We start from the raw sequence: 57,671 nt of genomic DNA on the forward strand, positions 1-57,671 counted from the left end.
GTGACGCGCCGGCCCTGGTCGGGCTGCTGGCCGTGCTCAGGTGCGGTGCCGCCTACGTACCTATCGATCCGTCGTGGCCCGCCCGTCGGGTGGTCGGCCTGCTCGACCAGCTCGACGTGGCCGCGGTGCTGACCGACCGCACCCACCTGCGGTCCGTGCAGGAGCTTCGGTGGCAGGTGCGCTCGCTGCGTCACGTGCTCTGCCCCGACATCACCGAGGAGTTCTCCTGGTCGGCCACCTTCCGGCCCGACCTGGTCGTGAACTTCTTCGACTTCATGTCGAGCGCCCCCGACCAGCTCGAGGCCGCCGGCTTCAACATGCGCCGGTCGGAGCAGCCCTTCGACGAGCACGACGTGCAGCGGTACCGCGACCACGTGGCTGCCTTCGCCCTGGCCACGACGGCCGTGGAGCGGCCCGCGATCCTCGAGATCGGGTGCGGGTCCGGCCTGATTGTGGAAGCCCTGGCCCCGCGCGCGTCGCGCTACGTCGCCACCGATCCCTCACCGGTCTCCGTGACGCGCAGCCAGGAGAGCGGCGTACGCGCCGGAGGCGAGGTCGACGGCGTGGTCTGCTTCGCCCACGAGGTCGCCGAGCGGGTCGAGGGTCCGTTCGACGTCATCCTGCTGGCCAGCACCGTGCAGTTCCTGCCGGACCTGGACTACCTGATCAGCGTCCTCGGGGAGCTGGTCGGGCTGCTCGCCGACGACGGCGTCATCGTGCTCGCCGACCTGATCGACCCGGACCTCAGTGACTATCCCGGCATCCGGGTCGCGCCCCACTTCATCGAACGTCTTCCCGAGGTCCTGCCCGGGGTGGCCGGTGCCAGCGTCCACCGCCGCCAGGCCGAGACATTCACCGGCGAGCTGGCCCAGCGGTACGACGCCGTGATCCGCGTGGCGCCGGACGGCGACCGCCCGGTGCCGCGACGCGATCCGCTGTGGACCGGACATCACCTCGAGCTGCGCCCGAGCGAGCCGCTCGCCACCGGCCCGACAGCCGAGGATGTCTGCTACACCATCTTCACCTCCGGCTCGACAGGTGCGCCCAAGGGAGTCGTCGTCACCCACCGGTCGGCGGTGAACCTCATCGACTGGGTGAACCGCACCTACCAGGTCGGGCCGGCCGACCAGATCCTCTTCGTCACGTCGTTCTGCTTCGATCTCTCGGTCTACGACGTCTTCGGGGTACTGGCCGCCGGCGGGTCCGTACGACTGGCGTCAGCGGCGGAACTGGCCGAACCGGAGAGCCTGGTGGACCTCCTCGAACAGGAGGAGATCACCATCTGGGACTCGGCGCCCGCCGCCCTGGCCATGGTGATGCCCTTCGTCCAGGTCCGCGAGCCGGCCGGGCGCGGTACGCTGCGCCTGGTCCTGCTGAGCGGCGACTGGATTCCGGTGCCGCTGCCCGACCAGATCCGGGCCGCCTTCCCGAACGCCGAGGTGGTGGCCTTGGGCGGTGCGACGGAGTGCACCGTCTGGTCGAACCACTACCGGGTGGGCGATGTCGACCCCGGGTGGCCGAGCATCCCCTACGGCAAGCCGATGCAGAACGCCCGCTACTACGTACTCGACCACGGCCTGCGACCCTGCCCCGTCGGCGCGGAGGGCGATCTGTACATCGCCGGTGAGTGCGTCGCCCTGGGCTACGCCCGCTCCCCCGGCCTGACCGCCGCCAACTTTCTCCCCGACCCGTGGGCCCACCGCACCGGCGAGCGCATGTACCACACCGGGGACCGCGCCCGTTGGCTGCCCGGCGGCGACCTGGAGTTCCTGGGGCGCCTCGACGACCAGGTCAAGGTACGCGGTTACCGGATCGAGCTGGGCGAGGTGCAGAGCGCTCTGCTGCAATGCCCGGGCGTCCGGGCCGCGTCGGTGGTGGCGCCCTCGGGACCGGGCGGACGGACGCTTGCCGCCTTCTACGTTCCGACGGCCGAGCCGCTGCCCAAGGCCGAGGTCGTCGGCGCCCTCCAGGCGATCCTGCCGTCGTACATGGTCCCCGCGCGCATCGTCGCCCTCGACGAACTGCCCCTGACCGACACGGGGAAGGTCGACCGGGCGGCGCTGCTCAGCCGGCTCTGAACCCGGCTGCCGGCCGAACCTCGACCCGGCCCCGACCGCGATCCGACCCGACCTGACCCGACCGCGATCCGACCGCGATCCGACCCGACCTGACCCGACCGCGATCCGACCCGACCTGACCCGACCGCGATCCGACCGCGATCCGACCCGACCCGACCCGACCCGACCCGTCACCGAACCCCCGTCCGGTATTCGATGGAAAGGCATGGCGATGACGACAAGATCCGCCGAAACGTCCGTATCCCCGCTGGCTCCGGGACTCTCCCGGCGCGGTCTGCTGATCGCCGCGGCCAGCACCGCAGCCGGCACCGCCGGCCTTCTGATCCTCCCCACCAAGGCCCAGGCCGCCACCGCGGCGACCAGGAACGGTGTCCGCCCGGACGTCGTGGCCCCCTGGTTCGACGAGATGCTGGCGACGTTCGCGGCGGCCCCGGCGGCCGGGCTCCCCGAGCGGATGTGGGCGATGAGCTGGATGGCGGCGTGGGCCGCACTCAGCTCACGGCGGGCTGCGCCGCTACGCTCACCCGGGCAGCGGGCGGTGTTCGAGGACGCCGCCACGGCAACGGCGGTGCACGGCGTGCTGAAGGCGCTGGTCCCCGCACAGGCGGGCAAGCTCGACGGGGTGTTGACCGGTTCGCTGGCCGGGCTGGCCACGAGCGAGGCCAAGAAGGCGGGCATCGCCGCCGGTCGGGAGGCCGCGGCGGCGATGGTCGCGGTGCGTACCGGTGACGGGCTCGACCTGGCGTCGGTGAACGTGCCGTTCACGCTGCCGCCCGAGGCGCCCGGGGTCTACCGGCTCACGCCCGGCGCGACCCAGACCGTGGCGGCCGGCTACGGCCGGGCGCGCCCGTTCCTGCTCGGCCGGGCCGACCGGTTCCGCCCGCCACCACCGCCGGCCCTGGGCACGGCGGCCTACCGGCGGGCGCTCGACGAGGTACGCCGCCTCGGCGGGGAGGTCTCCGAGCGCACCGAGGCGCAGAGCGACCTGGCATGGCTGGACCCCCTGTCGCAGTACGTGCCGGTGCTTCGCCTGCTGGTCGGCGACCCGGCCCGATCCCGCAAGAGCAAGGTGCGGCTGCTGGCTGCGCTCGGCGCGGCCATCGTCGACTCCAGCATCGCCACCTTCGAGGCCAAGTACGCCCTCCTGCACTGGCGGCCGGTCACGGCCATCCGCGCCGCCGACACCGACGGCGACCCCCGCACCGCCCCCGACCCCACCTGGAACTCGTTCCTGCCGACCCCACCGCACCCCGAGTACCCCAGCGGTCACGCGGTCACCGCCGGCGCCGCCGAGCAGGTGCTCTCGCAACTGGTCGGACCGGGCACCCCGATGGCGTTCTCGATCACCTTCGCCCGGGGCGACGGCCGGGTGGTGACCCGCAACTACCGGCGTGGCACCGCGTGGTCGACGCTGACGAAGGAGAACATCGACGCCCGGGTCCTGGCGGGTGTCCACTTCCGGTTCTCCGACGAGGTCGGTGCCGCGCTCGGCCGCCAGGTCGCCCGCTACGACCTGAACCTGTTGGCGCGTGGTGGCGCCGGACCGGTGCGGGTGACCTGGTGAAAGGGCTGCGCACCCTGACGGTCGTCGCGACCCTGGCACTGACCGCGACCGGCTGCTCGGACCGGATGGCATCGGCCGCCGCGCCCAGCGACGTGCTTGGCGTCGGGACGCTCGCCGACGCACCGACCACCCACGCCCTCGTGGCGAACCTCCACGCCAGGGGCACCGGCAGCACGTCGACCGGGTCCCGTGGCTCGCGGGCCGAGGCGGTCAGCCGGTTCCACGACCTCCGGTCGCTCGCCGGTCCCGGTACGCCGAGTGAGGCCACCGACATCAACGACCGCGGCGACGTGGTCGGCGTGACGTCGCTGCCGGGCACCCAGACCGCCCACGCCTTCATCGCGAACCCGCGGCACAAGGGCGGCCGACTGGTCGACATCACGCCGTCGCGGTCGGGTAGCTCGCGAGCGCAGGCGATCAACCGGTTCGGCGTCGTCGCCGGCACCCTCGGGCTGGGCATCGGGCCGCCGACGGCCGCGCCGGGCGGCACCCAGCCGTTGCTTCAACCCTTCGTCTGGGCAGCACGCACCGGGCTCGACATCCTGCCGTTGCCGCCCGGCGCGGGCGGCGCCCAGGCGGTCGACATCAACGACAGGGGCACCGTCCTCGTGGTCGGCACCAACGCCACGGGGGTGGGGCTTCCCGTGGGCTCGTACCTGTGGAATCCGGCCAGCCGCACGTACACCACGCTGCCGCCGCCCACCACGTCGGTCACCGGGCCGGTGGCCCTCGCGCACACGCTCGACGAGCGCGGCGGGGTGGCCGGTGGGCTGGTCACCCAGGTCGGCGAGCAGTCCTGGCACCACACGGCTGTGGTGTGGCAGCCCGGCACCCTCGCCGTGCGGCAGCTCCCCACCGGTGGCGCCGCCGACACGTACGCCACCGACCGCAACGAGAACGGGTTGATCGTCGGCTGGCGACTCAACGCACCCGGCCAGAGCACCACCGCGATCTACTGGCCCAGCGCGAACGCCCAGCCGGTCGATCTTCCCGGTCGGGTGGCGTACCGGGTCAACGACGCCGGCCAGATCGTCGGCATCCGCGACTTCGCCGGCTCGTCCGCGTACCCGTTCAGCGCGGTCATGTGGGAGCCGCACCGGGGGCGCACGATCCGCCTCGGCGACCATGACCTGGGCTCGTACGTCATCGCGGTAAACGCCTCGGGCCGGTCCGCCGGCTTCGCGGTCGCGACGCGCAACGGCACCAACCACAACACCGCCGGTTGGTGGGACCCGCCCCGGCGCGGTGACTGCCCCGGGCAGTGTGGTGCCAGGTAACCGACGGATTCCCTCGTTCGGGCGGTGCCGGACCGGCACCGCCCGAACGGCTGTCGCTCTCGCGTGACGAGGGCGCCGGCTCGGTTCGTCGTCGGTGTCAGTGACGCCCGTTGTGGATGGATCCGTTCGACGCCTGCACGGCCGAGGCAAGCTCGGCCAGGGTCTCCGCCTCGAAGACCGCCCGCATCGGCACGGTGACTCCCCACTCGTCGCGGAGCCGTCCGGCGAGCCGGGTCGCCAGCACCGAGTGGCCGCCCAGTTTGAAGAAGTTGTCGCCCGGCCTGACGTCCGGCACCGCCAGAAGCTCCCTGACCAGCAGGCACAGCCGGCTCTCCACGGAGGTCGGATCGTCGCCGGAAGCATCGGCCGGGGCCGCTGAGTCGGGGTGCGCCGCCGACTCGGCCAGCTCGCGCAACGCCGCACGGTCGATCTTGCCGTTGGCGGTGACCGGAAGTTGCGGCAACACCTGCACCGATGACGGCACCATGTGTTCCGGCAGGGTCTCCGCCGCGTGTGCGCTCAGTTCGGCAGCCGATACCCCGGCGCCGGCCACGGTGCTGACGAAGCCGGCCAGGCGGGCGCCCGCAAGGTCGCCGACCACCACCACGGCGGCGACATCCACCGTCGGGTACGCCACCAGCCGTGCCTCGACCTCGCCGAGCTCGACGCGGAAACCACGGATCTTCACCTGGTCGTCGCCGCGGCTGGCGAAGACCAGTTGCCCGTCCGCGCGGCGGTGGCCCCGGTCGCCGGAGCGGTACATGCGGCTGCCCGGTGGGCCGAAGGGGTTGGGCACGAACCGGTTGGCGCTCAGCCCCGGCCGGTTCAGGTAACCACGGGCCAGGCCGTTGCCGGCCAGGTACAACTCGCCGTCGCGGCCGTCCGGTACCGGACGCAGACGCTCGTCGAGGACGTACACGCTGTTGCCCGACCACGGCGTGCCGATGGTGATCTCGTCGGAGGTGGCGATGGGCCCAGCGATCGTCGAACCGACGGTGGTCTCGGTCGGCCCGTAGCCGTTGTACATGCGGCGCCCCGGTGCCCACTTCGCCACCAGTGCGCGGGTGCACGCATCACCGGTGGACATCAGCGTGCCGCCGACGAGCACATCGTCGGGGTCGGTGACGCTCAACGCGACCGGCGGCAGCACTGCGTGGGTGACCGCGTACCGGCGCAGGGTGTCGCGCAGCGGCTGGCCGGGCAGCAATTCGTCGGCCGGGGCCATGACCAGCGTGGCCCCGGACAGCAACGCCGCCGACCAGTCCCAGAACGCCGCATCGAAGCTGACCGACGCCCACTGGAGCACCCGGTCGCCCGGCCGGGGCGCGATGGAAGCGGTCTGGGCGGCCACGATGTCGGCGACGCCGGTGTGGGTCACGGCGACGCCCTTGGGCGTCCCCGTCGAGCCCGAGGTGTAGATGACGTACATCAGGTTGTCCGGGCGCAGCGGGGCGTTGCGGCCCTCGTCGGTCAGCTCGTGACCGGGCCGCGACGCGGTTTCCCGCACCGTGTCGGGGTCGTCCACGACAAGTTCGGCGACCGGCACCCCGAGTTCCAGCGACACCCGCGCGAGCCGGACCAGCAGGGTCGGCCGGGCGTCCTGCACCATGTACGCCAGTCGCCTGGCGGGGTACTGCGGGTCCAGCGGGAGGTAGGCGCCGCCGGCCTTGAGCACCGCCAGCAGCACGACCATCAGCTCGTCGCATTTCGGCATGGCCACCGCCACGGTGGTGTCGGGGCCGACGCCGCGCTCGACCAGCACCCGCGCCAACCGGTTGGCGCGGGTGTCGAGTTCGGCATAGCTGACGACGCGGTCGCCGAAGATCACCGCCGGGTTCTCCCCCGAGCGCGCCACAACGGACTCAAACAATTCCGCAACGGTGGGCACCTGCTCACTCCGTCCTCTCGGTACTGGGTACGAGGGCGCTGCACGGGGCCCGAACCTAGCTGCTCGCCCGCGCGTCGGCGCCCGGCTGCGAAAGGATTGCGACAGGGCGGGTGCCGCCCCGGGCGCTCCTTTCACGTCCCTGTCGCCATACCGGCTGGGCAGCACGGCATGGGTCACGCTGGGGCGATGGCGTCGAGACGCCGTGCTGTTCAACTACCTCGATCTGTTGGGTGGAAGCGATGCTCGATGGTTGTGTGCCCTGGCCCGAGGAACTTGCCGCGCTCTACCGCCGCGAGGGGTACTGGCAGGGACGGCCACTGGGAGACCTGCTGACCGAGGCATCTGCCCGGCACGCCGAGAAGACCGCACTCGTCTGCGACGAGCGGCGGATGACCTACGCCGAGCTGTCGAGCGAATCCGCAGCCGTCGCGGGCGGACTGTTGGACCTGGGCATCGAACCGTTGGACCGGGTCGTCGTCCAGTTGCCCAACGTGCCCGAGTTCGTGGTGGCGGTCTACGCGCTGCTGCGGATCGGCGCCATACCCGTCATGGCGCTGCCGGGACACCGCAAGGTCGAGCTGACCCACCTCTGCGCACACTCACAGGCGGTCGCGCTGATCGTCGCCGACCAGGTCAGGGGCTTCGACCACCGCGCACTGGCCCGCGAGGTACGGGCCGAGGTGCCCGCGCTGAAGCATGTCGTGGTCGTCGGTGACGCCGAGGAGTTCACCGCGCTGACGGACCTGTACCGGCCGGGGCGTGACCTGCCTGCCGTCGATCCCAGCGAGCCCGCGCTGTTCCTGCTCTCCGGCGGTACGACAGGCCTGCCCAAGCTCATCCCACGCACGCACGACGACTACGCCTACAACATGCGGGCCACGGCTGATGCCCTGCGGTTCGGTGAGCAGGACGTGTACCTGGCGGTCAACCCGGTCGGGCACAACTCCGCGCTCGGCTGTCCCGGCGTGCTGGGTGCCCTGCTGGTCGGTGGCACCGCGGTGCTCACCTCCAGTGTCCGGCCGGACGAGGTGTTCGAGCTGCTGGAGCGGGAACGGGTGACGCTCACGACGCTCGTGCCGCCCGTGGTGCGACTGTGGATCGACGCCGCTCGCAAGTCGGACGCCCGGTTTCCGCACCTGCTGCTTCAGGTGGGCAGCTCCAAGTTCGACCCCGCACGCGCCGCCGAGGTCCGTACCAGCCTCGGTGCCGGGCTGACGCAGTGGTTCGGCGTAGGGGAAGGGCTGCTGACGTACACGCGTCTGGACGATCCGGAGGAGATCGTCCTCGCCACCGAGGGACGCCCGCTGGCCGCGCACGACGAGATCCTCGTGGTCGACACCGACGGTCGGCCCGTGCCCGATGGCGCCGAGGGCGAGCTGCTGGTGCGCGGTCCCTACACGATCCGCGGCTACTACCGGGCAGAGGAACAGAACCGACGCTCGTTCACCCCTGACGGCTATTTCCGCACCGGCGACATGGTCCGCCGCCGGCCCGACGGCAGCATCGTGGTGGTCGGGCGGATCAAGGACATCATCAACCGTGGCGGGGAGAAGGTACCCGCCGAGGAGGTCGAGGAGCACCTGCTCACCCACGCCGCGATCCGCGACGCGGCGGTGGTCGGGGTGGCCGACCCGGTGCTGGGCGAGAAGACCGTCGCCTTCGTCATCCTCCGCGACGAGCCGGTCAGTCCGGCGGCCGTCAAGTCCTTCCTCCGCGAGCGCGGTCTGGCCACCTACAAGATCCCGGACCGGGTGGTGCCGATCGAGGAGTTCCCCCGCACCGCCGTCGGCAAGGTCGACAAGGTCGCACTCCGCACGTCGGGGTGAGGACCTGGGCCGGGTCAGCGACCCGTGAAGGCGACGGGCAGCGAGCTGTGGCCGTTGAGGAAGTTCGAGTAGACGCGCCGGGGTGACCCCGCGTACTCGATGCGCGAGACGGTTGCGACCAACGCGGTGAGCAACGCCTGCAGCTCGGCCCGGCCAAGGTAGGCACCGAGGCAGAAGTGCGGGCCGTGGCCGAACGACACGTGCTTGTTCGGGGTACGCGCCACCTCGAACCGGTAGGGCCTGTCGAACTCCCGCTCGTCGAAGTTGGCCGAGAGGTTCCACAGGGTCACGATGTCGCCGGCCCGCACCTGCTGGCCGCGCAGCTCGAAGTCGGTGGTGGCGGTACGGGCGAAGTGCATGGCCGGAGTGGCCCACCGCAACACCTCCTCGACCGCGGTGTCGATCGCGACGTCACCGTCGCGCACGGCCCGCCACTGGTCGGGGAAGTCCGCGAACGCCTTTACCGCGCAGATCGCCGACATCCGTGACGACTCGTCGCCACCGAGGATCAGGCTGTAGCAGTTGAGCGAGACGTCGTCGATGGAGAGCGGCTCGCCGCCGACAGCGGCAGTGGCGATCATGCTGATCACGTCGTCGCCCGGGCGGGCCCGCCGCTGCTCGGCCAGGTCCATGAAGTAGAGCAGGATCTGGTTGCGGGCCTCCAGCGCGGCGTACGGGTCGGCGTCGGCCTCGTCGGAGGAGAGGGCGTTCTTGTTCCACCGCAACAGATCCGGCCGGTCCGCCGGCGGGATCGACAGCAGGTCGCAGATCGTGCCCATCGGAATGCTCTCGGCGACCTCGGTGGCGAAGTCGAACCCACCGGTACCGGTGACCGACCGGATCAGCTGGTCGGCGCGGCGATGGACCTGCTCGACGACCGGTCCGAGCACCCGGGGGGAGAAGGCGCGCAGCATGATGTTGCGTAGTTCGCGGTGGCGCGGCCGGTCGGTGACCGCGAGCATTCGGCCGCCGGCGGAGTCCTCGCCCCGCAGCAGCACGTCCAGCACGGTGCCGCGCGCCGAGCTCAATCTCGCCGCGTCGGTGTAGGAGGCGAGCACGTCGGCGTATCGCGAGACCACCCAGAAGCCGGGACGGTCCTCGCGGCCCGGGTACCAGTAGACGGGGTTGTGGTCACGTACCTCGGCCCAGAACGCGTGCGTGTCGTAGCGCACGAACGTCGTCGGGTCGGCGAGGTCGAGCGCGGTGGCGCCGGCCGTGGGCGAGCTCATCGACAGATCCTTCCGTACGGGATCCGGAGATCCGGCGGCGAAGTCGTAGCTGCCCGCATCGTCACAAGCCCCGGCAGCACCGCGGCCGCATCTGGCTCAGTTCTGTCGGAATGGATGCCGATCCGCCTTCCAGGCGGGAGATTGGAGCCCGAACACCAGTCTGGTCGAGGCGGAGGCCATGCTCACAACCGCTCATCGCGTCACCGGACGCGGACATCGGCCGTGCACACCGCGGCGACCGGCCGTCCCAGCCAGCCACGCCGTCGGTGTCCCCAACCGAAGCCGAGGCGTGGCCCGCCGTGGCTGAGCGCGGCGACGGCATCGCCGGTCGCACGGTGATCGTCACCGGCGCCGGTACGGGGCTTGGGCGGGCGATCAGCGAACACCTGCTGGCCCGCGACGCGAACGTGGTCGTGGTGGGGCGCCGCGAGGCGGCGTTGCGCGAGCTGGCCGGAGGTGGTGGCGGTCGGGTCGAGGTCGTCGCCGCCGACATCACCGAGCCGGGCGCGGCCGAACACGTCGTCGCCGCCGCGACCGCCCGCTTCGGTACGGTGCACGGTCTGGTCAACAACGCCGGCCTGGCCCGCTTCTCGGCGCTCGACACGGCGTCGGACGACGACTTCGACCGGCTGCTCGCCACCAACGTCCGCGCGCCGGCCGCGCTGATCCGGGTGGCCCTGCCCCACCTGCGTGCGCATCGGGGCGCGGTGGTGAACGTGTCGTCCGTCGGTGGGGTGCTGGCCATGCCGGGGCGATCCTTCTACGGCGCCAGCAAGGCCGCCCTGAACAGTCTGACCCGATCGCTGGCCCGGGAACTGGCCCCGGACGTGAGGGTCAACGCCGTGCTGCCCGGCCCCGTGGACACACCGATGTGGGACGACATGGGGTTGGACTCCGTGCAGTCCGCGTCGCTGCGCTCGTCGCTGCTCGCGGCGACCCCCTTGGGCCGTTTCGGCGAGCCCGCCGAGATCGCCGGGTGGGTCTGCGGCCTGCTCGACCCGGAGTTCTCCGGCTGGATCACCGGAGCGCTGATTCCCGTCGACGGCGGTCGCACCTCCTGATGTCCCCCGCGTACCGCCGCCACGATCGAAACGGAGATTAGATGCCCCTGCCAAGCCCCTATCCCAAGCTGCTCGACGGTGCTGCGATCGCGTCGACGATCCCGTCGTCGGAACTGCACCGTGTCTTCCGCGACGCCGACGACCGCGAGCGCGCCACCGGCGTCCCGGTGACCAAGTTGCATGTCGGCGAGCCCTACTTCACCCCGCCACCGGAGGTCGCGCAGGCCCTGGCGCAGGCGGTGACCGCAGGGCGCACCGACTACACAGCGGTCGAGGGGCTGCTGGAGCTCCGCGAGCGTCTGGTGGAGAAGCTCGCCGACGAGAACGGTGTGGACGCCGACGTGTCCCGGTTGTTCGTCACCCCCGGCTCCTGTCAGGGCCTGGCCGCGCTGATGCAGGCGGTGGCCGAACCCGGCGCGGAGATCCTGCTGCCGGAGCTGCACTGGCCCATCCACCTCCAGCAGGCGCTGCTCGCCGGTCTCCGCCCGGTGTTCTACCCGCTGGGGCGCGACTACCGGCCGGACCCCGAGTCGGTGCTGGCGGCCTCGACCGCGAACACCAAGGTGCTGTTGGTCAACTCACCCGCCAACCCGACCGGTGCCGTCCTCGACCCGGCGACCCTGAGCACGCTCATCGACATGGCGCGCGCCCGGGGCTGGCAGATCATCAGCGACGAGGCGTACGAGCACTTCGTCTTCGCCGGCGAACACATCTCGACCGCTTCGCTGGAGCGGGAGGTGCCGGTTGCCGAGCGGATCGTGCACAGCTCCTACTCCTTCTCGAAGAGCCTGGCGATGACCGGTTACCGGTTGGGGTACCTCAGCTGCGCCAACGACCGCACCGCGCAGGCCGTCCGGATCGTGCAGGAGGCCAATCTCATCGCGATGTCGACCCCGGTGCAGTACGCGGGGCTGGCGGCGCTGCGGCTGGGACACGTGGTACGGGAGAACCGCGCCATGGTGCTCGCCAACCGCGACGCGGCGCTGCCCGCCGTACGCGACGCCGGCCTGCTGCCCGAACTGCCCGCCGGTGGCTGGTACGCGGTGCTCGACGTCGCGCCGACCGGTCTGACCGCCGAGGAGTTCGCCGCCGGGCTGCTGGAAACCCGGAACGTGGCGGTGGTTCCCGGCACCGGCTTCGCGCTGATGCCCCGCCTGGACTCCCGGGGACGGGTCATCTCGGCCGAACCGGCGCCCTGGTCCCGTCATCTCGTCCGGATCGCCATGTGCGTGGCGCCGTCGGTGCTGCGCAGCGGCGTACGCGAGCTGCTGGAGTTCGCGCGAGAACGCGGTGGGACCGCCCGATGACGACCCTGACCTACGCGGACTACCTACAGGTCGACACGCTGCTCTCCCTACAGGCGACCCGCGCCCCGGACACCGCGAGCCGGTCCGTGGTATTGGCCGAGCACTTCTTCATCATCACCCATCAGGCCTGCGAGCTGTGGCTCAAGCAGGTGACGTTCGACCTGGACGCCGCGGCGGACGCGATGACGCCGCCCTACGGGCCCGAGGACGAGGAACTGGCGCTGGAATTCCTCCAGCGCACCGCTGAGCTGCTCCGGGTGCTGCACGAGCAGGTGGTCGCGCTGGAGCGGTTGCCGCTGCGCCACTTCGCCGAGTTCCGCCCGTTCCTCGACGGGGCCAGCGGTGCCCAGTCGGCGCAGTTCCGCCTGCTCGCACGGCTGCTCGGCGGCGAGCGCCAGGAGGGCCGCCTCTACCGGGCCTTCGAGCGGCTGACCGAGCACAACGGCACAAGCGTCGCCGAGGTCTGCGCGCGGGGCCCCGGCGCCGGCGTGCTCAACCGCATCGCCGACAGCCTGCTCGACGTGGCCAACGGCTACTGGCGGTGGAAGATGACCCACCTGGCGCTGGTCTCGAAGATGGTGGGCAACCGCAACGGCACCGGCGGCAGCACCGGCGTCGACTATCTGGCCCGCCGGATCACCCTGCCCTTCGCCCAGCTGCGGCAGCTGCGGGCACAGGTCCACGACGCACTGATGTGGGAGCAGCCGACCGCCCGCACGCAGTGAGATCGGGATGGGTGGAGTCGGTACGGCCCCACCCTCCCGGAACAGTCCCGGGCCAGTGCTTCGTCGGCGCGCCGGGCTTCGAGTTCAGTTCTCCTCCATCGCGAGGTAGCTGGCGAGCTGGGCGGCAGCGTTCAGCATGGCCAGACCGCGGGCGGTGACGCGCTGCCGCCAGTCCGCAAGGGCCGCAGCCAGCGCCTGAGTGTCTCCGGCCGCCCGAACCTGCTGCACCACCGTGGCGATCAGCTCGAGCGGATAGCGACCGCGCCGCAGGAAGTGCGCCAGTTCCGCGTCGCGGATGTCGCTGGCGTCGTACATCCGGTGTCCGGTTTCCGGCCGGCGGACCGGAGCGAGTACGCCCGACGTCTCCCATTTCCGGATGGTCGCCACGTTGACACCGAGCCGGTGCGCCAACTCGCCGATGCTGTAGGGCTGGGTGTTCTTCGGAGCACGCCAGGTGCCGGTCGAGCGTCCGGTCAGGTGGGTCAGGACCTCGGCCACCGCGTCCAGGGTTCCCCGGTCACGCAGCAGCTCCGCATGACTGCGGTCGATGGCCGTCAACGCCTCATTCAGCCGTCCGGCAGTGATGTCCCGCATGATTGCGCCGCTTTCGGCGTACCCGTGCGCCGGGATGAGGGCGCGGTACGCCCGCAGAGCCGCAGCATGCTTCTCGGTGTACCGCCGGTACCCGGTCTCCGTGCGCCGGGCCGGCGGGATGAGACCATCACGCTCGTAGTTGCGCACCGATTGCGGGGAAAGGCCGTGCTCATGGGCGAGATCAGCAGGGCGGAAATACATCACGTTTGAGACTATAGCGCCTCGCTCCCGCTTGTCTCGCGGCTAAACGTTCAAAGGGATGTTCAGGGGTAGATTCCAGGATCAGAGCACGCCGACATTCGTTGGCCCCTTTGAGAGGAATCCTGGAGATGCCAGCAGCGATTGAAGTAGCTGGACTGTGCAAGAGATTCGGCTCGGTGACCGCTCTCGATCACCTCGAACTCACCGTGCCGGAGGGTACGGTGCACGGTCTGCTCGGGCCTAACGGTGCGGGCAAGACGACCACCGTCCGGGTGCTGAGCACCCTTCTCAGGCCAGATGAGGGGACGGCCGAGGTATTCGGCTTCGACGTGCGGCGCAATCCGCTACAGGTGCGCTCCATCATCGGCCTGACCGGTCAGTACACCGCAGTCGACGACATGCTGACCGGGCGGGAGAACCTGCACATGGTCGGCAAGCTGTTCCGGATGTCCACACCGGACATCAAGGTCCGGGCAAACGAGTTGCTGGAACGCTTCGACCTGATTGAGGCCGCCGGCCGGCAGGCGAAGACGTACTCGGGCGGTATGCGCCGCCGGCTGGACATCGCCGCCACCCTGATGAGCCGGCCCCAGCTCATCTTCCTCGACGAGCCCACCGCCGCCCTCGATCCACGCAGTCGCATGGACGTGTGGCGCATCGTCAACGAACTGGTCGACGAGGGCACCACCGTCCTGCTCACCACGCAGTACCTCGAGGAGGCCGACCACCTCGCCGACTCGCTGTCGGTGATCGACAGCGGCAAGGTGATCGCCAGCGGCACGCCCGACGAGCTGAAGGCGGAGGTCGGCCAGGCCTGGGCCGACGTGACTCTCATCGACGCCGCCGCGGTCGAGAAGACGACCCAGATCCTGCGCGAGAGGCTGGGCACCGAGCCGGTCGGCGACCCGGAGGGCATGCAGGTGCACGCGCCCCTGCCCGAGGGCATGACGCTCAACGAGCTACTCAATCCGCTGCGCGATTCCGGCATCGCAATCGCCGACGTGGCCGTGCGCCGGCCCACGCTCGACGACGTGTTTCTCGCTCTCACCGGGCACACCGCCACGGCCCGGGCATCCGAAGACGTGAACGGCAAGAAGAAGGGTGGTAAGCGGTGATGGTCTCCACGTCCCTGGAACCGCGGCTCGAGCCCGCCGCCGCACAGCAGCAGAGCGGCCTGTCCTGGTGGTTCTCCGACGCCTGGCAGATGGCGCTGCGTAACCTGCGGCACCTGACGCGCAGCCCGGAACTGGTGATGTTCTCGCTGGTTCAGCCCGTCATGTTCATCCTGCTGTTCGCCTACGTCTTCGGCGGCGCGATCAATGTCGAGGGCGGGAACTACCCCCAGTTCCTGCTGCCCGGCATCCTGGTGCAGATGGTGCTCTTCGGTTCGGTCGCCGGCACCACGATCGGCATATCCACCGACATGGACCGTGGCCTGATGGACCGGTTCCGCTCGATGCCGATGAGTCGTTCCGCGGTCCTCGTCGGCCGGACGCTGTCGGAGATCCTTCGCAACGTCGTGTCGATGCTGGTCGTGGTGCTCATGGGCCTGCTGATCGGCTTCCGCTTCCAGGGCGGGTTCCTCTCCGCCCTCGGCGGACTCGCGCTGCTGTTGCTCTTCGGCTACGCGCTCACCTGGGTCGGCGCCATGATCGGTCTGTCGGTGCCCAACCCGGAGGCGGCGCAGTCGGCCGGCCTGATCTGGATCTTCCCGTTCAGTCTGATCTCGTCGGCGTTCGTACCTACCGAGTCGATGCCGACCTGGCTGCGGGTGTACGCCGACGCCAGTCCCATGACCGCGACGGTCAACGCGCTGCGCGACCTGTTCAACGGCAATCCGCCGGGGCTGGATGTGCTGCTGACGGTTGCCTGGTCGATCCTGCTGGTCGCCATCTTCGCCCCGCTGGCGACGCGTAAGTACACCTTGCGTTCGAAGTGACCGGAACACCCGCAAGGCCGCTTCTGCCGAGCCGGCGGCCTTGCGGGTGCCTCCCGCGCGTGTCGATCACACATGTTCCGGGCGACACCGAAACGGGAAGCCGAGATAGAGATTTGCCCGACTGTCGGGAGGTTGAGTGGGATGAGCGCGGGTAGCCGATCGTCACGCAACGCTGTATCAGCGCTCCGGGTGGTCCCGCCGCCAAGGGCTGGCCTACCGAGGCAACGCCCGGCAGAGCCGGAACAGGTGATGCTGACCAGAGTCGGTCTGCGGATGCCCGTACGAATGACCTTCGAACACTGGGAACGAACCGGTGCACAGCTTTCCGGTATCGTCGACTCCTCGTCCTGGTGTCTTGGCGACTGGCTCGTGTACGGCAAGGAACAATACGCCGATCGCTACCGACACGTGGTCCAGGCGGTCGGACTCGACTATCAGACCCTGCGCAACTATGCCTGGGTCGCCGGCCGCTTCCCACTAGCCCGCCGACGACCGGGCCTCAGTTTCCAACACCACGCCGAAGTAGCCGCACTGCCCGCCGAAGAACAAGACCGTTGGCTCGACGAAGCCGAAACCCAGATCTGGTCGGTCAAACAACTTCGCGCCGCCATCAAAGCAACCCGCCCCGAACCCACAACGGACACCGCCAAGACGGCGCTGATGCCCCGCATTCCCATACCCGACCGGCGACTCATCCGATGGCGCCAGGCCGCACACCAATCCAGCATCGAGTTCGACCAGTGGATAATCTCCACCCTCGACCGAGCCGCAGCGGAGACACTCGGCAGCACCACGCAGGACGAAACCCCATAGCCACCGGCCGGCACCCTAGAAATGATCAACAGCCGACTTGCTGGCCACCGCGGCCCATTTGGACTTCTCTTCCAGTGCGTAGCCACGACCCCACGCCGTGACGATATCCAGATCGAGCGGCGCGATCCGCTTCCGCATTCTCATGATGTGCAGGTCGAGGGCATTTCGTGTTGAGGTCGAGTCGCGCTTCGTGAGAATCGCCATCAACTCCCAGCGGTGGACCACCTGGCCGAAACGTTCGACGAACAGGTCCATCAGTTCGAGGTGGGTGCTGGACATGACGACGGACGCCGTCCTGAACGACAACGTCCCGGCCGGGTCGAGAACAGGCGTGCGCCGGTCGTGAGAGCGTTGCCGGAGTGCGGTCACCCGGGCGTCCAGGTCTGACGGTGAGATCGGGGTGCGAACCCAGTCCTCGCGCGGATCGCTACAGACGGGCGGTTCCGCGCCGCCCTCGACGACCAGCAGACACGGTATCCGCTCCTGACGGCACAGGTCGCGCAGGTGCCGCTCGGCCGGCCAACGGACGAACTTGACGTCCTCCCTGGTCGTCCTCGGTGACCGACCCGGCACGCAACCACCCGTACGACGGTAGGAGCCTTCGCTCCGGCGGTTAGCGGGAACTGGCATCAGTAACTCCCCCCAGAGTGCACAGAATTCATCGAACCGGATAAAGCAATTACTCATGGCGTACGTCGATGCCGTGTCAACCGGCCAAAAGTGCGAGAAGTTTCACACCATCCACTTCCGGCGCTTGGTGAAATATCGGCAACTCAGCGCATCGGGATCAAAGCCCCGTCGCCGCATGAGCAGGGTCATGGGGCTGAATATAATCAGCATCCGGCAGCAGCAACAGGTTTGTTCGTCGGGCGACGTGGACCCTGTCCCGTCGACGGGACAGGGCACCGGCCCGGTATGCCCAACTGGCGGCCCGGCATCCGGAAGGTTCCGGGCATTCCTGGTCACGGATTGGTCCGTAATGACAGATATAAGTCTTCGGTCTCATTGCCGATATCGGTCATTCAAGCGGTGGAGTTGCGCCGGAAACCCCCGCCCCCGGCATCGGCCGGGCCGGTGCCCCAAGGCGCCGGCCGCAGGCACGGTAGCCACCCTTCCTTCCGACTCCGGCAAGTTGGGCGCTGAATTATCGCCGCAATGGCTAGAATCTGCGGAATGCGAAGATTGACCGCAGCAAGCGCCGCATCCGCAGGTAGCAGCCGGACCCTCGAACAGGTGTACCGACGTTTCGGTGAGGTCGACGCGGCCGAAACATCTCCGCTGCACCAGCGCATCGCCGTCGCCCTCAGTGAGTCCGACGAGGCACTGCGCGCCATCGAGACGGCACCGGCGCGCAAGCGGCACCCCACGGTGATCCTGGCCGCCCTGCACGACCTCGCCCTCGCCGGACACGCCCCGGCGCTCGCCGCGGCCTATGCCGCTGCGGACGGCGACGCTGCCGCTGGCGCTGCCATCGACACGCTGTTGCGGATGACCGACTCGGTGGTGGCCATCGCCGCCCGCCGAAAGGCGCAGACCGACGAGACCGGGCGCTACGCCGTGTTGTACCCGGCAATCGCCGAGGCGGCACGCCGGTTGGGTGTGGACGCGGTGGGGCTGATCGACGTGGGCCGTTCGGCAGGGCTCAACCTCAACGTCGATCGCGTGGGCATCGCATACAGCAACGGCCAATCGCTTGGCGACCCGTCCTCTCCGGTGCAGCGGTCATGTTCTCTCGTGGGAGACCGGCCCGTTCCGTCGCGGGCGATCCCCCGGGTCCTCACCCGGGTCGCCGTCGACCTCGATCCGATCGACGTGACCGACACGGAGGACGCCCGATGGTTGCGCGCCTGCCTCGGGCCGGACCAGCGGGAGCCGATGGCGAGGCTCCAAGCGGAGCTGGGGTTGGCGGCAAGCGCCCCTCCCCTGCTGCTCCAGGGGGACCCGGTCGAGATGCTGCCCGACGCCGTCTCCCGGGTGCCCGCGACCGCCCTGCCGGTCGTCACCACGACGTGGGCGCTGTCGCGTTTCACGCCCGAGCGCCGCCTGCGCTTCCTCAAACGCATCGAGCAGGCTGCGGCCGAGCGGCCGGTGGCGTGGGTTTCGGTGGAAGGGGTCGGAGTCGCGCCGACGGTTCCGACCCTCGGCGACCGCCGCGCGTCGGGCCACAGCCTGATCGGCCTGGCGGTGTTCGGCCGGTCGTCCCCTGGCGTCGAGACCATTGGCCGTTGTTGGTCCCGGGGCCGGGTGCTGGCCTGGCTCTCCGACGTCTAGGCCCCCGCCGGCTCGGCCTACGGTCCCCGGTTGTTGCCTCGCCCGATGCCCGGGCGGCTACGGGCGGGCTCGGCCTGGTGCCGAGCCCGCCCGCTGGCGGTTCTTCGGATCTACGGGGTCAGCGTTGCAGGGTGAGCAGACCCGGCCGGTAGGGCAGCAGGCCGTAGTCGCCGCCGGAGTTGGGGGCGCGGCCCTGGTAGAGCAGTTGCAGGTTGCAGGGGTCGACGGTCATGGTCTGGTCGGCGTTGGAACGGATCAGCTCACCGTGGCTGATGTCGTTGGTCCAGGTGGCGCCGCTGTTGGCCTTGCCCGCGAAGGGGTTGCTCTCGGTGGCGGCCTGTGGGGTCCAGGTGCCGCCGAGGCTGGTGGCGGTGAAGGAGCGGAAGTAACGCCCCTGCGCGCCGATCGCCTCGACCAGCATCAGGTACCGGTTCTGGCCCTGAAGCTTGTAGACCTGCACCCCTTCGAACAGGTTGTTCGTGGTGTCGGTCATGATCGTGGTGTAGTTGGAGCCGAAGCTGCTCGGGAAGTTGCCGATCGGCATGCTGGCCCGGTAGATGCGCCCGTTGTCGCCGGCGAAGAACAGGTACATGTTCTGGTCGTCACCGATGAGCGCCTGGTCGATCGGGCCGGTGCCGGAGCCGGAGATGCTGCCGGTGAACAGCGTCTGGTGCGCCGACCAGCTGTTGACGTTTGTCGGGTTGGTCGAGGTCCGGTAGGAGAACGCCGGACCGCCCCACTGGTAGGCCAGCACCCAGATGTTGCGCGGCGCGAAGTAGAACAACGACGGTGCGACCGCGTTGAACGGCATCGGGTTCTGGCTGGCCGAGCCCATCTGGTTCCAGTTGGAGAACAGGCCGAAGTTCATCGAACCCCAGCTGGTCCCGGTGTCGTGGGTGGTGGCGTAGACCAGGTGCTGGCCGTTGTAGGGCGCGTGGGTGAAGTCCTTCAGCGACACCCAGCCGGCCCGCGGCTGCGCCAGGGCACCCGTCGAGGACCACCGGTACGACGACGGAAGGTTGCAGTTACCCGACGGCGGCGGCGTCGTCGGGGGCGCCGAGGTCGGCGGCCCGGTGGTCGGCCCGGAGGTCGGTGCCACCCCACCGGTGCACGTCACACCGTTCAGGGCGAAACTCGTCGGCACCGGGTTGCTGCTCGTCCACGACCCGTTGAAGCCGAACGAGGTCGAGCCGTTGGTCGGGATGCTGCCGTTGTAGCTGACGTTCCGGGCGGTGACCGCGGCACCGCTCTGGGTCAGCGTGGTGTTCCACGCCTGCGTGACGGTCTGCCCGGCGCCGAACGACCACGTCAACGTCCAACTGGTCAACGGATCGCCCAGGTTCGTGATCGACACGTTGGCACCGAAGCCGCCCTGCCACTGCGATGACACGGCGTAGTTCACCGAGCAGCCCGCAGCTGCGGCGCTGGCCGGCAGCGCCACGACGGCGGCCGTCGACGCCAGCAACGCGACGCCGGCCGACGCCAGCCAGACATTGGCTGGTCTAGATCTGGACATAAAGCATCCTCCTGGCGGGATGGCGATCTTACATTGATGCTTGTCGCTGTTAGGTTAGCGTTAACAGATGCTTCGTGTATATTACGGGAGCGCTCCCACAGCCTCAACCATCGATCGGAGGTGGCCGTTGCATCGGCTGACGTCCGAGGTGAAGAGCAGGGCTTACTCGGTCGCAGAGTCCCCACGCGCACCGACGCCGCGCGCGCCGTCCCGGCTGACAGGTGAACGTTCCCAGCCAGGTGGATGACGGCCAACCCACACCACCACCACTCCGAAGGGCACACCACGATGAGACGTGTCAAAAGAAGACTCAGAGCTAATGCCGCCCTGGTTTCGGCCGGCGCCATGCTCCTGGCATCGGCCGCAGTCGCAGTGGCGATGCCGGCCGGCGCGGCAGCCGCCGGCTGCTCCGTGAACTACGCGGTCTCCTCACAGTGGCAGGGCGGCTTTGGCGCCAACGTCACAATCACCAACCTCGGCGATCCGCTCACCAGTTGGACGCTTACCTGGTCCTACAGCGCCGGACAACGAGTCGCAGAGGCGTGGAACACCACGTTGACCCAGAGCGGTGCCGCGGTCACCGCCCGGAACGTCAGCTACAACGGCAGCATCCCGACCAACGGCTCGACCTCGTTCGGTTTCAACGGCTCCTGGAGCGGCAGCAACCCCGCGCCGACCAGCTTTGCGCTAAACGGGGTGACGTGCACCGGCGGCACGGCACCGACCACCGGGCCGACCACCGGGCCGACCACCGGGCCGACCACCGGGCCGACCAATCCGCCCCCCACCGGGCCGGCGGACATCACCGTCAACAGCTCCACCAGGTACCAGACCATCGACGGCTTCGGGGCCGCCACACCGATCTGGGGCGGCACCTGGTCGACCGCCGAGACCCAGACCCTTGTCGGACTGGGCGCCAACCAACTGGGCCTGTCGATCGTGCGTACCGGCATCTCGCCGGTCTCCGGTGAGTGGTCGAGCCAGGTGAACGCCCTGCGAACGGCGAAGTCCGCCGGATCCGGGGTGAAGATCCTCGCCTCGCCGTGGACCGCGCCGGCAGCGTGGAAGACGAACAACAGCCGGATCAACGGCGGCAAGTTGCGCACCGACTACTACGACGACTACGCCAACCATCTGAACAGCTATGTCCAGTACATGCGCGACCAGGGCGTGCCGATCGACGTCACCTCCGTGCAGAACGAGCCGGACTGGCACCCGGACTACGACTCGATGGACTGGAGCGGCACCGAGCTGCGCAACTTCGTACGCGACCACGGTGCGCGGGTGCAGAACACCCGGCTGATGGTCGCCGAGGCGGTGAACCTGAACTACAGCTACACCGACCCGACCCTGAACGACGCCACCGCCCGGAACAACATCGGCTACATCGGCGGCCACCTGTACGGCACCGAGGCCTCCGGCCGGCTACGGTCGTATCCCCTGGCGGAGCAGCACAACAAGCCGGTGTGGATGACCGAGTGGAACCTGCACGCGGCCGACGGCAACGGCTCCAACATCTGGGGCAACCCGAGCAACCAGACGGTCTGGAACGAGACCCTCGACGACATCATGCGTACCGTGCACCGGTCGATGGAGTCGAACTGGAGCGCCTACGTCTGGTGGTACGGCAAGCGCTACTACTCCTTCATCGGCGATGGCGAGGCGGCCTTCGGCACCACCGCAGGGGCCCCGCTCAAGCGCGGGTACGCCTTCTCGCAGTACGCCAAGTACGTCCGCCCCGGCTACCAGCGCGTCGCCCTGACGAAGAGTTCCAAGGCCACGCCGCTGGAGGTGACCGCCTACACCGGTGGCGGAAAGACCACGCTTGTGATCCTCAACCGCTCGACCAGCTCGGTAAACAATGCCGTGATCCAGGTGCCGCAGAACATCACCCGGGCGGAGCACTACCTCACCTCGCAGAACGCCAACGCGGCCAGCCAGCCGGTCAGCGTGAACGGCGGACAGGTAAGCGTCAACGTCGGCGCACGCAGCATCTCCACGGTCGTGCTCACCCCCTGAGCAGTCCACGACGCGTGCAGCACCGCTCGGCGGGCGTGCGGGTACCGTCGTACCCGCACGCCCGGTCGGTTCCGTCGTTCAGTTGGTGACCGGCTGCCGCAGAATGGTCCGCTGCTTGGCGGGTGCGACCCGACGGAAGTCGCTTAGGTAGATCTCGTGGTGCTTGCCGACCATGCGAAATCCGTGGTCGGGAAGGAATTCGTGGTGCAGTTGCGCGAGCACGTCCGCCTCGGCGTCGAAGGAACCGACGTGCAGCGTCTGCACGCACCGCCCCTCGGAGAGGGTCTCCAGACGGACGTCGTCCAGCCGCGCCGGCCGGTTCTTCGCCCCGGCCTGCTCGACCGCGGTGCCGAACATGGTCCGGTCGATCCAGTCCGGGACCATGAGCAGCAGCGTCCAGTCCCACCGCGACTTGTCCCGCGCCGCCGTGAAGGAGGCCATGTCCTCGGCCCACCAGAGGCCTTCCAGGGGCGGGACCACGTAGTCACGGTCGAGGTCCCGCTTGCTGGCAAATTTGATCTTGTACGCCACCGGATAGAGCGCCTCGATCGCCTGGGTGAACGCGGGCGAGGTGTTGGGATCGCCGTGGCCGTCGACCATGAGATATCGCATGTCCGGCACGTCCACCACCCGGAACCGACCCCGTTGTGCCTGGTAGGTGTCGAGGGTCTGCTTGAAGTCGGTCTTGTCCGTCATCGGGCACCTGGGCTCGGGCGGCGAGCCACTGCCTTTCCAGCGAGATGAGCAGATGGTGGATGGAGGATCTCAAGTCGGGCGCTGCCGGGTGCGGGTGGGGGCACTATCGTTCTGGCGTGCACATCCGTTTTGACGTCCCCGCCGATCCCGCCTACCCGGGCCGCGTGGCCGCTGCGCTGAGCAGTGTCCGGCTCCGCAGGCACGGCTATGTCGGCGCGGCGCTGGCGGCCATCGGGGCGATCGCCTTCGTCCTCTCGCGCGGGTCCGCGTGGGGCGAGCAGTTCTCGCCGCTGTGGCTGGCGATGGTCGTGGGTGGCCTGCTTGTGGTCTGCTACGGGCCGTGGGTGCGGTGGCGCGCCCGCCGACGCTCCAGCGGCTACGCCGTCGAGGGCGGCTACGAGATCACCGAAGAGAACATCATGATGCGGAGCGGCTCCGAGTCCGGCGGCATCGCCTGGGACGGGGTCGCCCAGGTGAAGGAGACCCCCGAGTTCTGGGTCGTGTACGTCGGCCGGATGCCGGCGACCGTGATCCCGCGTCGGCTGATGTCCGCCGAGGACGCCGAGACGTTGCGGGCCCATCTGGTCAGGCGTGGGCTGATCTAGCCAGCGCCCGGCCGCTCGCCGACCGTCACCTGCTCCGGGGAGTCCGCCGGTTCAGCGGTGGGCGCAGCAGGGCGGCGTAGCTGACCGCCACGGTGTCATAGGAGATCCGGGTGTCGTCCAGCCAACCGGGATCGGCCATGCCGCGAACCATACCGGCGTTCGTCCTCGCTATGGTCCGACGGATGAGAAACCTCTACATCGTCACGCACCCGGAGGCGACGCACCACGTCGACGGACTGGTCGGCGGGTGGTTCGACTCCGACCTCACCGACCGCGGCGTGGCGCACGCCGGGCAGATCGCGGAGGCGCTGGCCGGCCGGCTTCCGGCTGCCGCCGCCGTCGAGTTGTTCTCGTCCGACCTGCTCCGCGCCCGACGGACGGCAGAGCTGCTCGGGAAACGGCTGGGAGTGGACGTGCTGCTCGACGCCGACCTGCGCGAGAAGTCGTACGGCGAGGCAGGCGGGCGGCCCCAGGCGTGGCTTGACGAACGGTTCGTACCGCCGCCCCCCACCGGTGAACGGATGCGCCATGACGAGGGCGTACCCGGTGCCGAGACGAAATGGGAGCTGGCCGTACGCGCCTACGCGGCGCTGGAGCGCATCCTGCGGTCGAAGGTGGAGCATCAGGTGGTGGTGACCCACGGGGGAACGGCCACGTTCCTGCTCGCGGCGTGGATCGGCATGCCGCTCGACGCGGCGGGCCTGGTGGGCATCCGCTTCTCCCCCGGCGGCATCACCCACCTGCGCGAGGACGACTACTTCCACAACCGCTGGATCGCCCGCCTCGACGACATCGCCCACCTGGCCTGACCCTCTCCCCTGGCCCGGTTCACGGTCCGGTCGGGAGAGCGACCGCCGCCGGTCCCATCCGGAAGTCCGGGTCGATCTGCGCGGTGAGATCGACGCCGGCCCGTTCGTTGGCCCAGGCCGCGGCGTTGCGTCTGTGGAACTCGTGCGCCCAGTGGGTGAAGGCCGTCCAGTCCTGGGCGGTGTCGTCGACGACGTCGGCCAGCCGGCCCAGGGCAGCCCGGTTCTCCGGCTCCAGTTCGTCGAGCGGCCCGACGGTGCCCCGTTCCGCCCGCCGCACGTACGCCGAGCGGGACATCCAGGTCAACAGATCCCCGCCGACGTGCTCGCGCAGGAACTCCAGGTCGGTGGCGTCCTCCACCTTGTTGCCGAGCACGGACAGGGCCACCCCGTAGTCGCGGGCGTAACCCGCGTACTGGTGGTAGACGCTCACCCCGCGCACGGTCGGTTCGCAGACCAGGAAGGTGCGGTCGAAGCGGGTGAACAGCCCCGAGGCGAACGAGTCAGCGCCGGCGGTCATGTCCACCACCACGTACTCGCCGGGCCCGTCGAGCATGTGGTTGAGCAGCAGTTCCACCGCGCCGACCTTGGAGTGGTAGCAGGACACGCCCAGGTCCTCGGCGCTGAACTCCCCGGTCACCGCCATCCGCACCCCGCCGACGGTGCCGACGCAGTCCGCGTAGATCGGGTTCTCCTCGGCCACCCGCAGCAGCCGGGAGCCTCGTCCCGGCGGGGTGGTCTTCACCATCTCGTCGGCGGATCCGATCCGGGGGTTGTCGCCGCGCAGATACTCCTTGATCGCCGGTAGCTGCGCGCCGAGTGGTCGCATCGTGGTGACCGCGTGCGCCGGGCCACCGAGGGCAACCGCCAGGTGCTGGTTGATGTCGGCGTCGACGGCCAGCACGGGCCGCGCGGCGGCGGCGAGATGGCGGGCGTAGAGCGCGGTGAGGGTGGTCTTTCCGCTGCCGCCCTTGCCGACGAACGCGACCTTCATCGCGACCACCCCACTCTGATGCTAACGAAAACCGTTTCCACGAGTGGGATGGTAGCCGCCGGTGTGGAGTTCGCCGCACCCAACCCACCGATTGCCCCGGAATCGGCTCAGCGCAGGTCGAGAACGTCCCGCGCCAGTCGTCGGATGGTCGCCAGCGTCCGCGTCCGGCCGCCGACTCCCTCGACCATGAACAGCAGATGCCGTACGCCCGGCAGCGCCGCGGCCCGGCCGACCGCGTCCCGGCAGCGCCGGGGCGAACCGACGGGGTGGATGTCGATCAGGTGCTCCACGTAGGCCGCCGGGTCGCGGGATCCGGCCGCAGACCCGTCCAGTCGGACGTACTCGGCTGTGCCGGCCAGCAGCGGCGGCAGCCCCGCGCGTACCGCCTGCGCCGCCGCCCGGTCGGTCTGCGCCACCTCGGCGAGGTGCGCGCTGGCGTGCTCGATGGCCACGGGGTCGTGGCCGTGCGCGGTGGCCACCCGGGCATGGCGGTCCAGCAGATCCGCCTTCTCCGCCAGGTCGGCGTGCAGACCGAGGAGCAGCGGCAGGCCGTGCCGCGCGGCGAGGTCGACCGTCTGCCCCGAGGTCGCGGCGACCCAGAGCGGCACCCGGCTGCGCGGTCGCGGCACCACCGGAACCGGCCGGAACGGGAAGCGCTTGTTGCCGGCCACCGCCGGCTGCCCGGACAGCCAGCGGACCAGAAGCTCAAGCGAGTCACCGAAACCCTGCTGGAAGCGATCCAGGCCGGTGCCGAAGACCTCGAGGTCCACCCACGGTCCGCCCCGCCCCACCCCGAGCCGGAACCGGCCGCCGGAAAGTTCGTGCAGCAGCGCCGCCTCCTCGCCGAGCGCCACCGGGTGCCGGTTCGACAGCACGCAGGCGGCGGTGCCGACCTCGATGCTCCGGGTGGCACCGAGCAGGTGCGCGGCAAAGGTGATCGCCGAGGGGCAGACGCCGTAGGAGATGAAGTGGTGCTCGGCGATCCACACTCCGTCGAAACCCGCCGCCTCCGCCGCCCGGGCGTACTCGTGGGCGTCGGCGAGCGCGCCGGAGTGGGTGCCGCCGGGACGCTGCCCGGCGAGCAGGAACAGATGCGCCCGTACGCCCCGTCCCGCCCGCCGGGCCTCGGCGAGATCAGCAGTCACGCAGCTCTGGTGACTGGTTGAGCAGTTGTCCCCGGACGGAGACGAACCGGCGGTAGGTGTCGGAGTCGACGGCGGACGGTCGGAACGCCGCGACCCGGTGGCAGTTCTGGAAGGCCAGCTTGACGCCGAAGTGCCGCTCCAGACTGGACCGGATGGCGTCGCTGGCCAACGCCCGCAGCAGCTGGCCCCGTTCCGCCTCGGTGGGCGGCGGCACCACGTTGTCGGCGAACTCCGCGTCCGAGCCGGCCAGGTCCGACGCCACCCGGCTGACGGTCTGCCAGGCGTACGGCAGCGACTCACGTACGCAGGCCACAAACTCCTCGTCGTCGACAGGCCCGGACTCGGCGGCCCGCAACAGGTCAGGCGGCACGGTGAGAGACATGCTTCTCCTTAACGATCACGGTTATCACTTCCGTTACCGCCGAGCACATCACGACATTGACGTTCCGTCAATCCCCGGACACGGAAAGACACGACGTCGTCGATCGCGCCACCCCGCCGCCCCGGAAAGCCGTGCTGGTTCTGCCGGGACCGCGACGACGCCGCCAGGGCAGAGCGAAGCGCGCCGGCGGCCACACCTCGGCACCGACGCAAGAGACCAACACGAGCATGTCGGATGGGCGGCCCGGGCGTGGGCGACCGACGCTTATGCCTGCCGCACCCGCTCCACGTCCACCCCGCGGCTAGCTGGGCTCAGTCAAGCAACCAGCCGTGCAGTTGGGTGCCGTACGGGGTCAGCGCGAACGCCGCCAGCGCGAGCCACGCCCCCGTGCTGACGACGAGCCAGCCGAACACCTTCCGGTCGCCGAGCCGCCCGATGCGGAGCAGCGCCGCCACCCCGACGAGCAGGGTCACGAACGCGAGCGGATGGACGAACATCGCCAGCACCCGACCGAGCTCGAAGACCCAGAGCAGCGGATTCCACATCGAATCCGGGCCGACCGGCGGAAGTGAATCCTTCGGGTCACCCAACCGGGCCAGCCCTGGATCGAACACCGCCTGGAGATCGCCGGTTCGCAGTGCGGCCGCGAGCAGCACACCGAAGCTGCCGACCAGACACGCCGCCAGCAGCAGCAATTGCCCGGACAGCACCACGCGACCACCGAATGAGGAAACCGAAGCCCGACCCTGCCCGCTCATCGGCGCATCATATGTCGAGACCGGACGCCATCGAGGCCCCAGTGAGCCCGACGCCCGCAAGCCAGCCGCCGACCGGGACACGGTCGACCCGTTCCGCCATCGCCCTCCACCACGCCGGTCCGGGCGCGTGCGCGGGTCAGGTCGGCGCGATCACGGTGCCGTCGTCGTCGCGTACGGCGATCGCCTCGACCGGGCACGACTCGGCGGCGTCGAGCACCGTCTCGGTCGGCTCGACGGTCGCCGCGGTCGGGGTGGCCAGCCCGGACGCCATCCGGAAATGCTCCGGCGCCATGCCGACGCAGCTGCCCGAGCCGATGCAGCGCCCCGCGTCGACCTCGACCCGCCAGCCGGCGCTCACCAGGCCACCGGCATCCGGGCCAGCCCTCGGACGATCAGCCCGCTCTTCCAGGTCAGCTCGGGCTCGGGCACGGCGATCCGCAGCTCGGGCAGCCGAGCGACCAGGGCGCCGATGCCGACCTGCAGCTCCATCCGGGCAAGCTGGGCGCCCAGGCAGTGATGCACACCGTGCCCGAAGCCGATGTGCGGGTTGGCCTCGCGGCCGAGATCGAGTCGATCCGGATCGGTGAAGACGGTCTCGTCCCGGTTGGCCGAGGAGAGCGAGCCGATCACCGGTTCCCCGGCCCGTACCAGCACCCCACCGACCTCGACGTCCTCGGTGGCGTACCGGGCGAACGCGGAGGCCACCCCGAGGGGGACGTACCGCATCAGCTCCTCGACCGCGGTCGGCAGCAGGGCCGGCTCGGCCCGCAGCCGAGCCAGCTGCTCCGGGTGGGTGAGCAGGACGTACGCGAAATTGGGCAGCTGGGTGACGGTGGTCTCGTGGCCGGCGGCGAGCAGCCCGGCGGCGAGCTGCACGACCTCCTGCTCGGTGAACCGGTCCTGGTGTTCGTCGCGGGCCCGGACCATCGCGCAGATCAGGTCGTCGGTGGGTGCCCGGCGTCGCTGCTGGACCAGCTCACCGATGTAGCCGTACAGGTTGTCGAGGTACTCGTCGATCTGCTCGGGCGACAGCGAGGTGGTGGAGACGATCGCCTCCGACCAGACGTGGAACAGGTGCCGGTCGGCGAAGGGCACACCGAGCAGCTCACAGATCACCTGGATCGGCAGCGGAGTGGCGAAGTGCTCCACCAGGTCGGCCGGTGGCCCGGCCGCCACCATGGCGTCGATCAGTTCGTCGGCGATCTGCCGGGTCCGGGGCCGGAGCTGCTCGACCCGGCGTGCGGTGAACGCCTTGGCGACCAACCGCCGCAGCCGGGTGTGCTCCGGCGGATCCATCGACAGGATGCCGCCCTCGATCTGCCTCGGGGTCAGCCGCGGCTCGTCCCGGCCGACGCTTGCCGCCCGGCTGAACCTCGCGTCCCCCAGGACGGTCCGTACGTCGGCGTACCGGGTGGCGAGCCACGCCTGCTCGCCGAAGGGCAGCCGCACCCGGACGAGCGGCTCGCCTCGCCGCAGCTCGGCGTAGATCGGGTCGACGTTGAGCCGGTCTGGGGCGCTGAACGGGTACGGCCGCGCAGCGACCCTGGCGACGTCTGTCATTGGCCAACCCCCAAGCAGGTGACCCGGATCGCGCCGGTCGGGCAGAGGTCGGCGGCGTGGCGGACCTGCTCGCCGCTGCCCGCTGGCGGCGCGGCGACGCGCAGCAGCACCAGCCCGTCGGAGTCGTCCTGGGCGAAGACCTCCGGTGCGGTGCGGACGCAGTTCCCCGATCCGCAGCAGGCGTCCCGGTCGACGGTCACCTGCACCGTCGATTCGTCGACGCCCCGCCGATCGACGGGGGTCACCAGGTCACCGGGAGAGTGTCGAGGCCGAAGACGACCGAGTTGTCCCGGGTGCTCAACTCGTGCGGGTCCGCCGTCACCCGCAGGTCGGGGAAGCGACGGGCCAGTGTCACAAGCGCGATCCGCAACTCGGAGCGGGCCAGCGGCTGACCTATGCACTGGTGCACCCCGAAGCCGAAGGCCACCTGCTGATGGGCCTGCCGGTACGGGTCGAACTGCTCGGGGTCGTCGAAGACCTCCGCGTCCCGGTTGGCCAGGGCGATCAGGACGATGGCGCCCTCACCGGCCCGGATCAGCCGGCCGCCGATCTCGACGTCCTCGGTGGCCACCCGGAACAGCCCGGTCCGGACGATGCTGAGATAGCGCAGCAGCTCCTCCACCACACCCGGCGCCCGGTCGGGTTCCTCGCGCAGGATCGCGAACTGCCCGGGCTCGCGGGTCAGCAGCAGGACGCTGAGCCCGATCATGTTGGCGGTGGTCTCGTGACCGGCGATGAGCAGCAGCAACGCCATCCCCACCAGCTCGTCCACGCCGAGTTCACCCGGCTCGACCCGTTCCCGGATCAGCCGGCCGAGCAGATCGTCCGCCCGGTCGGGCTGGGCCCGCTTGGTGTCGATCAGCGCACGGAGGTAGTCCCGCAGCTCTCCGGCTTCCTGCTGCACCCGTTCCGGCGGCATCTCGCGGTCGAGCAGGGTACGGCTGCGGCTCTGGAAGAAGTCGTGGTCGGCGTAGGGAACGCCGAGCAGATGACAGATCACCATGGACGGCAGCGGCAGGGCGAAGGTCGACACCAGGTCCGCCGGCGGCCCGGCGGCGGCCAGGTCGTCAAGCGTCTCGTCCACGGTGCGCTGGATCAGCGGCTCGATCCGGCGGACATTCTTGATCATGAACTCTGCGGTGAGCATCCGCCGCAGCCGGGAGTGCTCGACGCCGTCCATCCGGATGAACGCGCCCTGGTTGTCTGCGGTCACCTCGGGCGGCAGCGGGCGCAGCAACGGAAAGCCCGGCCGGTTGAGATCGGAGCTGAAGGCGGGATGGCGCAGCAGTTGGCGGACGTCGGCGTGCCGGCTGACCAGCCAGGCGGTGGCACCGGTGGGCAGCCGCACCTGGCTGACCGGGCCGACGTAGCGGTGCCGCTCGCCCTCGTCCAACGGCACGAACGGGCCTCGGGTGGGGTTGACCGGCGGCCAGAGGGGAAGTTCCGCCTGCACGGTGGGCGCCATCTGAATCACCTCCGATAACAACGTCGGGTAGTGACACCAATGCGCTACGTTACCGATCGGCGAATGTCGACACAATCCCCGCCCAGGCTCTCCACTACTCGCGCCAGCCGGTCAGTTCGATCCCCTTGGCCAGCTCCACCCGGAAGCCCAACGCGACCTCGCCGCTCTCACCCGGCGCGAGCGACAGCCGCCAGGTCAGCTCACCCAGCTCCGTACGCTCGACCGGCGGTGGCACGACGCTCGTCTCCCGCACCACCACCGCCTCGTCGCGCGACACCGGAAGCTGATCACGCACCTCGACCATGGCCGGGCGGGGCGAGTGGTTGGCTACGGTGATCCGGTACTCCACCTCCCGCCGCCGGGTCGACCCGAGCGTGGCCCTGGTCTCGGCGCGCCGGTGCAGCTTGCGTTCCACCCGCAGCCGATCGTCCACCCCGAGCGCCAACTCGGTCTCCTCACCCGGCGCCCACATCGGCAGTCGGGTGGACGCGACGAAGTCGGCGTCGTGGAACACCGCGGCCGGACCGGGAAGCAGCGTCTGCTCCGACGTGTTGCGTACCGTGGCCCGCAGGTGCGCCTCGGCGGCACGGACCGGCGCGGTGACGTGGTCCAGCCGGGCCGGCAGCTCCAGCACGGCGATGGTGGCCCGGTGCGCGCTGCCGTCGGCCGGCACCGCCACCGGCCGGGCCGGCCGGTAGGTGGCCGCGCTGAACCCCTGCTCGACCTCGGCGACGCTCTCCCGCAGCTTCGGACGGGCCGCTGCGGCACGGGCCGGGCCGCCGGCCGGTGCCGCGGCGAGCGCCGGCATCCCGGCCACCATCTCGGCCGACATCACCCGTGGGAGCGCCGGCCGGAGCCGGTCGAGATACCAGGGCGACAGTTCGGGTACGCCGGTCGTCGCCGCCGGCCGGGCGGTGGAAAGCTGGAGTTCGCACTCCGGCCAGTCCTCCCCGGTGCTCTGGCTGACCTCCCCGAACCAGGTGACGGTCATGGTGTCGTCGACCAGCCGCAGGTCGTAGGAGGGTTGCCAGCGGGCCCCCTCCACCAGGTAGGTCAGCTCCAGCTCGATCTCGGCCTCGTCGACCTCCACCGCCACGATCACCTCGGCGGCCAGCCGGTCCGGCTCGCGCTTGCCGTGCGCGGCGTCGAGGTCGCGCCCGACCGCGGCCAACTCCTCCGCCAGCTCGACACGCCGACGGGCCAGCCCACGCCGCCGGGCACGCGAGTCAGCGAGCTGGGCGGCCAACGAGTCGGTGAAGGCGGCCACGTCGCTCGGCGCCGCATCACCAGCGGCCAACGCGCGGGCGTACGTGCCACCGGCCCGCTCCGCCAGCCGGGTGAGGAACTCCCCGCGCTGCTCCTCGATGCCGTCCGCGTCGTCGACCTCGGCCACCTCGTCGGTCAGCTCGCGGCGGCGCTGCTCCAGGCCGACCACCTGCGCGTCGGCGCTGCGGGCCTGCCGCCAGGTGGTCACGTCCACCCCGAGCACGGTGGCCGGCCCCCGACCACCGACCCGGACCGAGTCCCGCCGCAGGCCGAGCGGAAGCGGCGCGACCCGTACCCGGTGCCGGCCGGCGGCCAGTCGGGCGCTGCCGCACCGGGTCACCCGGGCCCGGTCCGGATAGACGGTGACGCCGACGACTGGTGCCTCGATCTCCGCAGTGTCCACGGCGGCGAGGGTAGTCGAGGAGATCTCGTCATTCCGGTCCGTCAGCAACGCGCGCATACTGACGACGGCCTCGTGGGGTCCGGATCTGTGCACTGGCGCCGGTCCGGAGCCGACGAGGCTGTCGCATCTGCGTACCGATTGATTCGGCGCTGTTGCGGACGTGTTGCGGATACGAGTTCCGGCCAGTCGGGTCGGGGATGAAGAGGCCATCATGCTCGTTCTTGACACGCGGTCGCTGCCGCACCGGGAGCGCGCCGAGGCGTTCCAGGCCACGGTCAGCGGCAACTGCTCCGCGAGCATGGCGTCGTTCGAGGATTCGGTCCCGATCCAGGCGCGGATGACCGTCTTCGATTTCGGCCCGGCGAAGGTGTTCAACATCGAGGCCTCGGGGACCACGCTGCGGCGGACACCGCGCATCGCCCGGGCATCGGACGAGTCCTCGATCGTCCTGGCGCTGCCGATGCGGACCGACAACCATCTGATCTGGGGGCGGGAGGAACGGCTGTTCGGGCCGCGTGACCTGATGCTGGTCGACCTCTCCCTGCCGTACGTGTACGGCTGGAAGGGCTTCGGCGCCTCCTACGCCCTGCATGTCGACGTGGACCAGCTGGGTCTGCCTCGGGATGTCATTCACCGGGCCGCCCGTGAGCTGCGCGGCAGTCCGCTCTACGGGCTGGTGAGAGATCACGTCGCCCGGGTCACCGCCGAGGCGGACCAGTTGCTCGACAGCGGTGCCGCGCCCGAACTCGGGACCGCCTCCGCCGAGCTGATGCGGGCGCTTGTGACCTCCGCCGCCGACGACGGCCGGCGCCTGCGCGAGGTCATGGACTCCTCGACGCAGGCCCGGGTCCAGGCGTACATCCGTAACCATCTGCGGGACCCGGAACTGACCCCGGCACGCATCGCCGCGGCCAACGCCATCTCGCTGCGCGCTCTCTACAAGCTCTACGAGTCGCTGGGCCAGAGCCTGGAGCAGTCGATCATCGAGCAGCGCCTGCGCGGTGCCCGGGCCGACCTGGGCATGTCGCGCCAGCGCTACACCTCCATCGCGGCGACGGCCCGGGCCTGGGGCTTCTCCAATCCGAGTTTCTTCTCGAAGAAGTTCCGCGAGGTCTTCGGCGTGACACCGCGACAGCTGGTCGCGGGTAGGGTCGAGGCGCCGCCCTGAGGCGCTGCATCGAGGTGTCAGAACTCTGCACGGTAGGCACACTGTCGCCGGTTTCCGGGTGCGACATTACCTCTGGTCCGGCGGGCCCCTTCCCCGGCGTTGCAAGCCACCTAGCTCGGCGACGACCTCGCCTTCCTAAAGGAGTACCGATGAGACCTATCGTCCTGGTGCACGGCTTCTGGGTCACTCCCCGCAGCTGGGAGAACTGGATCACGCACTACGAGAGCAAGGGCCACCAGGTGGTGGCGCCCGCCTACCCGGGCTTCGAGGTCGAGGTGGAGGCCCTCAACGCCGACCCGACCCCGATCGCTGAATCGACCGTACCGAAAATCATCGCGTATCTGGAGGAGGTGGTCCGGTCGCTGCCGGAGCCGCCGATCATCATCGGCCACTCGGCCGGCGGCGCGTTCACCCAGATCCTGCTCGACCACGGCCACGGCGCGGCCGGCGTGGCGCTCAACTCGGCGCCGACCGAGGGCGTACGCGTCGTGCCCCTGTCCCAGGTGAAGTCGACGTTCCCGGTGCTCAAGAACCCCGGCAACCGGCACAAGGCCGTCGGACTCACCTTTGAGCAGTGGAAGTACGCCTTCACCAACACCTTCGACGAGGACGAGGCACGCGCCCTCTACGAGCGCTACCACATTCCCGCGCCGGGCGGCATCGTCTGGGGCGGCGTGCTGGCCAACTTCCAACCCGGCCACCAGGACACCTGGGTCGACTACCACAACAACGACCGGGCACCGCTGCTCTTCGTCTCCGGCTCCGAGGATCACATCATGCCGCCGGCCGTGCAGGAGTCAAACGCCAAGCACTACAAGTCCGACACCGTCACCGAACGCCGCGAGTACGCCGGCTACGCCCACCTGCTGCCCGCGCAGAAAGGCTGGGAGCAGATCGCGGACGAGGTGCTCGACTGGGCCGTGCAACACGCCCGATGACCACCGCCCGGATCACCCACATCGGCGGTCCCACCGTCCTGATCGAGGTGGACGGCTGGCGGATCCTCACCGATCCGACGTTCGACGCCCCCGGCCGGACCTACCGGTTCGGCTGGGGCACCAGCTCACGCAAGCTGGCCGGCCCGGCGATACCGGCGACCTCGCTCGGCGACATCGATGTGGTGCTGCTGACCCACGACCACCATGCAGACAACCTCGACGACGCCGGCCGTCTGCTGCTGGCGACCGCCGGCCGGGTCGTCACCACCGTGGCCGGCGGACGTCGCCTGGGAGCCGGCAGCATCGGCCTGGTCCCGTGGCAGCGCACCGAACTCGCGGCGCCGGACCGGCCGACGATCGAGGTCAGCGCGACCCCGTGCCGGCACGGGCCGCCGCTGAGCCGGCGGGTCGTCGGCGAGGTCGCCGGCTTCGTCCTCAGCTGGCCTGGCCAACGGTACGGAGCATTGTGGATCACCGGCGACACGGTGCTCTATCCCGGGGTCCGCCGGGTCGCCGAGCGGTTCACCATCGGTACCACGGTGCTGCATCTGGGCGCGGTGCGGTTCGGCCGCACCGGTCCGTTGCGGTACACGATGACCGCCGCCGAGGGTGCCGAACTGTGCGCCCTGGTCAAGGCCCAGACCGTGCTGCCGGTGCACTACGAGGGCTGGAGTCACTTCAGCGAGGGACGGCGGGCCGTCGAGACGGCATTCGCCACCGCACCGGCCCCGGTCCGGGAGAGCCTGCACTGGCTCGCGCCGGGCACACCCGCCGCCGTCACGCTCTGACCGCGACCTCAGTCCTGCATACGGTCGTCGATCTCGGTGCCCGACTCGCCCGGTCGGGCGCCGATCGCCTCCTCGGCGGCCCATCCGCCGGTGCTCTCGTCGCCCAGGGTGAGGCTGCTGCGCGGCAGGCCGGCGAGCCCGGCCGGGTCGCGGGTCGGCTGGTCGCCGTCCCCGGTGCCCTCGGGTCCGGCCAGTCCGGCCCGGCGCAACATGTCGACCAGTTCGTCGTGCGGCATGTCCTCGGTGTCCGGAATCCCGGCACCGCGGGCGATGGATCTCAACGTCGCGAGGTCTTCGTCCCGGAAAGTCTCGGCCATGCCGCTGGCTTCCCAGCTCCGTTGCGCGAAAACCCGACAGTCGAGATCCATCGCCACCCGGCTAGCGGCCCGTCAGCCGGTCAGGTTCCACTGCTGGTTGGTGCCGCCGTGACAGGCCCAGAGATGCACCTTCGTCCCGTTCGCGGTGCCGTAGCCGCTGACATCGAGGCAGAGCCCGGACTGAGCGCCGGTGACGGTGCCGTTGGCGTTGACGTTCCACTGCTGGTTGGTCTGACCGTTGCAGTCCCAGATGATCGCCAGCGTGCCGTTGGCGGTGCCCTGGCCGGAGGCGTCGAGGCACTTGTTGCCGTACACCATCAGTTGTTTGCTCGCGGTGTACGTCCAGCGCTGGTTCGTCCCGCCGTGGCAGTCCCAGATCTGGGCCTGGGTGCCGTTTGTGGTGCTCGACCCGCCGATCTCCAGGCAGCGACCGGACTGGGCGCCGATGATCTGCCCGCCCGGCGGTGGCGGTGGTGCGGTGCCGCCCTGCGGCCCGGCGGCACTCATCACGGCCTGGGCACCGGCCGGCCAGTTGCCGTTGGTCACCGTCACGTTCCCGGAGACCACGTTGCCCCGGTCGCCGTTTGTCACGTTGGTGCTGCCGTTTGTCGACCAGTTGTTGGTGACGGTGAAGTTGCCCATGTTCTCGGCGTACCAGTAGTTGGCGGTGGCCCAGGTGCCGGTGGCGGAGAAGACGTTGTTGCGGGCGGTGTAGTGGCGGGAGCCCTCGTCGAAGTAGAGCCCGAAGTGGCCGTTGGCCCGCAGGCAGTAGTTGTCGCTGATCAGCGCGCCCGGGTTCGCCGACAGGGTGTAGATGCAGCCGCCGTCGTTCATCTGCTGCATCACGTCGTGGATGTAGTTGCCGATCAACCGGTTGTTTGACGCGGTGGTGGCGGTGGTGTAGCGGGGCTGATAGTTGTACAGGCCCCGGCCGGCGTAGTGCTCGCTGCCGCCAGCGTCGTTGGAGCCCCAGCCGTACCCGATGGACATGCCGGTGTACGGCATGTTGTAGACCTCGTTGTACGAGACCGTGGCGTTCGTGACGTAGGTGGTGAGCACCGAGACGATGCCCCGGTACTCGATGCCCAGGTCGTGCAGCCGGTTGTTGCTGATGGTGATGTCCCGGTTGACCATGCGCTGGTCGCTCGGGTGGTGGGCGTCGGCCCGTACGCCCCCGACGACGATGCCGCCGGCCGAGTTGCGGGCGATCTCGGACCGGGTGACGGTGATGTTGCTGGCGCCGAGGCCGACCCCGCTGCCGTGGGCGTTGGCGTCGTTGCCGATGCCGATGGCCGTCTGGCCCAGGTTGACGAACTGCGAGTCGGTGAGCGTGACGTTGTTCGCGGCGGAGATCTGCACGGCGGCCGGCATCTGCTGCCAGTTCGGCCGGGTCGCCTCGAACTGCGGGCAGCCGTTGTGGCAGGAGGTGAAGCTGGGCCAGTTCCAGTTGCCGTAGATGTACGCGCCGGTCTGCTGGTCCACGTAGCCCTGGTTGCTGCTGGCCCCCAGCCAGCTCGTACCGGTGAAGGTGATCCCGCTGAAGGTGACGTGGTGCGCCGGTGCCGCGTACGTCCCGCCGACCTGCACCAGGGACTGGAGGGTCGGCAGCTCGACGCTTACGTTGTTCATGTTCTGGCCGGCGAGCGGGATGTAGGAGAGCGCACCGGTGCCCGGGTCGAGGTACCACTCCCCCGGCGCGTCCAGGAACTCGTAGGCGTTTGTCAGATAGAGCGGTCCGGCCCGGTGCGGGCTGGTGAAGGTGTCGTAGCCGAAGTTGTTGTTGCTCCAGCCGGGCTGCTGCATCCGGATCTGGTTGCCGCTGATGCTCTGCACCGAGACGTACCGGTCGGTGAAGGAGTTGACGCTCTCCATCTGGATCCGGCTCTGGTTGGCCAGATTGTTCAGGTAGTTCAGGGCGCCGCTGGTGAACCTCATGCCGGTGCTGTCCGCGGTGAAGTCGCCCCGGTTGACCTGGGTACGCGCCCGGGTGGCCAGGGCACCGTTGACGTAGAGCTGCCGGGTGTCGATCCCGGCGCCGACGTTGGCCCGCCAGATGTTGCGGCCGGCGTCGACCAGGGACCAGCCGGTGACCGCCCGGGCGCCGCTGATCACGGGGCGGGCCGAGGGGGCCGCCTGCCAGATCACCCGGTAGCCGTTGGTGCCGGAGTCGGCGGCGGTCAGCCGCAGCGGCGACGCCAGCCGGTACACGCCGTCGGCGAGTTGCACGACGATGTCACCGGACATCGAGCTGTTCTGTGCGCGTACCGCCGTCTGTGCGCCGGTCAACGAGCAGGGCTGGGCGGCGGTGCAGCTGCTGCCGCTGCCGGACGGAGAGGCGTACAGGGTGGTGGCGGCGGCGAGTGCCGGGGTGGCGGCCGTGGCCACCACGGCCGCGCTGGCCACGACGGTCAGCGCCGCCGCCGCGACCGCGGCGAACGCCCGGCTGGGCGCGGGAGCTGATGGTACGGACACGGGGGTCTCCTTACCGGGGCTGGGAGGGCGGAGTCAGGGCCGCCAGATCGAGGCGAGCGACTCATGAGTGCGGTGCAGACATCGCAGGCAGCCCTTACAGGTAGTAATCACCGACGGGACGAGCGCTCGTGCTGCCGAGCGAAGTCAGGTGCGACACGACGAACATTCGCAGCCGGCTGCGGGGGTTTCGTTCTTAAGCTGCAAACATTCGCTTGACATCACCGAAACATCACACGTATGAAGATAGATGTTTCGATCGGGCACCGCAATCCTCGGCCGAACGCCCGCAAGATCGGCCATTGTCGACAGCGGCACCCGGCCAGGAGGAGCCCCACACCCCCACCCACCCCGGGAGTCACATAAGATGTATCTTAGGAATCGATGCTTATCGATCATTTCGTCCTGACCCCCACCAACCGCTGGGACGGGAGCGGAGCCATCGTCACGCTGGGTGATATTTCGCGGCACCAACCGCCAAGCCGGCCTGACGAGTGACCAGCCCCCCCGTCCCCCCTCGCGCGTCAAGCCACGACTCGGCGTGCCATCGGGCCGTGGTCGCACCCCCATTCCGCCCGTCCCACCCAGGAGATGGCATGCGCCGCAAAACATTGATCACCGCTGTGATCGTGGGCCTGATGCTCTCGCTCGCGCTCGTCCAACCGGCATCGGCCGCCCCGGCCTTCCGGGCCCTGCTGTTCACCAAGACCGCCGGTTACCGGCACGACTCGATCCCCGCCGGGGTCTCGATGTTCCAGCAGCAGGCGGCGGCCAACAACTTCGAGCTGGTGCACAGCGAGGACTCAAACGTCTTCACCCCGGCCAACCTCGCCACCTTCGACGTCCTCATCATGTTCCAGACCTCCGGCATGGTCTGGACCTCGGCCGCCCAGCGCCAGGCCGTCGAGGGATTCCTCGCCAGCGGCAAGGGCATCGTCGCCATCCACAACGCCACGGACATGGGCATCGAGGCCGAGTACCCGTGGTGGGACCAGACCGTGAACGCCGGCGCGCACATGCCCGAGCACTCCCCAGGCGTCCTGCCCGGCACCGCCATCGTCGCCGACAAGAAGCACCCGTCGACGGCCAGCCTGCCGGACCGCTGGAACCGCAGCGAGGAGTGGTACAACTTCGACAAGAACCCGCGCGGCGACGTGCACGTCCTGGTGACCGCCGACGAGCGGACGTACAACCCCGGCTCCCGGGCGATGGGCCCGGACCACCCGATCTCCTGGTGCCGGAGCACCGGCGGCGGCCGGGTCTGGACCACCGCGATGGGCCACGCCGCCGCGTCCTACAGCGAGACGCACTTCCGCAACCACGTGCTCGGCGGGGTAAAGTGGGCCGCCGGCAACGAACCCGGCGACTGCGGCGGCACCGTCTGGGGCAACTTCGAGAAGCGCACCCTGGACAGCAACACAGTCGACCCGATGGCGCTGGCCGTGGCGCCCGACGGCCGGGTGCTCTACGTCCAGCGCGGCGGCCAGATCAAGATCTTCAAGCCGAGCACCAACAGCACGGTGACCGCCGGCACGCTAAGCGTCTACACCGGTGGTGAGGACGGCCTGACCGGGCTGGCGCTGGACCCGAACTTCGCCACCAACGGGTACGTCTACCTGTACCACTCGCCGGCCGGCAGCTCCACCGACATCAACCGGGTATCCCGCTACACGCTCAGCGGCGACACGCTGAACATGTCCAGCGGGGTCACCGTCATCGACATCCCGGCGTACCGGGACCGGACCTACCCCGAGCCCGGCCACACCGGCGGGTACATCGACTTCGGGCCGGACGGCAACCTCTACATCGGCACCGGCGACGACGTCGCGCCGAACCTCGACCCCAACTGGCAGGGTTACGCCCCGCTGGACTGGCGGTCCGGCAAGCACATGCTCGACGCGGCGCGTACCGCCGGCAACACCAACGACCTGCGCGGCAAGCTGCTGCGCATCCGGCCCTCGGCCGGTGGCGGCTACACCATCCCGACCGGCAACCTGTACGCCCAGGGCACCGCGCAGACCCGTCCGGAGATCTACGCGATGGGCTTCCGCAACCCGTTCCGCTTCTCCATCGACCCGGCCAACGGCTGGGTCTACCTGGCCGACTACGGGCCCGACCGGAACCCACCGACCACCAACCGCGGCCCCGAGGGACTCGTCGAACTCAACGTGATCAAGGCGCCGGGCAACTACGGCTGGCCGTTCTGCCACGGCGACAACCAGCCGTACGCGCCGTACAACCCGGACACCGGCGCGGTCGGCGCCAAGTTCAACTGCTCCGCACCGGTGAACAACTCCCCCAACAACACCGGCCTGACCAACCTCCGGCCGGTCGTCGCGCCCAACATGTGGTACGGCTACGGCAACTCGCAGACCTTCCCCGAACTCGGTTCCGGCGGTTCCGGGCCGATGGGCGGGCCGGTGTACCGGTACAACCCGGCGAACCCGTCGGCGACGAAGTTCCCCCCGTACTACGACGGGGTCCACTTCTTCTACGAGTGGTCGCGCAGCTACCTCAAGGAGGTGCACTTCGACTCGGCCACGGCGGTCACCCGCACCAACGCGTTCCTGCCCACCAGCAGATTCAACAAGCCGATGGACCTGGAGTTCGGGCCCGACGGCTCGCTCTACCTGCTGGAGTGGGGCACCAACTTCGGTGGTGGCAACAGCGACTCCGGCCTCTACCGGATCGACTACGTCCAGGGTGGCCGGTCTCCGATCGCCAAGGCCACCGGCACGCCCACAAGCGGCAACGCCCCGCTGACCGTGCAGTTCTCAAGCGCCGGCTCGATGGACCCCGACCCCGGCGACACGATCAGCTACCACTGGACCTTCGGCGACGGCACCACCTCGACGGCGGCCAACCCGTCGAAGGTCTACACCAGCAACGGCTACTACACGGCGCAGTTGAGGGTGACCGACAGCTCGGGCAAGACCGGCTTCGCCAACGTCCAGATCACCGTCGGCAACACCGCTCCGGTGGTCACCATCACCACCCCGGCCAACGGTGGCATGGTCACCTTCGGTGACCGGGTCTCGTACCAGATCACCGTCTCCGACCCGGGCGGCGCGCCGATCGACTGCACCAAGGTCTTCCTCAACCCGGCGCTCGGGCACGACGACCACGCGCACGAGACCACTGACTATCCCGGTTGCTCCGGCACCATCCCGACCGACCTGCTCGGCGGGCATCCCGACGGCGCGAACCTGTTCTACGTGCTCAACGCCCGCTACACCGACAACGGCGGGGCGGGCGGCGCGAACCCGCTCACCGGCCACGCGCAGGTGATCCTGCAACCCAAGCACAAGCAGGCCGAGTACCACAGCAGCCAGTCCGGCATCCGGATCATCGACCAGGCCGGCGCGGAGAGCGGCAAGCGGGTCGGGGACATCTCCAACAACGACTGGGTGGCGTTCACCCCGATGAGCCTCTCCGGCATCACGACCGTCAGCTACCGGCTGTCATCGCCCTCCGGCGGCGGCTCGATCGAGCTGCGCGCCGGCTCGCCGACCGGCACGTTGCTGGCCACCACGCCGGTGCCGAGTACCGGGGGCTGGGACAACTACCAGTCCACACCGCCGGTGAGCGTCGCGGCCCTGGCCGGGACCCACACCCTGTACCTGGTGTTCAAGGGCAGCTCGAACAACTGGTTCGACCTCGACTCGCACACCTTCGGCGGTCCCGGCGTCGGCACCGGCAACACCGGTGGCGGCGTGGCCGGTCGGACCTGGACGATCACCGCGCAGCACAGTGGCAAGCTGATGGACGTCAGCGGTGTCTCCACCGCCGACGGCGCCCAGATCCACCAGTGGGCGGCCACCGGCGGCAACAACCAGAAGTGGCAGGCCGTCGACGCCGGTGGTGGCGCCGTCTACCTCAAGGCGGTGCACAGCGGCAAGTGCGCGGAGGTAATCGGCGGCTCCACAAGTGCCGGTGCCTTCCTCCAGCAGGCCACCTGCAACAACAGCAACCAGCAGAAGTTCACCGCCACCGCGACCGGAACCTCCGGGGTCTACACGGTGAAGAGCGTGCCGAGCGGGCTCTGCCTGGACGTCAACAGCGGCGCCACCACCGACGGCGCCCGGCTGTTGCAGTGGACGTGCCACGGCGGCACCAACCAGCAGTGGCGGTTCAGCCTGGCCTGACCCACCACGTGAAACGGTGACAATCCGGTCGGGACCGGCCTCCGTCGAAACGGAGCCGGTCCCGATCGGGCTGTCCAGATCAGACAGGATGCGCGGCGCAGCTACCCGGTCGCCGGTACCGCGAGCAGTCCGGCCGACGCCAGCGCGGCCCAGAGTTCGTCGGGTACGGCGGCAGTCGACCGGCGTACGGTCTCGGCCATCTGGGGCCCGTTGCGGACCCCGACCACCGTCGAGATCACGGCCGGCTGCCGACGGACGAAGGCGAGCGCCGCCTGCGGCAGGGTGACGCCGTACGTCTCGCAGACCTCGGCGATCCGCCGGGCTCGGGCGATCAGCTCCGGTGGCGCCTGCTGATAGTCGTAGGCGGCGTCGGCCGGCGGGTGGTCCCGGGAGAGCAGCCCCGAGTTGTAGACACCGGCGATCACAACGCCTACCCCGCGTTCCTCGGCGGCGGGCAACAGGTCCTCCGCCGCACCCTGTTCGAGCAGGGTGTAGCGGCCGGCGCACATCACCACGTCGACGTCGGTCTCCCGGACGAACCGGGCCAGCATCGCCGACTGGTTCATGCCGGCCCCGATGGCGCCCACCACGCCCTGGTCGCGCAGCTCGATCAGGGCGGGCACCGCCTGGGCGGCGGCCTGTTCCCAGTGGTCGTCGGGGTCGTGCAGGTAGGCGATGTCGATCCGGTCCAGGCCCAGACGGTCGAGGCTGGACTCGATCGAGCGTCGCACGCCGTCGCGGCTGAAGTCCCAGATTCGGCGGTGGGTGGCGGGGACGTCGAACCCGCCCGGATCACGCTGATGCGCGTCCTGCGGCGACGGCACCAGGAGTCGTCCGACCTTTGTCGACACCACGTACTCGTCGCGCGGACGGTGCCGCAGGGCGGTGCCGAGCCGTCGCTCGGAGAGCCCGAGCCCGTAGTGCGGCGCGGTGTCGAAGTACCTGACACCCGCCTCCCAGGCGGTGTCGACGGCCGTGGTGAACTCCTCGTCCGTGGTCACCCGGTACAGATTGCCGCCCTGAGAGGCACCCAGGCCCAGCTCGGTGAGGCGTGTCGCGGGACGGCGTGGTAGTCCACGCCTGTGGAAAACTGCGTGCATCGGCCCTCCGTCTCGAAGGTCGTAGCGTACGCCGAAAAGGCGCCGGCTCAATGCCGGCCGGTGTGCGAGACGTCGTTACGGGAGGGCGGTGGCCCGGCGGTGATCTGCCGGGCGGGACCGATGCCGTCGATCCCGGCCAGCAGCCGCCGTCCGGCCCGCTCGGGTCGGACGTTGGGGCTCTCGGCGGTCTGTGCCGCGGGGCGCCGGGTGGCCGAGTGGATCCGGTCGGTGTCGACCCGCACGCCCAGGCCGGGCGAGTCACCGAGGACGAAGGCGCCGTCCTCGACGGACAGGTCGATCGCGACGCCGACCGGTGGGTGCAGATCCTGTAGCTCGCTGGTCAGGTGGTTCGGCACCGAGGTCGCGGCGTGCAGCAGTCCGATCGGGCTGTTGCCGATCGGACTGACCGGCAGGTCGTGGGCGTGTGCCAGGGCCGACACCCGCAGGAAGTGGGTGACCCCCCAGACGGCGGCCATCTGGACGATGTCGACCGCCCCGGCGCTGATCAGTGGGCGGTACTGCTCCAGCCCGGTGAGGTTCTCCCCGGTGGCGACGGAGGCGCGGATTCCCCGGCCGACCACCGCGAGGCCCTCGGCGTCCCAGCGTCGGACCGGTTCCTCGATCCAGATCAGGTCCAGGACCCGTTCCAGTTCGGCCACGTGCCGGACGGCCTGCTTGCGGGTCCAGGCCTCGTTGACGTCGAGCATGAGGCCCGGCCGTAGTCCGTGTCCCGCCTCGGTGAGCAACTCCCGGACCAGGCAGAGACGCCGCCTGTCGTGCTCGATGTCGAGCCCGCCCTTGAGCTTGGCGGCGCGCAGGCCGTGCCGGGCGTACGCCTGGTAGGCCGAGACGAGTTCCTCGTCGGTCAGCCCGATGTCGAGCCCGGAGGCGTACGCGGGAACCACCCGCTCGCGCCCACCGAGCAGCCGCCACAGCGGCTCGCCGACCGCCTGTGCCTTGATGTCCCAGAGGGCGGTGTCGAGAGCGCCGATGGTGCCGAAGACCGGGCCGGCGTGCCCCGCCTTGAAGGTGTGCCGCAGCATGCGGTCGTAGAGGGTGGTCACGGCACGGGGGTCTTCGCCCTCGATCGCCGCGAAGATCCGCTCGATCTCCACGTACGGGCCGAGACCGACACCCGAGATCCCCTCGTCGGTCTCGACGATGACGATCGGCACCGGGACCACCCCGTCGGCGAAGACGCCGTTCGCGTCGCCGACGGGCCGCCCCCATTCCTGGACCGTGGTGAGTGTCCGATATCCGGTGATCCGCATGTCAGCCCTTCGTGGCACCGGCGGCGACGCCGTCGGCGATCTGGCGCTGGAGGAAGAGGTAGACCACCAGGACCGGTAGCGCGGCGATCAGGACCCCCGACGCGAAGGTGGGGATGTCGTCGGAGTACTGCCCGCGCAGTGAGGTGACGCCGACCATGAGTGTCCGGTGGTCGGCCGACGGCATCATCACCAGCGACATGAGGACGTCGTTCCAGCAGAACAGGGCGTTGAGGATGCCGACCGAGAGCAGTGCCGGGGTGCCCAGGGGCAGCATGATCCGGCGGTACACGCCGTACACGCTGTTGCCGTCGATCCGGGCCGCGTCGATGATCTCCGGCGGGATGGTCTTGTAGTAGCTCGTCATCAGGAAGACTGTGAAGGGCAGGAACTGGGCCACGTAGACGAGGATCAGCCCGGGGTACGTGTCGATGAGCGCGGTGTCGGCCATGATCCGGGCCAGCGGCACCATGATCACCTGGAACGGCACGAAGAGCCCCGCCAGACAGCCCAGGAACAACGCCGAGGAGCCGCGGAAGCGCAGTTGGCTCAGGGCGAAGCCGGCCATCGACCCGAGCAGCAGCAACAGCACCACCGACGACGCCACCACGAACAGCGAGTTGACGAAGTACCGGCCCATGCCGACGCTGGTCCACGCCGTGCTGATGTTCTCCCAGCGCAGGGCGTCGGTCAGCGAGAACCGGTCGAGGATGTAGTCCCGCCGCGTCTTCATCGCGACATTGGCGGTGAAGAGCAGCGGGTAGATCGTCGCCAGCGCGAGCAGCGACATCGGGATGGCGATCAGCCAGCGGCCACGGATCCGGGTCATCAGTCCTCTCTCCCCGCCCGCTTGAGCAGTTTGATCTGGAGCAGCCCCACCACGAGCATGATCATGAAGAGCACCGTGGACGCGGCCGACGCGAGAGCCGGCCGGTTCATCTGCCCCTGCTGGATCCAGATGTAGTACTCCGGCAGGTACGTCGACCCCTCCGGACCGCCGCTGGTCATCACGTAGAGCAGGCCGAACATCGAGGTCAGCATCCCGATCATCGTGGTCACGAAGACGAACTGGATGGTGCGGGCCAGACCGGGAATGATCACATGGCGGATGACCTGGGGCAGCGACGCACCGTCCACCCGGGCCGCGTCCAGCAGCGCGGCGTCGAGGGTGGCGAATCCGGCGAGGAACACCACCAGGGCCATTCCGAAGGTCGCCCAGACGTGCACGCCGACCACCATGAACATGGCGATGTCCGGGTCGCCGAGCCAGTCCACCGGGGCGATGCCGACCGACCCGAGGGCGGCGTTTAGCGGGCCGTCGAAGGCGAGCAGGAGGTTGTAGATCGCACCCACGATCACCGGGGAGAGCACCGCGGGGAAGAAGTAGACGCTGCGGTAGAGGCGATGGCCGGGCACCCGCAGATAGATGAATGTCGCCAGCAGACCCGGGATCGCCACCGCCACCGGAAGCAGCAGCACCAGCAGCCCGACGTTGCCCAGTGCGGTCCGGAACAGCGGATCGTCGAAGAGTTCGAGGTAGTTGTCGAGGCCGACGGCCGTCCCGTTGCGCTCACCGTCGCCGGTGAAGGAGAAGTTGACCCCGAGCAGCAACGGATAGAGCCGCAGCAACACGATGACCAGGACGGCCGGGGCGACCAGGAGGTAGGGGGCGAAGCGCTCGGCCCGCGCGCCGCCACCCGCCCTCCGGGTACGACCAGCACGGCGGTCGGAGCGGTCGGCCGACCCCCCGTCGGTCCGTCCCTCCTGAGCTGGACGGACCGACGGTTGCACCTGTCCGAGCGGCACGAGATCAGCCCGCCTGGTCGGAAGCGGCCAACTGCTTCACCGCCTCGTCGACGGTGGTCGACCCGCTGAGCAGCTGCTGGGAGAGTCGCCCCATCAGGTCCAGGGTCTTCGAGGAGAGCGCCACGTGCAGGGCCGGCTTGCCGTCCTTGAGCCCGGAGACGATCGTGGCGACGCTGGGGCCGCCCGCCGAGACGTCGATCGTGGTGTCGGCGGCGATGGCACCCGCATCGGCGTAGAAGGCCTTGAGCGCGTCGGTCGAGGTCAGGGAGCGGACGAGGTCAGCGGCGACCTTGGGATCCCTGGTCCACTTCGCGACGCCGTAACCGATACCACCGTCGTAGGCCAGGCTCGGGGTGGTGCCGGCGGTGACCACCGGAGCGTTCATCACACCGAGCTTGTCGGCGGTCAGGAACTCGGTGAAGTCCTTCCAGTGCCCGACGTCCGACATCAGCCCGATGACGTGGGCGGCCTTGCCGGACTGAAAGAGGGCGAAGGAGTCGTTGAACATCGCCGTCGAGTTCGCCCCGTCGTTGTTCAGACCCGCCTCGCCGGCCTCCTGCCAGAGCTGGAAGACCCGCTTGACGTCTGGTGAGTTCCAGTCACGCTTGCCGGCGATCCAGTCGTCGTACTCCTGGGCGGTGAAGATGCCCGATCCCAGGCCCGAGAGCCAGAACTGGATGCCGGCGCCCTCCTTGTTGCCGAGGGCGAAGCACTTGGCACCGGCCTTGGCGATGGCGGCGCAGTCGGCTAGGAACTCGCTCCAGGTGGTGGCCGGGCTGGCCGGGTCGAGACCGGCCTGCTCGTAGAGCGCCTTGTTGTAGTAGATGGGGTGACCCTGGAGCGTCACCGGGCCAGCGTAGATCTTGCCGTCCTTGGTGAAGGCGTCCCAGCCGGCCAGCCGCTCCTTCTCCTCGGCCACGTACTCGTCCAGCGGCACCAGCGCGTCCACCCGGTCGCGGAGCTGGCCGCCGCCGTTGAACAGCATGACGTCCGGCCCCTTGCCGGACTGGATCGCCGCACCGAGCAGCGTGTAGTACTGATCGAAGGGTTGCGCGACGAACTCGACAGTCACGTCCGGATGCTTCCGGGCGAAGTCGGCCTTCGCCTTGTCCAGGTAGCTCGCGGCGGAAGCCTCGCCGGACTTCCAGTCCCAGACCACCAGCTTGCCGCCGGTGCCGCCGCCGGAAGGACGCTCACCGGTGGCACTTCCACAGCCCGTCAGCGCCAGTCCCACAACGAGGACGGCTGACCATAAGGTTCGCTGTTTCATCGTTTCACCTCTGCCCGGGAGTGGCTGACGGACCAGCCGCCAAACCAGTAGTGATCGAAAACGTAACTCGTATGATGTTTGGCGTCAACGGTCGCCCGTACACTGACCATGGACGCCGCGTACCGGGGCGAGCCAATCGGAGGGGACAATGACGTCATCGCAGGAGACCGCGCCGGACGCGCTGGCCACGCCGGCCTGGGCGCGACGGCCGACCAACCTCGCCCGAGCCGTCACCGCCGAGTTGGTGGAACGCATCGTCCGCGGGCTGCACCCCTCCGGCACGGCGCTGCCCCCGGAACCGATCCTCTGCGAGACCTTCGCGGTGAGCCGGACCGTGGTCCGGGAGGCGGTGAAGATCCTCCAGGAAAAGGGCCTGGTGCAGGTCCGCCAGGGCGCCGGGACCATGGTCACCCCGCCGTCGATGTGGGACATGCTCGACGAACTCGTCCTCGCGGCCACCATCGCCAAGGACGACGACCTCGCCATCCTCGACGACCTCGTGGTGACCCGGCGACTGCTGGAGTCCGACATGGCGAACGTCGCCGCCCGCCTCGCCGACCAACCGGCCATCGACCGGCTGCGCGCCCAGGTGGACCGGATGGACGAACTCGTCGACGACCACGTCACGTATCACGAGCATGACCGGGCCTTCCACGACACCGTCATGCAGACCTCCGGAAACCGCATCGCCCGCGCGGTGGTGCGCGCGCTGGAGAGCCAGGTGGTCAACACCGCTCGGTACATGGGCCGCACCGAACGGTCCCTGTGCGTGGCGTCCAACCAGGGGCACCGGCGCATCTACGAGCGGATCGCCGCCCACGACCCGAACGGCGCCGCCGAGGCGATGTTCAGCCACATCACCGAGGCCTGGCTCGTCCGGCGCGGCGGCCCGAACGAGCCGACCCGCCTGCGGCGCTGACCCGCCCACCGAACGGCCGGGCAGCCGCCACCGCCAGGTCCGCGCAGTGACGGCTGCCGCCGGCTGCGACCTCGGTCGCAGCCACCGAACTCAGGAGAACTGTGCGAAGAAGCGCCAGATCTCACCCTTGGTCCAGGTCGTGACGCCGCTCTCGGCGTACGTCCCGTCCACCGGTCCGGGCATGTGTCCGTTGTCGAACGCCGCCCACTGCACCGGGTAGCCGGCCCGGCAGCCCGAGTAGGTCGTGGTGATGTGCGTACGGCTGCCCGCCGCCGGCTCGCGCGGACTCTGCGCGGTGCAGCCGTTGTTGCGGACGAAGGTGTCCCGTAGCGAACGTCCCTGCCCGATGTTCAGGACGTTGTCCGAGATGCCGTGCAACCCGAAGTACGCGATCGGCTGGTTACCGCCGCTGCACCCGCTGATCTGTGCACCGGCGATCACCGCGACGGCCCGGAAGACGTCGGCCCGGGCGCAGGCCAGGGCGTAGCTCATCCCGCCGCCCCAGCTGAAGCCGAGAGCGAAGCGCTGCCGCGGGTTGACACACAGGTCACTCTCGATCCGCCGGATCATGTCGTCGACGAATGTGACGTCCTCGCCGCCGGCATTGCCCCAGCCGTTGCCGAGCCCCTGCGGCGCGACGAGGATCGCGCTGTTGTTCGACTGCTCCTGCTGGCCGTAGTAGGACCAGGCAGCCCCGCTGGTGCCGCCGTTGGAGATCTCCTGCATGGTGCCACCGCGCCAGTGGAAGGCGAAGATCAGCCGGTACGGGTTGTTGCTGTTGTAGTTGGCGGGCACCCGCAGGATGAACTGGCGGCTCTTGCCGTTGCTCTGGATCGTGTGCGTGCCGCTGGCGAGCGTCGGAGCCTTGCCGCACCCGCTGCCACCGGACGGCGGCGGGTTGCCGCCACCGTCGGCACGTACCAGTTGCCACTGCTGGTTGGTGCCGTTCCAGTCGGCGTACTGCACGATGTTCGCGCCGTCCGCCGTCGAGGCGCCCTGTACCTCGACGACCTTGCCGCTGTGCCGGCTGACCAGCCGGACGTGACCGCCGTCGGAGTCGGCGAGCCGGAACTGCTGGTTCGTGCCGTTGGTGTCGGACCACTGCACGATCGCGCCACCGTCGGCGGTCGAGAAGTTGTGCACGTCGAGAACCTTGCCCGAGTGCCGGGACTTCAGCCGGTAGTAGCCGCCACCGGAATCCACGAACTGCCACTGCTGGTTCGCGCCGTTGTTGCGCGTCCACTGGCTGATCCGCGCACCGTCGTTTGTGGCCGCCGCGTACAGGTCCAACGCCTTGCCGCTGTTCCGGTTCACCAACACGTACCACGCGTTGGTGTCCACCGTCGCCGCTGCCGCGGGCGCCGCGTTCGCCACGACGAGCGTGCCCGCGGCCATGACCGCGGCAGCCGCCGAGGCCAGCCCCGAACGCCAACGTCGTCTGCGCGGAGAGGCGGGACGAGCCTCACCCATGACCTTCATGGTCCACTCCTTCGGTCTGGGCCCGGCGAGCAGTAACACACGGGCCCTGCGTACGTGCTGGCGTCTGGTGGTGGCGTCCGGCACGTCTGGGGGTGTTCTGCGGAGACCGGCCACCGTGCCCTGCGGCAGCGCTCGCGTTCGGCTCCCGGCAGCCACGCGACCCGCTGCTGGGAAGTTAGCGCTCACAACGTCATACGTCAAACGACATAGGTCTATCTTCTCGCTGTCGGCTCAGGACGGCGTGAGCCGGTGGTCGAGGGCGGTGTGCCGGCGGCCGGCGCCGATGGTGCGGACGGCGGCGGCGAGGGCACGGCGGGAGCCGACCAGGACTACGAGTTGTTTGGCGCGGGTGACGGCGGTGTAGAGCAGGTTGCGTTGCAGCATCATCCAGGCGCTGGTCGTCAGCGGAATGACGACCGCCGGGTACTCGGATCCCTGGGAGCGGTGGATGGTCATGGCGTAGGCGTGCGCGAGTTCGTCGAGTTCGTCGAAGTCGTACTCGATGCTCTCGTCCTCATCGGTGCGGACGGTGAGGGTCTGCTCCTCGGCGGAGAGCTGGGTGACAATGCCGAGGGTGCCGTTGAAGACGCCGGCCTGGCCCTTGTCGTAGTTGTTGCGGATCTGGGTGACCTTGTCGCCGACGCGGAAGACCCTACCACCCGCGCGCCGTTCGGGCTGACCCTCACGGTGCGGGGTGAGCTGCTGCTGGAGCAGGGTGTTCAGCGCGCCCGCGCCGGCCGGGCCGCGATGCATGGGGGTGAGGACCTGCACGTCCCGGCGGGGGTCGAGCCCGAAGCGGGCCGGGATGCGGGTGCAGGTGACGTCGACGGTGAGGGCGGCGCTGGCGTCGGTGTCGTCGCTGGCGAACATGAAGAAGTCCGGCAGGCCCTGGAGCACGGGTGGACGGCCGGCGTTGATGCGGTGGGCGTTGGTGACGACGCCGGACTGGGCGGCCTGCCGGAAGATCTGGGTCAGCCGTACCCGCGGGATGCTCGGGGCGGCGAGCAGGTCGCGCAGGACCTCGCCGGCACCGACCGAGGGCAACTGGTCGACGTCGCCGACGAGCAGCAGATGCGCGCCGGGTGGGACCGCCTTGACCAGCTTGTTGGCCAGGATGAGGTCGAGCATGGAGGCCTCGTCCACCACCAGCAGGTCGACGTCGAGCGGGTTCTCCCGGTCGTAGGAGGCGTCGCCGCCGGGACGTAGTTGCAGCAGCCGGTGCACGGTGGCGGCGGGATGGCCGGTGAGTTCGGCGAGCCGCTTGGCGGCGCGGCCGGTGGGTGCGACGAGGGTGACCTTGGCCTTCTTCGCAGTGGCGAGTTCGACGATGGAGCGGACGGTGAAGCTCTTGCCACAGCCCGGACCGCCGGTCAGCACCGCGACCTTCGAGGTCAGCGCGAGACGGACGGCCTCCTGCTGCTCGGCGGCGAGGTCGTGGCCGGTGCGGGCCTTGAGCCAGGTCAACGCCCGGGTCCAGTCGACGTCGTGGAAGTGGGGTAACCGGTCGGCGCGATCGCCGAGCAACCGCAGCAGGGAGTTGGCCAGGGACTGCTCCGCGCGGTGAAAGGGCACCAGGTACACCGCCGGCAGTGCTCGCCCGTCGCCACCGGGCAGCGTCTCCCGGACGACGCCCTCCTCGGCGACCAGGTCATCGAGACAGCGGGCGACGAGATCGGCGGGCACGTCGAGGATCTTCGTCGCGTCGGCGACCAGGTTCGGTTCGGGCAGGTAGCAGTGCCCCGCGTCGGTCGCCTCCGACAGGGTGTACTGGAGGCCGGCCATCACCCGCTGTGGACTGTCGTGCGGGATCCCGACCGAACGGGCGATCGTGTCGGCAGTCTTGAAACCGATGCCCCACACGTCCGCGGCCAGCCGGTACGGCTCCTTCGTCACCACGTCGGTGGCGGCGTCGCCGTACTGCTTGTAGATCCGCACCGCCAACGAGGTCGACACCCCGACGCCCTGGAGGAAGACCATCACCTCCTTGATGGCCTTCTGCTCCTCCCACGCCGCGGTGATCTTCGCGGTGCGTTTCGGGCCCAGGCCGGGCACCTCCACCAGCCGGGCCGGTTCCTCCTCGATGACCCGCAGGGTGTCCAGGCCGAAGTGGGCCACGATCCGCTCGGCGAACACCGGCCCGATCCCCTTCACCAGACCGGACCCGAGGTAGCGCCGGATGCCCTGGATGGTGGCGGGCAGCACGGTGGTGTACGAGTCGACCTCGAACTGCCGGCCGTACTGCGGATGCGACGACCAACGGCCCTGCAACCGCAGGCTCTCCCCCGGCTGCGCCCCGAGCAGCGCCCCGACCACTGTGAGCAGGTCGCTGCTGCGGTCGGTGGCCACCCGGGCGACCGTGTAGCCGGTCTCCTCGTTGACGTAGGTCAGCCGCTCCAACACGGCTTCCAAGGTGGCTGTCGGCCGGCGGGACGGTGCGGTGCTCACGCCACCATCCTGCCCTCCCCTGCGAGCGCGTTGCTCACGGCCACCGCGAGCCCGGAGCGCATGAGGTCGCCCCCGTCGTGGTGGGTCAGCCGATCTGGCTGAGCATCCGTTCCAGCTCGGTCAGCCGCGCCGTCACCTGCGCGAGTTCGCTCCGGTTGGCCTGGAGTTCGGTCCGCAGGGTGGTCAGTTCGTCGGCAGCGACCCGGAGACTCTCGGCGGTGCGGGTCTGGGCGGCACCGGCCTGCTCGGCCAACGCGCGGTACTGCGTCTCCCGGGCCGCCGAGTGACGGGCCCGGTAGACACCGAGGGCCACGAACAACACGATCGCCACCAGGGCGACGAGCATCGCGGCCCAGGTGATCATCGCGACCGTCGCGACGCCCTCTTCGGAGGCGGCTGTGGTCATCACTTCTCGTCCTTTCCGGTTACGTGCAGGGTGCGTACGGCGGTCGCGACGGTGTGCGGGGTCAACTCCACCGCGAACGGAGTGATCTCGAACCACTTGACCGAACTGCCGTCCGGTGCGGTCTCCAACGTGCCGCGGACCAGCCCGGCCGCCTCCAGCTTCTGCAGGTGCAGGTAGAGCAGCGGCCGGTTCATCGCGAGCCGTCGGGCCAGTTCGCTTACGTACGCCCGCCCCTCGGCCAGGGCCGCGATGATGCGCAACCGGTGCGGGCTGGCCAGCGCGGTGAGCGTCCTGAGCAGTTCGTCCCCGGTCGGCGTGGTCTCGTCCATGCCGCACCTCCCTTGGTGTCAGCATTTTCTGACACCCCCTGTCACAAGATACTGACACCCAGGGTCTGAGGGTGTCAACCGCGCCGCGCAGGGGGGCGTCGGCAGCATCGACCACGACGACGAGCCCCGGTCGAGACGCCGACGAGCCCCGGTCGATCAGCGATCGACCGGGGCTCGTCGGATGGGGCAGGGTCAGGAAAGGTCGAAGCGGTCGAGCTCCATGACCTTGGTCCAGGCGGCGACGAAGTCGGTCACGAACTTGTCGCGCGCGTCGTTGCTGGCGTAGACCTCGGCGAGGGCGCGCAGCTGCGAGTTGGAGCCGAAGATGAGGTCGACCGCGGTGGCGGTCCACTTCACCTCGTCGGTGGCCAGGTCACGGATCTCGTAGACGTGCTCCTCGGACTCCGACGCCTTCCACCGGGTGCCCGGGGAGAGCAGGTTGCTGAAGAAGTCGTTGGTGAGCACGCCGGGGCGGTCGGTCAGGACACCGTGCTGGCTGCCACCGACGTTGGCGCCGAGGGAACGCAGACCGCCGATGAGCACGGTCATCTCCGGCGCGGTCAGGTCGAGCATGTAGGCGCGGTCGATGAGCAGCACCTCCGGCTGGGTCTTCTCGCCGGCACGCAGGTAGTTGCGGAACCCGTCGGCACGCGGCTCCAGCACCCGGAAGGACTCGACGTCGGTCTGCTCCTGGCTGGCGTCGGTGCGGCCCGGGCGGAACGGCACGGTCACCTCGACACCGGCCTCGCGCGCCGCCTGCTCGACGGCGGCCGAGCCGGCCAGCACGATCAGGTCAGCCAGCGAGATCTTCGCACCGCCTGCGGCGTTGAACTCCTGCTGGATGCCCTCGAGGGTGGCCAGCACCGTGGCGAGCTGCTCGGGCTGGTTGACCTCCCAGCTGCGCTGCGGCTCGAGGCGGATCCGGGCGCCGTTGGCGCCACCGCGCTTGTCGGTGGAGCGGAAGCTGGCGGCCGAGGCCCATGCGGTGGCGACCAGCTGGGCGGTGGTCAGGCCGGACTCCAGGACCTTCGCCTTGAGGGCGGCGACGTCGGCGTCACCCACCAGCTCGTGGTCGACGGCCGGGACCGGGTCCTGCCAGAGCTGGGCCTCGGGGACCCACGGCCCGAGGAAGCGGCTGACCGGGCCCATGTCGCGGTGCAGGAGCTTGTACCAGGCCTTGGCGAACGCCAGCGCGAACTCGTCCGGGTTCTCCAGGAAGCGGCGGGAGATCTTCTCGTACGCCGGGTCGACCCGCAGCGACAGGTCGGTCGTGAGCATCGTCGGCTTGTGCTTCTTCGACGGGTCGTGGGCGTCCGGGATGATCGCCTCGGCGTCCTTGGCCACCCACTGCTTGGCGCCGCCGGGGCTGGTGGTCAGCTCCCACTCGTAGCCGAAGAGGATCTCGAAGAAGCGGTTGCTCCACTGCGTCGGCCGGTCGGTCCAGGTCACCTCGAGACCACTGGTGATCGTGTCCCCGCCCTTGCCGCTGCCGTAGGTGCTCAGCCAGCCCAGGCCCTGCGCCTCCAGCGGAGCGCCCTCGGGCTCGGGACCCACGTGGTCGTCGGCGACGCCGGCACCGTGGGTCTTGCCGAAGGTGTGGCCACCGGCGATGAGGGCGACGGTCTCCTCGTCGTTCATCGCCATCCGGGCGAAGGTCTCGCGGATGAAGTGCGCCGCCGCGAGCGGGTCCGCGTTGCCGCGCGGGCCCTCCGGGTTGACGTAGATGAGGCCCATCTCGGTCGCACCGACGTCGGCGGACATCTCCTTCTCGGAGACGTAACGCTCGTCGCCGAGCCAGGCGTCCTCCGGACCCCAGAAGATCTCCTCGGGCTCCCAGACGTCCTCGCGGCCGAAGCCGAAGCCGAAGGTCTTGAAGCCCATCGACTCCAGGGCGACGTTGCCGGCGAGCACGAGCAGGTCGGCCCAGGAGATCTGCTGGCCGTACTTCTGCTTGACCGGCCAGAGCAGCCGCCGGGCCTTGTCCAGGTTGGCGTTGTCCGGCCAGCTGTTGAGCGGGGCGAACCGCTGGCCACCGTCGCCGGCGCCGCCGCGACCGTCGTGGATGCGGTAGGTGCCCGCAGCGTGCCAGCTCATCCGGATCATCAGGCCGCCGTAGTGGCCGAAGTCCGCCGGCCACCAGTCCTGCGAGGTGGTGAGGACCTCGGTGATGTCCCGCTTGAGGGCCTCGACGTCGAGCTTGGCGAACTCGTTGGCGTAGCGGAAGCCCTCGCCCAGCGGGTTGCCCTTGGGCGACTGGGCGTGCAGCACCGACAGGTCGAGCTGGTTGGGCCACCAGTCCCGGTTGGTGCGCGGACGACCGCCCGTCTTCGGGGTCGGCGAGTCGATCGCCGGGTTCTCGCTCTCGCTGCCGTGCGCGGTCACGGAGTCGTGCGCGACCGGGCAACCGGCCGCCGCCTTCTTGTCCACGCCCTGCGCGCTGACGGGCGCGTTGTCCTCGATGTCGCTCATCTGTTTCCTTCCGAACTGGCGGATCACTGGCAGGTGCGGGCGGTCGCGCAGTCGGGGCAGGTGCCCCAGTAGACGACCTCCGCCTCGTCGACCACGAAGCCGTGGTCGTCGGAGGCGGTCAGACAGGGAGCATGGCCGACGGCGCAGTCGACGTCGGCAATCGCACCGCAGGAGCGGCACACGACATGGTGGTGGTTGTCTCCCACCCGGGCCTCGTAGCGGGCGGTGGCCCGGGCCGGCTGGATGCGTCGCACCAGACCGGCGTCGGTGAGCGCACGCAGTACGTCATACACCGCCTGGTGGGAGATTGTGGGATGATCCGCCCGTACCAACGCGATCACCGTGTCCGTGTCGACGTGCGGGTGGTCCCGCAGCGCGGCGAGCACCGCCAACCGGGGTCGGGTCACGCGCAACGAGACCGCCCGCAGCTGAGCCTCGAAGTCGGACGTCACGCGACGACCTTAGCCCAGTCTTTTGGAACAGTTCAAGTTTTCGGCTGGGTCCCAATCCCCCTATTTCGCCGCAGACCGGTCCACCGACGCCTCACTGATCCGCTCCGCCACCCGGCAGGCCACCTCGCGGAGCGCGGTGACCTGCTCCTCGGTCAGCCCGTCGATCACGTAGCGGCGCACCGCGGCGACATGACCCGGCGCCGCGGCGACCACCACATCCCACCCGGCATCGGTCAGCACCGCCCTGGTGTAGCGCGGATTCTCCGGGTCGGGCGCGCGGTGCAGCAGACCCCGCCGCTCAAGACGCTTGACGACGTTCGACAGCCGGGACAGCGAGCTGCTGACGTGGGTGGCCAGGTCGCTGAGCCGCAGGGCACGCCCCGGAGTCATGGACAGGACGCTGAGCACGAAATAGTCGAAGAGCGTGAGGTCGCTGTCGCGCAACAACTGCGCGTCGAGCGCGCCGGGCAGCTTGAAGATGAGGCTGGCCAGGGCGAGCCAGGCCTCACTCTCACATTCGTTAAGCCACCGCGGTTCCTCTGGCACGGCGTCCAGCGTACGCGCCGACTTCACCAATGAAGTGAGGCATATCGCATGAGGTTCAAGGTTGAAGTTCGGGCGGGTAACGTAACTTCAAGCTTGAACCTCTGACCTCCTGGGAGTACGTCATGACCCTGTTCCGGCTGGACGCCAGCATTCGTACCCACGGCTCCGCGAGCCGCGAGATCGCCGACATCGTCGAGGAGGAGTGGCTCGCGGCCCACCCCGGCGACCCGGTCGAGCGCCGCCACGTCGGCGTCGACACCCTGCCCGCGACCGTCTGGGCGGCGGCGGTCACCGCCGGGGCGACCCCGCCACAGGAGCGCACCGCCGAGCAACAGGAAGCGCTCACCCTCGCCGCCACACTTGTGGACGAACTGCTCGCCGCCGACGCCCTGCTGTTCGCCGTGCCGCTCTACAACTACGGTGTCTCGCAGCACCTCAAGACGTACCTCGACCTGCTCTGCACCGACCCGCGGGTGCTCGGCAAGCCGTTCCTGAAGGGCAAGCCGGTGGTGCTGGTGACGGTACGGGGCGGGGCGTACGGCAGCGGCACCCCGCGCGAGGGCTGGGACCACTCCACGCCCTACCTACGCCGCATCTTCGCCGACGCCTGGGGTGCCGACCTCACCGTCGTCGAACGTGAGTTCACCCTGGTCGGCGTCAGCCCCGACCTGGATCCCTTCACCGACCAGGCCGCCCAGATGCACGCGGAGGCCCGGCAGGCCGCCCGCGAGGCCGGCCGCGCCCTCGGCGCCGCCCCCGTCCCGGCCTGAACCGCCGGCACCCGGCCGGATCCGGGCGGCGCGCCTAGGGTGGGCGGCATGGCCAGCGATCTTCCCGGCACCGACGGTTCGGCGACCCGGAATCCCCTGACCCAGCTCACCCTGGACGAACTCCGGCAGCGCACCAGCACGAAATGGCGTATGCACCCGCCCGACGTGCTCCCGCTCTGGGTCGCCGAACAGGACGTGC

50 protein-coding genes (2 of these 50 cut by a window edge) are annotated in these 57,671 nt (G+C 69.7%); 21 read left to right on the plus strand and 29 right to left on the minus strand.

Annotated elements, in window-relative coordinates:
* The 3 genes from AC507J_RS17895 to AC507J_RS17905 form a co-directional block, all read left to right on the plus strand.
* On the plus strand, positions 1–2,078 hold the 3' portion of the coding sequence (locus AC507J_RS17895; RefSeq protein WP_496290297.1) for an amino acid adenylation domain-containing protein. It extends 259 nt beyond the left edge of the window; only the last 2,078 of its 2,337 coding nucleotides appear in the window; its start codon lies off the left edge, out of view; it ends in the stop codon at positions 2,076–2,078.
* A 211-nt stretch (positions 2,079–2,289) separates the two neighbouring features.
* Positions 2,290–3,642 (plus strand): vanadium-dependent haloperoxidase, encoded by a 1,353-nt coding sequence (locus AC507J_RS17900; protein WP_496290298.1) that lies wholly within the window; start codon positions 2,290–2,292, stop codon positions 3,640–3,642.
* Positions 3,639–4,919 (plus strand): hypothetical protein, encoded by a 1,281-nt coding sequence (locus AC507J_RS17905; protein ID WP_496290299.1) that lies wholly within the window; start codon positions 3,639–3,641, stop codon positions 4,917–4,919. The genes AC507J_RS17900 and AC507J_RS17905 overlap by 4 nt, the downstream gene beginning before the upstream one ends.
* Before the next feature lie 97 nt (positions 4,920–5,016).
* Here AC507J_RS17905 and AC507J_RS17910 read toward each other — a convergent pair whose 3' ends face one another.
* Positions 5,017–6,789, minus strand: coding sequence for an amino acid adenylation domain-containing protein (locus tag AC507J_RS17910; RefSeq protein ID WP_496290300.1), 1,773 nt, complete (start codon positions 6,787–6,789; stop codon positions 5,017–5,019).
* Between the two features lie 257 nt (positions 6,790–7,046).
* Here AC507J_RS17910 and AC507J_RS17915 point away from each other — a divergent pair, with 257 nt between their 5' ends.
* Positions 7,047–8,633 (plus strand): (2,3-dihydroxybenzoyl)adenylate synthase, encoded by a 1,587-nt coding sequence (locus AC507J_RS17915; RefSeq protein ID WP_496290301.1) that lies wholly within the window; start codon positions 7,047–7,049, stop codon positions 8,631–8,633.
* A gap of 14 nt (positions 8,634–8,647) precedes the next feature.
* Here the strand turns inward: AC507J_RS17915 and AC507J_RS17920 are convergent, their stop codons facing one another.
* Positions 8,648–9,862, minus strand: a complete 1,215-nt coding sequence (locus AC507J_RS17920) for a cytochrome P450 (RefSeq protein WP_496290302.1) — start codon at positions 9,860–9,862, stop codon at positions 8,648–8,650.
* Between the two features lie 266 nt (positions 9,863–10,128).
* Here AC507J_RS17920 and AC507J_RS17925 point away from each other — a divergent pair, with 266 nt between their 5' ends.
* The 3 genes from AC507J_RS17925 to AC507J_RS17935 are packed head-to-tail and all read left to right on the plus strand — an operon-like array spanning position 10,129 to position 12,955.
* Positions 10,129–10,923: an SDR family NAD(P)-dependent oxidoreductase gene (locus tag AC507J_RS17925; protein WP_496290303.1), complete on the plus strand. Its 795-nt coding sequence runs from the start codon at positions 10,129–10,131 to the stop codon at positions 10,921–10,923.
* Positions 10,924–10,964: 41 nt separating this feature from the next.
* Positions 10,965–12,230 (plus strand): pyridoxal phosphate-dependent aminotransferase, encoded by a 1,266-nt coding sequence (locus tag AC507J_RS17930; protein ID WP_496290304.1) that lies wholly within the window; start codon positions 10,965–10,967, stop codon positions 12,228–12,230.
* Positions 12,227–12,955, plus strand: coding sequence for a tryptophan 2,3-dioxygenase family protein (locus tag AC507J_RS17935; protein WP_496290305.1), 729 nt, complete (start codon positions 12,227–12,229; stop codon positions 12,953–12,955). The genes AC507J_RS17930 and AC507J_RS17935 overlap by 4 nt, the downstream gene beginning before the upstream one ends.
* Positions 12,956–13,039: 84 nt before the next feature.
* Here the strand turns inward: AC507J_RS17935 and AC507J_RS17940 are convergent, their stop codons facing one another.
* On the minus strand, positions 13,040–13,750 hold the full coding sequence (locus AC507J_RS17940; protein ID WP_496290358.1) for a TioE family transcriptional regulator: 711 nt from the start codon (positions 13,748–13,750) through the stop codon (positions 13,040–13,042).
* Positions 13,751–13,878: 128 nt separating this feature from the next.
* Between AC507J_RS17940 and AC507J_RS17945 the strand changes: the two genes are divergently transcribed.
* The 3 genes from AC507J_RS17945 to AC507J_RS17955 all read left to right on the plus strand — a co-directional run bounded on the left by AC507J_RS17945 (position 13,879) and on the right by AC507J_RS17955 (position 16,502).
* Positions 13,879–14,865, plus strand: a complete 987-nt coding sequence (locus AC507J_RS17945; RefSeq protein WP_496290306.1) for an ATP-binding cassette domain-containing protein — start codon at positions 13,879–13,881, stop codon at positions 14,863–14,865.
* Positions 14,865–15,689, plus strand: a complete 825-nt coding sequence (locus AC507J_RS17950) for an ABC transporter permease (RefSeq protein WP_496290307.1) — start codon at positions 14,865–14,867, stop codon at positions 15,687–15,689. The genes AC507J_RS17945 and AC507J_RS17950 overlap by 1 nt, the downstream gene beginning before the upstream one ends.
* 249 nt (positions 15,690–15,938) lie before the next feature.
* Positions 15,939–16,502, plus strand: a complete 564-nt coding sequence (locus tag AC507J_RS17955) for an LmbU family transcriptional regulator (protein ID WP_496290308.1) — start codon at positions 15,939–15,941, stop codon at positions 16,500–16,502.
* Positions 16,503–16,517: 15 nt separating this feature from the next.
* Here the strand turns inward: AC507J_RS17955 and AC507J_RS17960 are convergent, their stop codons facing one another.
* Entirely contained in the window at positions 16,518–17,075 is a 558-nt protein-coding gene (locus AC507J_RS17960; protein WP_496290309.1) for a helix-turn-helix domain-containing protein, read from the minus strand.
* A gap of 600 nt (positions 17,076–17,675) precedes the next feature.
* On the opposite strand from AC507J_RS17960, the gene AC507J_RS17965 reads away from it, so the two are divergent.
* Complete coding sequence (locus AC507J_RS17965; RefSeq protein ID WP_496290310.1) at positions 17,676–18,773, plus strand: DUF2332 domain-containing protein; 1,098 nt, start codon at positions 17,676–17,678, stop codon at positions 18,771–18,773.
* Between the two features lie 118 nt (positions 18,774–18,891).
* Here AC507J_RS17965 and AC507J_RS17970 read toward each other — a convergent pair whose 3' ends face one another.
* A complete protein-coding gene (locus AC507J_RS17970; protein WP_496290311.1) occupies positions 18,892–20,289 on the minus strand; it encodes a glycoside hydrolase family 62 protein in 1,398 nt (465 codons plus the stop codon).
* A gap of 288 nt (positions 20,290–20,577) precedes the next feature.
* On the opposite strand from AC507J_RS17970, the gene AC507J_RS17975 reads away from it, so the two are divergent.
* Complete coding sequence (locus tag AC507J_RS17975) at positions 20,578–22,308, plus strand: cellulose binding domain-containing protein (protein ID WP_496290312.1); 1,731 nt, start codon at positions 20,578–20,580, stop codon at positions 22,306–22,308.
* A 78-nt stretch (positions 22,309–22,386) separates the two neighbouring features.
* On the opposite strand, the gene AC507J_RS17980 is transcribed toward AC507J_RS17975, so the two are convergent.
* Positions 22,387–23,004, minus strand: a complete 618-nt coding sequence (locus tag AC507J_RS17980) for a GyrI-like domain-containing protein (protein WP_496290313.1) — start codon at positions 23,002–23,004, stop codon at positions 22,387–22,389.
* 116 nt (positions 23,005–23,120) lie between these two features.
* On the opposite strand from AC507J_RS17980, the gene AC507J_RS17985 reads away from it, so the two are divergent.
* On the plus strand, positions 23,121–23,609 hold the full coding sequence (locus AC507J_RS17985) for a YcxB family protein (protein WP_496290314.1): 489 nt from the start codon (positions 23,121–23,123) through the stop codon (positions 23,607–23,609).
* Positions 23,610–23,791: 182 nt separating this feature from the next.
* Positions 23,792–24,418, plus strand: a complete 627-nt coding sequence (locus AC507J_RS17990) for a histidine phosphatase family protein (RefSeq protein ID WP_496290315.1) — start codon at positions 23,792–23,794, stop codon at positions 24,416–24,418.
* A 19-nt stretch (positions 24,419–24,437) separates the two neighbouring features.
* On the opposite strand, the gene AC507J_RS17995 is transcribed toward AC507J_RS17990, so the two are convergent.
* The 9 genes from AC507J_RS17995 to AC507J_RS18035 all read right to left on the minus strand — a co-directional run bounded on the left by AC507J_RS17995 (position 24,438) and on the right by AC507J_RS18035 (position 32,388).
* The gene (locus tag AC507J_RS17995) at positions 24,438–25,409 is read right to left on the minus strand and encodes an ATP-binding protein (protein ID WP_496290316.1); all 972 of its coding nucleotides are present in this window, start codon (positions 25,407–25,409) and stop codon (positions 24,438–24,440) included.
* A 107-nt stretch (positions 25,410–25,516) separates the two neighbouring features.
* Positions 25,517–26,554, minus strand: coding sequence for an LLM class flavin-dependent oxidoreductase (locus AC507J_RS18000; RefSeq protein WP_496290317.1), 1,038 nt, complete (start codon positions 26,552–26,554; stop codon positions 25,517–25,519).
* Positions 26,544–26,936, minus strand: coding sequence for an SCO5389 family protein (locus AC507J_RS18005; protein WP_496290318.1), 393 nt, complete (start codon positions 26,934–26,936; stop codon positions 26,544–26,546). Before AC507J_RS18005 ends, AC507J_RS18000 begins: the two co-directional genes overlap by 11 nt.
* 311 nt (positions 26,937–27,247) lie before the next feature.
* Positions 27,248–27,694 (minus strand): hypothetical protein, encoded by a 447-nt coding sequence (locus AC507J_RS18010; protein ID WP_496290319.1) that lies wholly within the window; start codon positions 27,692–27,694, stop codon positions 27,248–27,250.
* Between the two features lie 136 nt (positions 27,695–27,830).
* Positions 27,831–28,052: a ferredoxin gene (locus AC507J_RS18015; protein WP_496290320.1), complete on the minus strand. Its 222-nt coding sequence runs from the start codon at positions 28,050–28,052 to the stop codon at positions 27,831–27,833.
* Positions 28,049–29,254, minus strand: a complete 1,206-nt coding sequence (locus AC507J_RS18020) for a cytochrome P450 (protein ID WP_496290321.1) — start codon at positions 29,252–29,254, stop codon at positions 28,049–28,051. The genes AC507J_RS18015 and AC507J_RS18020 overlap by 4 nt, the downstream gene beginning before the upstream one ends.
* Entirely contained in the window at positions 29,251–29,499 is a 249-nt protein-coding gene (locus AC507J_RS18025) for a ferredoxin (protein ID WP_496290322.1), read from the minus strand. Before AC507J_RS18025 ends, AC507J_RS18020 begins: the two co-directional genes overlap by 4 nt.
* A complete protein-coding gene (locus AC507J_RS18030; RefSeq protein ID WP_496290323.1) occupies positions 29,496–30,719 on the minus strand; it encodes a cytochrome P450 in 1,224 nt (407 codons plus the stop codon). Before AC507J_RS18030 ends, AC507J_RS18025 begins: the two co-directional genes overlap by 4 nt.
* Before the next feature lie 94 nt (positions 30,720–30,813).
* Complete coding sequence (locus tag AC507J_RS18035) at positions 30,814–32,388, minus strand: DUF4139 domain-containing protein (RefSeq protein WP_496290324.1); 1,575 nt, start codon at positions 32,386–32,388, stop codon at positions 30,814–30,816.
* A 211-nt stretch (positions 32,389–32,599) separates the two neighbouring features.
* Between AC507J_RS18035 and AC507J_RS18040 the strand changes: the two genes are divergently transcribed.
* From AC507J_RS18040 to AC507J_RS18050, 3 genes are all read left to right on the plus strand, one after another.
* Complete coding sequence (locus AC507J_RS18040; protein WP_496290325.1) at positions 32,600–33,556, plus strand: helix-turn-helix domain-containing protein; 957 nt, start codon at positions 32,600–32,602, stop codon at positions 33,554–33,556.
* A 149-nt stretch (positions 33,557–33,705) separates the two neighbouring features.
* Complete coding sequence (locus AC507J_RS18045; RefSeq protein WP_496290326.1) at positions 33,706–34,494, plus strand: alpha/beta hydrolase; 789 nt, start codon at positions 33,706–33,708, stop codon at positions 34,492–34,494.
* Entirely contained in the window at positions 34,491–35,282 is a 792-nt protein-coding gene (locus tag AC507J_RS18050) for an MBL fold metallo-hydrolase (RefSeq protein ID WP_496290327.1), read from the plus strand. Before AC507J_RS18045 ends, AC507J_RS18050 begins: the two co-directional genes overlap by 4 nt.
* An 8-nt stretch (positions 35,283–35,290) precedes the next feature.
* Here the strand turns inward: AC507J_RS18050 and AC507J_RS18055 are convergent, their stop codons facing one another.
* Positions 35,291–35,599, minus strand: a complete 309-nt coding sequence (locus AC507J_RS18055; RefSeq protein ID WP_496290328.1) for a hypothetical protein — start codon at positions 35,597–35,599, stop codon at positions 35,291–35,293.
* A gap of 72 nt (positions 35,600–35,671) precedes the next feature.
* On the minus strand, positions 35,672–38,071 hold the full coding sequence (locus AC507J_RS18060; RefSeq protein ID WP_496290329.1) for an RICIN domain-containing protein: 2,400 nt from the start codon (positions 38,069–38,071) through the stop codon (positions 35,672–35,674).
* A 593-nt stretch (positions 38,072–38,664) separates the two neighbouring features.
* On the opposite strand from AC507J_RS18060, the gene AC507J_RS18065 reads away from it, so the two are divergent.
* Positions 38,665–42,213 carry a ThuA domain-containing protein gene (locus AC507J_RS18065; RefSeq protein ID WP_496290330.1) on the plus strand — a complete coding sequence of 1,183 codons (3,549 nt, stop codon included), beginning with the start codon at positions 38,665–38,667 and terminating at the stop codon, positions 42,211–42,213.
* A 101-nt stretch (positions 42,214–42,314) separates the two neighbouring features.
* Here the strand turns inward: AC507J_RS18065 and AC507J_RS18070 are convergent, their stop codons facing one another.
* From AC507J_RS18070 to AC507J_RS18090, 5 genes are read right to left on the minus strand one after another with little or no spacing between them, the layout of a single operon-like run.
* Positions 42,315–43,313 (minus strand): aldo/keto reductase, encoded by a 999-nt coding sequence (locus AC507J_RS18070; protein WP_496290331.1) that lies wholly within the window; start codon positions 43,311–43,313, stop codon positions 42,315–42,317.
* A gap of 47 nt (positions 43,314–43,360) precedes the next feature.
* Positions 43,361–44,584 carry a mandelate racemase/muconate lactonizing enzyme family protein gene (locus AC507J_RS18075; RefSeq protein ID WP_496290332.1) on the minus strand — a complete coding sequence of 408 codons (1,224 nt, stop codon included), beginning with the start codon at positions 44,582–44,584 and terminating at the stop codon, positions 43,361–43,363.
* 1 nt (position 44,585) lies between these two features.
* Complete coding sequence (locus AC507J_RS18080) at positions 44,586–45,410, minus strand: carbohydrate ABC transporter permease (protein ID WP_496290333.1); 825 nt, start codon at positions 45,408–45,410, stop codon at positions 44,586–44,588.
* Positions 45,410–46,387: a carbohydrate ABC transporter permease gene (locus AC507J_RS18085; protein WP_496290334.1), complete on the minus strand. Its 978-nt coding sequence runs from the start codon at positions 46,385–46,387 to the stop codon at positions 45,410–45,412. Before AC507J_RS18085 ends, AC507J_RS18080 begins: the two co-directional genes overlap by 1 nt.
* Before the next feature lie 4 nt (positions 46,388–46,391).
* The gene (locus tag AC507J_RS18090; RefSeq protein ID WP_496290335.1) at positions 46,392–47,621 is read right to left on the minus strand and encodes an ABC transporter substrate-binding protein; all 1,230 of its coding nucleotides are present in this window, start codon (positions 47,619–47,621) and stop codon (positions 46,392–46,394) included.
* Between the two features lie 184 nt (positions 47,622–47,805).
* Between AC507J_RS18090 and AC507J_RS18095 the strand changes: the two genes are divergently transcribed.
* Positions 47,806–48,576, plus strand: a complete 771-nt coding sequence (locus AC507J_RS18095; RefSeq protein ID WP_496290336.1) for a FadR/GntR family transcriptional regulator — start codon at positions 47,806–47,808, stop codon at positions 48,574–48,576.
* A 90-nt stretch (positions 48,577–48,666) separates the two neighbouring features.
* Here AC507J_RS18095 and AC507J_RS18100 read toward each other — a convergent pair whose 3' ends face one another.
* The 7 genes from AC507J_RS18100 to AC507J_RS18130 form a co-directional block, all read right to left on the minus strand.
* Positions 48,667–50,055 carry an RICIN domain-containing protein gene (locus AC507J_RS18100; RefSeq protein ID WP_496290337.1) on the minus strand — a complete coding sequence of 463 codons (1,389 nt, stop codon included), beginning with the start codon at positions 50,053–50,055 and terminating at the stop codon, positions 48,667–48,669.
* A gap of 231 nt (positions 50,056–50,286) precedes the next feature.
* Positions 50,287–52,500, minus strand: a complete 2,214-nt coding sequence (gene recD2 / locus AC507J_RS18105; RefSeq protein ID WP_496290338.1) for an SF1B family DNA helicase RecD2 — start codon at positions 52,498–52,500, stop codon at positions 50,287–50,289.
* An 85-nt stretch (positions 52,501–52,585) separates the two neighbouring features.
* Entirely contained in the window at positions 52,586–52,906 is a 321-nt protein-coding gene (locus tag AC507J_RS18110; RefSeq protein ID WP_496290339.1) for a hypothetical protein, read from the minus strand.
* Complete coding sequence (locus AC507J_RS18115) at positions 52,906–53,235, minus strand: ArsR/SmtB family transcription factor (RefSeq protein ID WP_496290340.1); 330 nt, start codon at positions 53,233–53,235, stop codon at positions 52,906–52,908. The genes AC507J_RS18110 and AC507J_RS18115 overlap by 1 nt, the downstream gene beginning before the upstream one ends.
* Positions 53,236–53,427: 192 nt before the next feature.
* The gene (katG, locus tag AC507J_RS18120) at positions 53,428–55,704 is read right to left on the minus strand and encodes a catalase/peroxidase HPI (RefSeq protein ID WP_496290341.1); all 2,277 of its coding nucleotides are present in this window, start codon (positions 55,702–55,704) and stop codon (positions 53,428–53,430) included.
* A gap of 23 nt (positions 55,705–55,727) precedes the next feature.
* On the minus strand, positions 55,728–56,156 hold the full coding sequence (locus tag AC507J_RS18125) for a Fur family transcriptional regulator (protein WP_496290342.1): 429 nt from the start codon (positions 56,154–56,156) through the stop codon (positions 55,728–55,730).
* Positions 56,157–56,216: 60 nt separating this feature from the next.
* On the minus strand, positions 56,217–56,702 hold the full coding sequence (locus AC507J_RS18130) for a MarR family winged helix-turn-helix transcriptional regulator (protein ID WP_496290343.1): 486 nt from the start codon (positions 56,700–56,702) through the stop codon (positions 56,217–56,219).
* Positions 56,703–56,824: 122 nt separating this feature from the next.
* Between AC507J_RS18130 and AC507J_RS18135 the strand changes: the two genes are divergently transcribed.
* Both AC507J_RS18135 and AC507J_RS18140 read left to right on the plus strand, forming a co-directional pair.
* The gene (locus AC507J_RS18135) at positions 56,825–57,472 is read left to right on the plus strand and encodes an FMN-dependent NADH-azoreductase (protein WP_496290344.1); all 648 of its coding nucleotides are present in this window, start codon (positions 56,825–56,827) and stop codon (positions 57,470–57,472) included.
* A 48-nt stretch (positions 57,473–57,520) separates the two neighbouring features.
* A protein-coding gene (locus AC507J_RS18140) for a MalY/PatB family protein (protein WP_496290345.1) crosses the window boundary here: on the plus strand, positions 57,521–57,671 show its start. It continues 1,094 nt past the right edge of the window; 151 of the gene's 1,245 nt are visible here — the first part of the coding sequence; the start codon lies at positions 57,521–57,523; the stop codon falls past the right edge of the window.

Source organism: Micromonospora sp. PRAS1, from assembly GCF_059553435.1.

Excerpts from the sequence above, each read along its gene's own strand:
- AC507J_RS17900 (WP_496290298.1), top strand. The coding sequence starts at position 2,290 with ATGACGACAAGATCCGCCGAAACGTCCGTATCCCCGCTGGCTCCGGGA.
- AC507J_RS18040 (WP_496290325.1), top strand. The coding sequence starts at position 32,600 with ATGCTCGTTCTTGACACGCGGTCGCTGCCGCACCGGGAGCGCGCCGAG.
- AC507J_RS18115 (WP_496290340.1), bottom strand. The coding sequence starts at position 53,235 with ATGGACGAGACCACGCCGACCGGGGACGAACTGCTCAGGACGCTCACC.
- AC507J_RS18020 (WP_496290321.1), bottom strand. The coding sequence starts at position 29,254 with ATGACAGACGTCGCCAGGGTCGCTGCGCGGCCGTACCCGTTCAGCGCC.
- AC507J_RS18075 (WP_496290332.1), bottom strand. The coding sequence starts at position 44,584 with ATGCGGATCACCGGATATCGGACACTCACCACGGTCCAGGAATGGGGG.
- AC507J_RS17955 (WP_496290308.1), top strand. The coding sequence starts at position 15,939 with ATGCTGACCAGAGTCGGTCTGCGGATGCCCGTACGAATGACCTTCGAA.
- AC507J_RS18030 (WP_496290323.1), bottom strand. The coding sequence starts at position 30,719 with ATGGCGCCCACCGTGCAGGCGGAACTTCCCCTCTGGCCGCCGGTCAAC.
- AC507J_RS17935 (WP_496290305.1), top strand. The coding sequence starts at position 12,227 with ATGACGACCCTGACCTACGCGGACTACCTACAGGTCGACACGCTGCTC.
- AC507J_RS18080 (WP_496290333.1), bottom strand. The coding sequence starts at position 45,410 with ATGACCCGGATCCGTGGCCGCTGGCTGATCGCCATCCCGATGTCGCTG.
- AC507J_RS18010 (WP_496290319.1), bottom strand. The coding sequence starts at position 27,694 with ATGAGCGGGCAGGGTCGGGCTTCGGTTTCCTCATTCGGTGGTCGCGTG.
- AC507J_RS17980 (WP_496290313.1), bottom strand. The coding sequence starts at position 23,004 with ATGACGGACAAGACCGACTTCAAGCAGACCCTCGACACCTACCAGGCA.
- AC507J_RS18070 (WP_496290331.1), bottom strand. The coding sequence starts at position 43,313 with ATGCACGCAGTTTTCCACAGGCGTGGACTACCACGCCGTCCCGCGACA.
- AC507J_RS17915 (WP_496290301.1), top strand. The coding sequence starts at position 7,047 with ATGCTCGATGGTTGTGTGCCCTGGCCCGAGGAACTTGCCGCGCTCTAC.
- AC507J_RS17940 (WP_496290358.1), bottom strand. The coding sequence starts at position 13,750 with ATGTATTTCCGCCCTGCTGATCTCGCCCATGAGCACGGCCTTTCCCCG.
- AC507J_RS18100 (WP_496290337.1), bottom strand. The coding sequence starts at position 50,055 with ATGAAGGTCATGGGTGAGGCTCGTCCCGCCTCTCCGCGCAGACGACGT.
- AC507J_RS18110 (WP_496290339.1), bottom strand. The coding sequence starts at position 52,906 with ATGACCACAGCCGCCTCCGAAGAGGGCGTCGCGACGGTCGCGATGATC.
- AC507J_RS18095 (WP_496290336.1), top strand. The coding sequence starts at position 47,806 with ATGACGTCATCGCAGGAGACCGCGCCGGACGCGCTGGCCACGCCGGCC.
- katG (WP_496290341.1), bottom strand. The coding sequence starts at position 55,704 with ATGAGCGACATCGAGGACAACGCGCCCGTCAGCGCGCAGGGCGTGGAC.
- AC507J_RS17930 (WP_496290304.1), top strand. The coding sequence starts at position 10,965 with ATGCCCCTGCCAAGCCCCTATCCCAAGCTGCTCGACGGTGCTGCGATC.
- AC507J_RS17945 (WP_496290306.1), top strand. The coding sequence starts at position 13,879 with ATGCCAGCAGCGATTGAAGTAGCTGGACTGTGCAAGAGATTCGGCTCG.
- AC507J_RS18050 (WP_496290327.1), top strand. The coding sequence starts at position 34,491 with ATGACCACCGCCCGGATCACCCACATCGGCGGTCCCACCGTCCTGATC.
- AC507J_RS17995 (WP_496290316.1), bottom strand. The coding sequence starts at position 25,409 with ATGAAGGTCGCGTTCGTCGGCAAGGGCGGCAGCGGAAAGACCACCCTC.
- AC507J_RS18045 (WP_496290326.1), top strand. The coding sequence starts at position 33,706 with ATGAGACCTATCGTCCTGGTGCACGGCTTCTGGGTCACTCCCCGCAGC.
- AC507J_RS17975 (WP_496290312.1), top strand. The coding sequence starts at position 20,578 with ATGAGACGTGTCAAAAGAAGACTCAGAGCTAATGCCGCCCTGGTTTCG.
- AC507J_RS17920 (WP_496290302.1), bottom strand. The coding sequence starts at position 9,862 with ATGAGCTCGCCCACGGCCGGCGCCACCGCGCTCGACCTCGCCGACCCG.
- AC507J_RS17950 (WP_496290307.1), top strand. The coding sequence starts at position 14,865 with ATGGTCTCCACGTCCCTGGAACCGCGGCTCGAGCCCGCCGCCGCACAG.
- AC507J_RS18055 (WP_496290328.1), bottom strand. The coding sequence starts at position 35,599 with ATGGCCGAGACTTTCCGGGACGAAGACCTCGCGACGTTGAGATCCATC.
- AC507J_RS18135 (WP_496290344.1), top strand. The coding sequence starts at position 56,825 with ATGACCCTGTTCCGGCTGGACGCCAGCATTCGTACCCACGGCTCCGCG.
- AC507J_RS17970 (WP_496290311.1), bottom strand. The coding sequence starts at position 20,289 with ATGTCCAGATCTAGACCAGCCAATGTCTGGCTGGCGTCGGCCGGCGTC.
- AC507J_RS17965 (WP_496290310.1), top strand. The coding sequence starts at position 17,676 with ATGCGAAGATTGACCGCAGCAAGCGCCGCATCCGCAGGTAGCAGCCGG.
- AC507J_RS17990 (WP_496290315.1), top strand. The coding sequence starts at position 23,792 with ATGAGAAACCTCTACATCGTCACGCACCCGGAGGCGACGCACCACGTC.
- AC507J_RS18005 (WP_496290318.1), bottom strand. The coding sequence starts at position 26,936 with ATGTCTCTCACCGTGCCGCCTGACCTGTTGCGGGCCGCCGAGTCCGGG.
- AC507J_RS18065 (WP_496290330.1), top strand. The coding sequence starts at position 38,665 with ATGCGCCGCAAAACATTGATCACCGCTGTGATCGTGGGCCTGATGCTC.